The organism is Chitinophaga oryziterrae (assembly GCF_009758125.1).
GTDB classification, from domain to species: Bacteria; Bacteroidota; Bacteroidia; order Chitinophagales; family Chitinophagaceae; genus Chitinophaga; species Chitinophaga oryziterrae.
This window is the reverse complement of sequence record NZ_WRXO01000013.1, coordinates 57672-115342: the sequence shown is the minus strand read 5'-3', so window position 1 is coordinate 115342 and position 57671 is coordinate 57672. Positions and strand designations below refer to the sequence as shown.

44 protein-coding genes (1 of these 44 only partly in view) are annotated in these 57671 nt (G+C 37.5%); 29 read left to right on the top strand and 15 right to left on the bottom strand.

Annotated elements, in window-relative coordinates:
* From GO495_RS30030 to GO495_RS30010, 5 genes are all read left to right on the top strand, one after another.
* A protein-coding gene (locus GO495_RS30030; protein WP_157303653.1) for a hypothetical protein crosses the window boundary here: on the top strand, positions 1 to 105 show its 3' end. 237 nt of this gene lie to the left of the window's left edge; 105 of the gene's 342 nt are visible here — the last part of the coding sequence; the start codon falls outside the window, past its left edge; it ends in the stop codon at positions 103 to 105.
* The gene (locus GO495_RS30025) at positions 102 to 1196 is read left to right on the top strand and encodes a site-specific integrase (protein WP_157303652.1); all 1095 of its coding nucleotides are present in this window, start codon (positions 102 to 104) and stop codon (positions 1194 to 1196) included. The genes GO495_RS30030 and GO495_RS30025 overlap by 4 nt, the downstream gene beginning before the upstream one ends.
* A gap of 351 nt (positions 1197 to 1547) precedes the next feature.
* Positions 1548 to 3011 carry a hypothetical protein gene (locus tag GO495_RS30020; protein ID WP_157303651.1) on the top strand — a complete coding sequence of 488 codons (1464 nt, stop codon included), beginning with the start codon at positions 1548 to 1550 and terminating at the stop codon, positions 3009 to 3011.
* A 16-nt stretch (positions 3012 to 3027) separates the two neighbouring features.
* Positions 3028 to 5046: a hypothetical protein gene (locus tag GO495_RS30015; protein ID WP_157303650.1), complete on the top strand. Its 2019-nt coding sequence runs from the start codon at positions 3028 to 3030 to the stop codon at positions 5044 to 5046.
* Positions 5036 to 5473 (top strand): hypothetical protein, encoded by a 438-nt coding sequence (locus tag GO495_RS30010; RefSeq protein WP_157303649.1) that lies wholly within the window; start codon positions 5036 to 5038, stop codon positions 5471 to 5473. Before GO495_RS30015 ends, GO495_RS30010 begins: the two co-directional genes overlap by 11 nt.
* Before the next feature lie 67 nt (positions 5474 to 5540).
* On the opposite strand, the gene GO495_RS30005 is transcribed toward GO495_RS30010, so the two are convergent.
* Positions 5541 to 5789 (bottom strand): hypothetical protein, encoded by a 249-nt coding sequence (locus GO495_RS30005; protein WP_157303648.1) that lies wholly within the window; start codon positions 5787 to 5789, stop codon positions 5541 to 5543.
* Positions 5790 to 6814: 1025 nt separating this feature from the next.
* On the opposite strand from GO495_RS30005, the gene GO495_RS30000 reads away from it, so the two are divergent.
* The 3 genes from GO495_RS30000 to GO495_RS29990 all read left to right on the top strand — a co-directional run bounded on the left by GO495_RS30000 (position 6815) and on the right by GO495_RS29990 (position 11462).
* On the top strand, positions 6815 to 8368 hold the full coding sequence (locus GO495_RS30000) for a hypothetical protein (protein WP_157303647.1): 1554 nt from the start codon (positions 6815 to 6817) through the stop codon (positions 8366 to 8368).
* A 572-nt stretch (positions 8369 to 8940) separates the two neighbouring features.
* Entirely contained in the window at positions 8941 to 10182 is a 1242-nt protein-coding gene (ltrA, locus tag GO495_RS29995) for a group II intron reverse transcriptase/maturase (protein WP_157303646.1), read from the top strand.
* A 428-nt stretch (positions 10183 to 10610) separates the two neighbouring features.
* Positions 10611 to 11462 carry a HEPN domain-containing protein gene (locus tag GO495_RS29990; RefSeq protein ID WP_157303645.1) on the top strand — a complete coding sequence of 284 codons (852 nt, stop codon included), beginning with the start codon at positions 10611 to 10613 and terminating at the stop codon, positions 11460 to 11462.
* A 2-nt stretch (positions 11463 to 11464) separates the two neighbouring features.
* Here GO495_RS29990 and GO495_RS29985 read toward each other — a convergent pair whose 3' ends face one another.
* Positions 11465 to 11719 carry a helix-turn-helix transcriptional regulator gene (locus tag GO495_RS29985; RefSeq protein WP_157303644.1) on the bottom strand — a complete coding sequence of 85 codons (255 nt, stop codon included), beginning with the start codon at positions 11717 to 11719 and terminating at the stop codon, positions 11465 to 11467.
* Positions 11720 to 12266: 547 nt separating this feature from the next.
* Here GO495_RS29985 and GO495_RS29980 point away from each other — a divergent pair.
* From GO495_RS29980 to GO495_RS29970, 3 genes are all read left to right on the top strand, one after another.
* Positions 12267 to 13541 (top strand): response regulator, encoded by a 1275-nt coding sequence (locus GO495_RS29980; protein WP_157303643.1) that lies wholly within the window; start codon positions 12267 to 12269, stop codon positions 13539 to 13541.
* Positions 13542 to 13676: 135 nt separating this feature from the next.
* Complete coding sequence (locus GO495_RS29975) at positions 13677 to 14705, top strand: efflux RND transporter periplasmic adaptor subunit (protein ID WP_157303642.1); 1029 nt, start codon at positions 13677 to 13679, stop codon at positions 14703 to 14705.
* Positions 14706 to 14755: 50 nt separating this feature from the next.
* On the top strand, positions 14756 to 19144 hold the full coding sequence (locus GO495_RS29970; protein ID WP_157303641.1) for an efflux RND transporter permease subunit: 4389 nt from the start codon (positions 14756 to 14758) through the stop codon (positions 19142 to 19144).
* A 187-nt stretch (positions 19145 to 19331) separates the two neighbouring features.
* On the opposite strand, the gene GO495_RS29965 is transcribed toward GO495_RS29970, so the two are convergent.
* On the bottom strand, positions 19332 to 21953 hold the full coding sequence (locus GO495_RS29965) for a GmrSD restriction endonuclease domain-containing protein (protein ID WP_157303640.1): 2622 nt from the start codon (positions 21951 to 21953) through the stop codon (positions 19332 to 19334).
* Entirely contained in the window at positions 21943 to 23235 is a 1293-nt protein-coding gene (locus tag GO495_RS29960) for a DUF262 domain-containing protein (protein ID WP_157303639.1), read from the bottom strand. Before GO495_RS29960 ends, GO495_RS29965 begins: the two co-directional genes overlap by 11 nt.
* Positions 23236 to 23533: 298 nt before the next feature.
* Here GO495_RS29960 and GO495_RS29955 point away from each other — a divergent pair, with 298 nt between their 5' ends.
* From GO495_RS29955 to GO495_RS29945, 3 genes are all read left to right on the top strand, one after another.
* On the top strand, positions 23534 to 23773 hold the full coding sequence (locus GO495_RS29955) for a hypothetical protein (protein WP_157303638.1): 240 nt from the start codon (positions 23534 to 23536) through the stop codon (positions 23771 to 23773).
* 319 nt (positions 23774 to 24092) lie between these two features.
* Positions 24093 to 26180, top strand: coding sequence for a GNAT family N-acetyltransferase (locus GO495_RS29950; protein WP_157303637.1), 2088 nt, complete (start codon positions 24093 to 24095; stop codon positions 26178 to 26180).
* Positions 26173 to 26604 (top strand): ASCH domain-containing protein, encoded by a 432-nt coding sequence (locus tag GO495_RS29945; protein ID WP_157303636.1) that lies wholly within the window; start codon positions 26173 to 26175, stop codon positions 26602 to 26604. The genes GO495_RS29950 and GO495_RS29945 overlap by 8 nt, the downstream gene beginning before the upstream one ends.
* A 127-nt stretch (positions 26605 to 26731) precedes the next feature.
* On the opposite strand, the gene GO495_RS29940 is transcribed toward GO495_RS29945, so the two are convergent.
* Both GO495_RS29940 and GO495_RS29935 read right to left on the bottom strand, forming a co-directional pair.
* On the bottom strand, positions 26732 to 27511 hold the full coding sequence (locus GO495_RS29940) for an HNH endonuclease (RefSeq protein ID WP_240915378.1): 780 nt from the start codon (positions 27509 to 27511) through the stop codon (positions 26732 to 26734).
* 84 nt (positions 27512 to 27595) lie between these two features.
* Positions 27596 to 29341 (bottom strand): hypothetical protein, encoded by a 1746-nt coding sequence (locus tag GO495_RS29935; protein WP_157303634.1) that lies wholly within the window; start codon positions 29339 to 29341, stop codon positions 27596 to 27598.
* A gap of 94 nt (positions 29342 to 29435) precedes the next feature.
* Here GO495_RS29935 and GO495_RS29930 point away from each other — a divergent pair, with 94 nt between their 5' ends.
* From GO495_RS29930 to GO495_RS29915, 4 genes are all read left to right on the top strand, one after another.
* Positions 29436 to 29732 (top strand): hypothetical protein, encoded by a 297-nt coding sequence (locus GO495_RS29930; protein WP_157303633.1) that lies wholly within the window; start codon positions 29436 to 29438, stop codon positions 29730 to 29732.
* A gap of 507 nt (positions 29733 to 30239) precedes the next feature.
* Entirely contained in the window at positions 30240 to 30488 is a 249-nt protein-coding gene (locus GO495_RS29925) for a hypothetical protein (RefSeq protein WP_157303632.1), read from the top strand.
* Between the two features lie 610 nt (positions 30489 to 31098).
* Complete coding sequence (locus GO495_RS29920; protein ID WP_157303631.1) at positions 31099 to 32148, top strand: ParA family protein; 1050 nt, start codon at positions 31099 to 31101, stop codon at positions 32146 to 32148.
* A complete protein-coding gene (locus GO495_RS29915; protein WP_157303630.1) occupies positions 32141 to 32740 on the top strand; it encodes a HEPN domain-containing protein in 600 nt (199 codons plus the stop codon). Before GO495_RS29920 ends, GO495_RS29915 begins: the two co-directional genes overlap by 8 nt.
* A gap of 231 nt (positions 32741 to 32971) precedes the next feature.
* Here the strand turns inward: GO495_RS29915 and GO495_RS29910 are convergent, their stop codons facing one another.
* From GO495_RS29910 to GO495_RS29890, 5 genes are all read right to left on the bottom strand, one after another.
* The gene (locus GO495_RS29910) at positions 32972 to 34552 is read right to left on the bottom strand and encodes a recombinase family protein (RefSeq protein WP_157303629.1); all 1581 of its coding nucleotides are present in this window, start codon (positions 34550 to 34552) and stop codon (positions 32972 to 32974) included.
* Complete coding sequence (locus GO495_RS29905) at positions 34494 to 34760, bottom strand: hypothetical protein (RefSeq protein ID WP_157303628.1); 267 nt, start codon at positions 34758 to 34760, stop codon at positions 34494 to 34496. Before GO495_RS29905 ends, GO495_RS29910 begins: the two co-directional genes overlap by 59 nt.
* 348 nt (positions 34761 to 35108) lie before the next feature.
* On the bottom strand, positions 35109 to 35309 hold the full coding sequence (locus GO495_RS32775; protein ID WP_420808927.1) for a helix-turn-helix domain-containing protein: 201 nt from the start codon (positions 35307 to 35309) through the stop codon (positions 35109 to 35111).
* Between the two features lie 71 nt (positions 35310 to 35380).
* Positions 35381 to 36091: a HEPN domain-containing protein gene (locus GO495_RS29895; protein ID WP_157303626.1), complete on the bottom strand. Its 711-nt coding sequence runs from the start codon at positions 36089 to 36091 to the stop codon at positions 35381 to 35383.
* Positions 36092 to 36321: 230 nt separating this feature from the next.
* Positions 36322 to 37053, bottom strand: coding sequence for a sensor histidine kinase (locus GO495_RS29890; protein WP_157303625.1), 732 nt, complete (start codon positions 37051 to 37053; stop codon positions 36322 to 36324).
* 527 nt (positions 37054 to 37580) lie between these two features.
* On the opposite strand from GO495_RS29890, the gene GO495_RS29885 reads away from it, so the two are divergent.
* The 7 genes from GO495_RS29885 to GO495_RS29855 all read left to right on the top strand — a co-directional run bounded on the left by GO495_RS29885 (position 37581) and on the right by GO495_RS29855 (position 48213).
* Positions 37581 to 37787 carry a helix-turn-helix transcriptional regulator gene (locus GO495_RS29885; RefSeq protein ID WP_149694600.1) on the top strand — a complete coding sequence of 69 codons (207 nt, stop codon included), beginning with the start codon at positions 37581 to 37583 and terminating at the stop codon, positions 37785 to 37787.
* A gap of 189 nt (positions 37788 to 37976) precedes the next feature.
* A complete protein-coding gene (locus GO495_RS29880) occupies positions 37977 to 38291 on the top strand; it encodes a helix-turn-helix domain-containing protein (protein WP_157303624.1) in 315 nt (104 codons plus the stop codon).
* A gap of 29 nt (positions 38292 to 38320) precedes the next feature.
* On the top strand, positions 38321 to 40393 hold the full coding sequence (locus tag GO495_RS29875) for a type I restriction-modification system subunit M (protein WP_157303623.1): 2073 nt from the start codon (positions 38321 to 38323) through the stop codon (positions 40391 to 40393).
* Complete coding sequence (locus tag GO495_RS29870; protein ID WP_157303622.1) at positions 40390 to 41523, top strand: restriction endonuclease subunit S; 1134 nt, start codon at positions 40390 to 40392, stop codon at positions 41521 to 41523. Before GO495_RS29875 ends, GO495_RS29870 begins: the two co-directional genes overlap by 4 nt.
* A gap of 9 nt (positions 41524 to 41532) precedes the next feature.
* Complete coding sequence (locus GO495_RS29865) at positions 41533 to 43584, top strand: McrB family protein (RefSeq protein ID WP_157303621.1); 2052 nt, start codon at positions 41533 to 41535, stop codon at positions 43582 to 43584.
* A gap of 1 nt (position 43585) precedes the next feature.
* Positions 43586 to 44983: a 5-methylcytosine restriction system specificity protein McrC gene (locus GO495_RS29860; protein ID WP_157303620.1), complete on the top strand. Its 1398-nt coding sequence runs from the start codon at positions 43586 to 43588 to the stop codon at positions 44981 to 44983.
* Between the two features lie 2 nt (positions 44984 to 44985).
* Positions 44986 to 48213 (top strand): type I restriction endonuclease subunit R, encoded by a 3228-nt coding sequence (locus GO495_RS29855; RefSeq protein WP_157303619.1) that lies wholly within the window; start codon positions 44986 to 44988, stop codon positions 48211 to 48213.
* 620 nt (positions 48214 to 48833) lie between these two features.
* Here the strand turns inward: GO495_RS29855 and GO495_RS29850 are convergent.
* A complete protein-coding gene (locus GO495_RS29850; RefSeq protein ID WP_157303618.1) occupies positions 48834 to 50075 on the bottom strand; it encodes a site-2 protease family protein in 1242 nt (413 codons plus the stop codon).
* 416 nt (positions 50076 to 50491) lie between these two features.
* Here GO495_RS29850 and GO495_RS29845 point away from each other — a divergent pair, with 416 nt between their 5' ends.
* Positions 50492 to 50761, top strand: a complete 270-nt coding sequence (locus GO495_RS29845) for a hypothetical protein (protein ID WP_157303617.1) — start codon at positions 50492 to 50494, stop codon at positions 50759 to 50761.
* A 188-nt stretch (positions 50762 to 50949) separates the two neighbouring features.
* On the opposite strand, the gene GO495_RS29840 is transcribed toward GO495_RS29845, so the two are convergent.
* The 3 genes from GO495_RS29840 to GO495_RS29830 form a co-directional block, all read right to left on the bottom strand.
* Positions 50950 to 51915, bottom strand: coding sequence for a hypothetical protein (locus GO495_RS29840; protein WP_157303616.1), 966 nt, complete (start codon positions 51913 to 51915; stop codon positions 50950 to 50952).
* A gap of 128 nt (positions 51916 to 52043) precedes the next feature.
* Complete coding sequence (locus GO495_RS29835) at positions 52044 to 53246, bottom strand: ComEC/Rec2 family competence protein (RefSeq protein WP_157303615.1); 1203 nt, start codon at positions 53244 to 53246, stop codon at positions 52044 to 52046.
* A gap of 149 nt (positions 53247 to 53395) precedes the next feature.
* Positions 53396 to 55318 carry an ATP-binding protein gene (locus GO495_RS29830; protein WP_157303614.1) on the bottom strand — a complete coding sequence of 641 codons (1923 nt, stop codon included), beginning with the start codon at positions 55316 to 55318 and terminating at the stop codon, positions 53396 to 53398.
* Between the two features lie 355 nt (positions 55319 to 55673).
* Here GO495_RS29830 and GO495_RS29825 point away from each other — a divergent pair, with 355 nt between their 5' ends.
* The 3 genes from GO495_RS29825 to GO495_RS29815 all read left to right on the top strand — a co-directional run bounded on the left by GO495_RS29825 (position 55674) and on the right by GO495_RS29815 (position 56920).
* Positions 55674 to 56015, top strand: coding sequence for a hypothetical protein (locus GO495_RS29825; protein ID WP_157303613.1), 342 nt, complete (start codon positions 55674 to 55676; stop codon positions 56013 to 56015).
* Entirely contained in the window at positions 56012 to 56191 is a 180-nt protein-coding gene (locus GO495_RS29820) for a hypothetical protein (RefSeq protein WP_157303612.1), read from the top strand. Before GO495_RS29825 ends, GO495_RS29820 begins: the two co-directional genes overlap by 4 nt.
* Positions 56192 to 56257: 66 nt before the next feature.
* Positions 56258 to 56920, top strand: coding sequence for a phage integrase SAM-like domain-containing protein (locus GO495_RS29815; RefSeq protein WP_157303611.1), 663 nt, complete (start codon positions 56258 to 56260; stop codon positions 56918 to 56920).
* Positions 56921 to 57671: the final 751 nt, after the last annotated feature.

Here is a 57671-nt window from a genome sequence, read left to right as displayed (position 1 = left end):
AATTCCCGTTTGTTCTTAGACGTTGTTTCCACAAGCACATTTTTTATTGGCATGGCACATTCATTGAGCCTTTCTGCTGTCACCATTAAAAAAGCACTTTTATGAACATTGGAGAAAAGCTAAACAAGAAAGGAGATAAAATTCATTTCTTTTATGACCTTGGACGGGGACCAGGACAACGCCCTTCTACTGGTATCTTTATTTATGCCAGGCCCAATGGTCTGGAACAGAAAAACTTCAACAAAGAGGCGCTAAAAATCCTGGAAACAAAGAAAAGCCAGTTAACAATAGAGCAACAAGCTATAGGCACCTCCATTATTCCGGCTCATAAGTTCAAGGCGAATTTTGTGGAATATTTTGAGGAGTACATCAAATTAAATAAAAGAGAAGGAAACAGACATCTAACCTGCTGCCTTACCAAATTTAAAGAGTTCATAAAAAGTGATTTCATTTCCCCGGTTGATATAACGGAGAACTTCTGTAAGCGGTTCCGTAGGTATCTGCTTGATAAACTTACAGGTGAAACACCCGCAAACTATTATGCCCGTTTTAAATGGGTGATAAAGGCGGCATCTAGAGATAGCTATTTCAGGATAAACCCTACAGAAGATATACCAGCAGTAAGTAATCCTAGTATAACATTAAAAGAACACCTGGAAGCGGAAGAATATATAGCCTTATTAAATACACCCTGTCTTAATCAACAAGTCAAGCTGGCCTTTCTTTTTAGTTGCTATACCGGATTAAGATGGGTAGATGTAAAAAAACTGGAATGGAAGGATATTCAGGGAGGCATACTGATAACCCGTATTATCCAGAAGAAAACGGGGAAGCCAGTAACTTTGACTCTTCACCCCATTGGATTGGCCATCCTGGAAGAAATTAAAAGGCTATCGCTGGGTAAGGTCGGGGCGAGCAGCAAAGCTTTTTATCTACCCACTGCGAACGGATCAAATAAAGTTCTTGATGGATGGGTTAAACATGCAAAAATCCTTAAACGTATTACATGGTCTTGCGCCCGTTTAAGTTTTTCAATCTTATTAAAAGATCAGAATGTGGATGATGTAACCATCGCTTATCTTATGGGCCATACTACAACAAGACAGGTGCAGCAGACATATAAAAGGCATAAACCTAAAGATCAATCTGCGGCCATTAGTCATTTGCCGTATTCTGATATAACTTCATTTGTGTAAGTCCTATATAAACAACGGCTATTCAAAAAGGGAATAGCCGTTGTTTTATAAGCCACTTTCAGAGAAATATAAAATAATGGATATCATTACATTAACTGAATACTCCACATGATAAACTAACCTCGTGTACGCAGAACGATAATTTCTTATAATAACTATTTAAAGGCTTTCTCGGAAATTCTCTATCTTTATTCAAGTTATATGCTTAAGTCACAACCCAAGTATATAACTTTCGGGACTTTATCGCTTTCTTCTGCTTTGACTCATTATATTGTATGAACAAGAGCGGTAAATAATTATCTTTATTTTTGAGTAATCTCTAGTTTAGTTTTTTCACTTTTTTCCATACCTATGAGGATAGTAGTAGCTATTTTGTTAATATTACCAGTAACCTTTTCATTCGCACAGCTTCCCTATTCTCCAATTTCAAAATCAATCTCTCCCCAACCGGGTGTACCTTCGGATCCAAATGGTCAATTACGAATGGGAGCAACGGCCAATGACATTTTGCGTCAAACTAACCAAAATAATATTTATTACGGTACATCTAATGACCCGGCGAATAACCAACGCGTTGTGCAAGCAATGATTAAGGAAAAAATGGCTAAAGACCCTGCGTATAGTTCTGGCTCACAAAATAGTTTCCAAATAAATAAGCAACAGGAATTATTTAATTTATTGAAAGAAATTGCTGGTCAGGATATGAACAGGGCTCCTGGGACAGTAATTACACCGGAAAATTATAGTTCGGATGAATTTGGTTTGAAAACTAAATCGTATACTGACGCACTACAGGTGCTCAAAGACATGTTGTCAGATAAAAGAAAGCTATCTGTTTCGGATGCGTATTTTATTATGGAGAATGCATACGGAGATGCATATCTTACGCAAAAGGAATTTAAAGGTATCATTAAAGAATCTGCCGATTTTATTAGAGAATGGATATTACAAAGAAATTTGAACATAAAGGATAATACGGTTATTAATTATGGTGTTCAGCAATTTATGGGAGAACGACTTAATATTACAACTTCTAAACAAAGAACTGATGGTAAACAATCTTTGGAAACCATAACACACCTCCCATTCAAATATGATTTTAATGACTACACTGGAGATAAAGACTACAGGAATTTTTCTCTTACAAAATGTTTGGCAACGGGAACCGGGCAATGTAACTCTTTACCTGCGGTCTATTTGTCACTTATAGAAGCATTAGGAGGAAAAGCATATTTAGCAATTGCGCCACAACATTCTCTTATAAAATACCCAGACAAACAAGGTAGAATGAGAAACTATGAACCAACCTCACATTGGGATATAACAAATGAGTGGTATCTGGACAATATGTTTATTAGTGCACAGGCTGTAAGAAATGGTATATACCTAAATCCAATTGGGGGAAAGCAAATGATCGCCGATATTATTTTACAACTATCATTTGGTTATTTTAGAAAGTTTGGTGCAGCAGATGAAAAATTTATAGTTGATTGTATCAATACTGCTAAACCATATTTCCCGAAGAATAATAACCTTACCCTATACTTCACTTACAGTAATCTTTATAGCTACGAATTAGCACAAGTAATGCGCAAAAATGGCATTAACAAATTAAGCAATATTAATCAGTCATCGGAAGCACAAAGACTATATAACAAGTGGCTAGAAAATGAAAAAATAATTAGTCAACTTGGCTATCAGGATCAGTCAAAAGACATGTATGAAGAAATGATGAAATATCATGAATTCAGAAATAATATTCAGCAGGAATATAACTTTAACAGTAAAGAAAAACGTAATCTTTTTATAAAATAAATTAATTCATTCTCATATGAGAATTCGTCTATTAGCGTTCATTGTATTTCTTTTATGGGTTCCTTTATCCTTATCTGGCCAAGTAATTGAACAATCAAAACTTTATTATAGATCCGCTTTGCATGAAATGGAAAACATGCTAAGTGGCAAACAACCATTGAGCTACGAACGTGCTATATTTTTGACAGAAAATGCGTGGTGGAATAATCAGTTAAGTTATGTTGACTTCCAGGGAGTAATATCAAGAGATACTGCAATCATACGTACTATTATTGCACAAACAAGAGGCCAACAGGAGCAAATACAACCTTCAAATTTTTTAGATGCTTTAAAGGAGCATAGTAATAAGGGAAAAGGATATTATGAAAAGGCATTAACCAATGCAGCTATATTTTCATATATGACAGATACTCTGTATTTTGTCGATACCAATAAAATATTTTACCATCTTCCTTTCAGCTATGCAACTAATGACCCGCTAGGGTCTACAGACTGGACTAATACACAGGCAACTAACTTATTAGACAACGGCCAGGGTAATTGTTTTGCGTTTGTTTCTCTTTTTAAGATCTTTTCTGAAAGGTTAAACTCTGATGCCAGTGTTTGTACAGCTCCGGGACACATTTATATAAGTCATGCTGATGACAAGGGAATACCATATAATGTTGAGATAGCAAACAAAGCATTTCCAGGCACAGGTACATTGTCAACACTTACACATACTACCCAGGATGCAATAAAAAATAATATTTCCTTACGTGAGTTAGACTTAAAACAAACAATTGCTTTATGTCTTGTTTATCTTGCCAAAGGTTTCGAGCATAAATTTAATACAGTTGATGATAGCTTTATGATGGATTGTGCTGAATTGACTTTAAAGTATGATAGCCTTAGCCTGAATGCAATGTTATGCAAGTCAGAAATATTGGAAACCCGCATTATTAATAGCGGCAAGTCTGTAGAGCAACTGCAATCTGACCAGACATTTAAGGTCTATCAACAGTTAATCAACCGGTTATATACCCTTGGTTACCGTGAGATGCCATTGAAAATGAAAAATATGCTCATTAAAGGCTGGACGATCGATACTGTTGCACAACCTGTTGCTAACTTTAACGGCGAACCAACAACTAGATATGCAAGTTTGTCCTGGGGATTGTTTGATGAGCAAATAGGTACTAAACCGGTAGAACGATATGGCCGTGGATTATTTAATACTAAACAGCATAAAATTATTGCGTTCGCCAGTGGACAGACATTAGATAACAATTATAATTTTGATCCTGTAGTTTTTGCATGGAATATTGATCCAATGGCGCATAAATACCCGCATGCCTCCCCATATAACTTTGTTGAGAATAATCCGATCAGCCGCATAGACCCTGATGGAGCAGACTGGATATTATCAACTGGAAATAAAGTATATTGGTATGGTGGAAAATATGGTGATAAATCAAATTTACTTTCTGTTTTCAAAGCTACTTCCGGAATGGACAAGACACAGAAAATTACCACAATGCCTAATGGTACAAAAATAAAGGAAACCATGAGTACCCAACAGGCTAAATATCAGAAATATCCTCAGGTGGGGCCTACACCTGAAGGGAAATATAAAATAAATCTTAAACCAGATCCTGATAGAATTGCAGAAGCCGATCTGAAAACGGCAGATTTAAAAAGAAGCCCGGACGGCGGAATCGAAAAAATACCTAAATATGTTCCCAACCCTAACAAACCCGGCTTTGGATGGGAATACTCGGATTGGGGTGAAAATCGTGCACGTTTAGAACCTGTAAATGTTACAGGAGCAACACCGCAGGATAGAGATTTGAATTCATTCTATTTTCATGATTCGCAAAAAGGATATTCTCACGGTTGTACGGAATGCGAAACTGGTCTGTTTGATAAATTAAAAGAATATCGAAGTGAGGGTAATCAGGTAATAGAGGTAAAAATCCAATATCCGACTCCTGAACACAAAACAAATGGTGGAACCAAAAAAGAAACAACTAAAACTGCAACTAATGGCAACTAAACTTATATATATATTCCTGTTATTGGTAATTCCAGCTAATGTTTTCTCCCAGGTATTACCCAAGTTGACAATTACTGCTTCTCGTTTCGGAAAAGACAGTGTATCGTTAGAAATAAAAAATAATACCCAAACAAGCTCACTACGGTTTTCAATTTACAAACAGGTTTCCTATGGTAAAAAATGGGAAACAAATGTGTATGATGTATTCTGCAATCCATCGAATCCCAGTACGTCAATTCTAATGATTCCTCCCGGTGAGGTATTGAATTTGAATATATACTCTGATGGGGTGCTTTATACAACGGGAGGTTCAGAAAAAACCGGAAAAAGAATTGTGAAAATAGTTATGTATCGATACTTACTAAAGGCATCTATAGAAGGAGATGATGATAAAATTTGCTATTATTATTCAAATAAGGTACCATAATCTGGTATGAAATTCACCAGATTCATTTAAGGTAAAGGCTATCCTCAAAAGAGAATAGCCTTTATTTCTACGCTACTTTCAACTTATGCTTTGGAACAAGTATAGAAAGAGATAATGCTTCGCCAGACAACATTTTATCAATCTCTTCACGCTTGTAATACCCGTTATTGTTTTTATAAACTCCCGCCTCCTCGCACTTTTTAGCAAATTGTGTTCTTCCCAAATTGCAGTAAATCAATGCTTCTTCGGGTTTTAAAAATGGCTTGAAGCAAATAGCTATTGCCCGCATAGTAATCAATTCATCTCGCTTTATCATATCAACTTATTTTTGGATTAATAATAATTATGGTAAACTATATCGTAGAACTATCTACATTTAACTGCTATCGGAAAATTGAATAATAGTTATCGGTATTTCTAAACTCTTCATATGCTTTTCCATGAATTAATTTTTATCAAAAGTACAATGGTATAAAAGGCTCTTTCCTGTTTTGGGTAAGAAAATACTTGGTTATACTTAACAATCCCCAATTAGGACGAACATTTCCGATTTACACTTTTTATATGATTAACTCTCATAGAGCAACAAAGATACAACGGCTTAAAAAGTCACTTTAACACATATGCACAAACACGAACGATTTCGAACGTTTTGGTACGTTTTCGAACGATTTGATAAATGGTCTGTCCCGTCCCGATATAACTGCACAATCAAAGCATTCAGAAGGTTTCAGGTTATAGATCTGATCTGTTTCAAACCTGAAAGCGCACTGCAATTAGTGAAAAGCCCCATCAGACAAATCTCTCATTATATGCATTGTGGCACTATCTGGGTACGCGGGCACAAAGTTGAAGTCCCGTCTAAAGAATCTGACATCAGAAGACCTATCAGTGAATATGGGGTCTTAAAAGCTGAAATAGAGTGTTATCTGTTGCAAGATGTAAATCAGATAGCGTTTCCCACCATAATACTCCATCCTGGACATATTGTAGGCCCAGGTTGGGTATCTATTTAAATAAATGAGAAGAAAATGACACTATAACAAAAAAGAAAGGGCAACTTTATTGCTGACGTAATCTTACTATAAAACTTTTAAGATCAACAAAATAATCATAAGTCAAAGCTTACTGCTAGGGTTTAGTAACTTTTACCCAACAGAATCCCAGCCTTCACTGATAGATTTAGGCAACAGGGTCGGTCGTAGCCTTATACTAAGTCTGCCGAGCCATTTTTTATCCCTCACTAAATTCGGGCAATATCAAAACATAGAGGAACTACTGTATGATTGGTTTTCTTTTGACAGCTTTCAAGCCTCGTCCAGTGCTGAATATCAAGATATTATGCGACGTTATGGGGTGGTAGTGGCCAAACATGGCAAAAAGAACCATATACTTTCTAACGAATCCTTACTGTACATGCTGGAATGGGCGGTTACTGAGCCTAACATTGTTGATGCAGTTACACCGTCACCTGAAACATCGTTACCCTTGCTACAACTCGTGCTGCTGTTCAATGACAAAGCATTAAAGAATTTTGCACTTGGTCATCAATCCTATAAGACAGCGGACCAGGTCGATAGACTTCAAGCGATGGTACTTGGATTGAGCTTCCCGCAGAGTGACTTGCAGAATCGAAATTTTCCTCAGTTATTTCAAACACAAAATCATAAGCTCGCGCTTATGCTAGAATACATGGAGCGAACGCCAAAATATGAGAAGCTATATGCAAAGATGTTAGAGGATTTTCACTGTACTGATAAACTGGACTTATTTCAAGCTTTAGGTAAAGCAGTTGTCAGTGGAATTAACAAAAAAGGGGGCTGGACAATCTTAGAGGTGGCCCCTGGACCAGAGTATGAAAAACGGATCGACTTTTTAAACTGCCTTTCAATATTTCCTACCCAGGCGATTGTCAAAAACGAAACCGAGGAGAAAGAAGTAACACCGAATGACTTCAAAGAACTACGTAAAAAGCCATTACTACGTCTCGAAGAAGACAAATACCAGGTTCTTAATGAAATGTTTCTAACAAAGTTTGCCTACAATGGTGTAGCATTTCATTTATCAGGCATTGTGAAAGCTGAACCTAATATCTACTTATCTGGTGATTCCTTCCCTGGACATTGGCGCCAGGACTTCTCAGAAGGTGAATTAACCTATGGTGTATATCAAACCATATTCAACGGTCAACCCGCTGAATTGCTGACAGGTGAAATGTTTAAGCAAAAAGGGCTTATAGACAGCGAGCCAGACCACTTCACAAGGCGGGGAAACACTATTTTTCTAACCGAATCGAAGGACGTTTTTATACCAGCTGATGTAAAAATGTCCTACAGTTACGATAAGATAACCAGTACGCTTTCCCAAAATGACAAAGGCAAGCGGGATCGGTTTGGAAAAGCTGTTTTTCAACTGGCAAAGAATATTGGTCGAATGGCCAGGCATGAGTTGCCCGTAAACGCATATAATGTTGAGGATATCGAAGTGTTTCCTATTTTGTTGGTACATGATTCTCTCTACAGTGCCCCCGGACTGAATTATTGGGTCGAGAGGTTATTTCGAAAAGAAATGAGTGATCTTAAAAAACTACCTGAATTTAACAATGTTGTATTTCCTACGGCCCATCCTGTGACAATGATAGAGATCGATACCTTATTGCTGTTCCAGGACAACTTTAATAATGGCAGCCTTGACCTGGAGAACTTGCTACGTAAATACCATAAATATATTAATCAGCCTGCGGGCGCAATATCGTCACAAGCACAGGCGGAAGCCCACATAACGAAAACTGCAGAACCGTTTTCAGATTTCGTGACAAAATATGTTCATCAACAGCTATTAGAGGTTGATGACAACACTTTCACACAGCTATTGGAAAAAATAGGATTGAAATAAGCATCAAAATGTGTCAACCAAAAGCAGGAGTGTGTCCCGAACATAATAACTCAACAGATTATGTGCAACTATAACAGAGATGGAGGCAGGCCCTCTGATAGCGGCTGACAGGAGCAGCTATCAAACCAGCTTAAGCTGCATTGGTTAAGAGCCATTGTAGTGAGCGTTAAGCCAAAAGGTTGTGGCATGACCACGATCAGGTAAGCATCAGAGAGGTGAACGCAAGTGAACCATTGACGAAGCATCGAAATTAGGAACTGACAACATCAAAACCGCTGTGTTCCTGTATCGGCGGGAAGAGTACAGCAGAAGACCTGTTTACTGGCTGTATGATGTTCGGTGTAGAGATGGCACGAATCTGAATGCAGGCTTTGTTATGGAACGGGAGAAACCATGTTTCCATGCTAAGGGAAAATCCAAGCAGAAATCCTGCAAGGCTGACACTACCAAAGGGGAGCATGGTGGCGGACTATAGCGTAGTAGTGATGAAGTTTCTGTAATGGGGATGGAGCGAAGGCTATAGCTCATTCGATCAAAATTGTTTTGACAACCACGAAAATGGGAGGATTAAAATGAGCGGATCAAAGTCAATACCCATCAGTAAACAGATGGTATGGGAAGCTTATCATAAAGTGAGGGCTAACGGAGGAAGTGCGGGTGTGGATGAAGAGAGCATTAAAGATTTTGATGCAAACTTGTCCAACAACCTGTATAAACTCTGGAACCGTCTCACTTCAGGAAGCTATTTTCCTCCTGCGGTAAAAGAAGTTGAGATACCAAAGGAGGGCGGTAAGGTTAGGAAACTGGGCATTCCGACAGTCAGTGACCGGATAGCTCAAATGGTTGTTAAAGACCTGATAGAACCAGGACTGGAGCCTGTCTTTCATAGTAGTTCTTTTGGGTATCGGCCCGGTAAAAGTGCACATAATGCATTAGAGCAGGCGACACACAATTGCAGAACGTATGACATGGTAATTGATCTGGACATACAGGCATTCTTTGACGAAATAGACCATGAGCTATTAAAGAAAGCGCTGGCGCGGCATGTGACAGAAAGGTGGATAATAATGTACGTAACAAGATGGTTGGAAGCACCGGTACAACAGAAAGACGGTATATTGAAACAAAGAACAGTAGGAACACCACAAGGCGGAGTAATCAGTCCTTTACTGGCGAACCTAATGTTGCACTATTGTTTTGACAAATGGATGCAATACCATTTTCCATTACTCCCATTTGAGAGATACGCAGACGACATCATCGTACATTGCAGAACACCGGAACAAGCCAGTTTTGTCTTAACCAAGATAACAGAAAGGTTCACACAATGTAAACTACGGGTGCATCCACAGAAAACAAAAATTGTTTACTGTAAGGATAGCAATCGTACAAGACGAAAACATCCTTTGATAAGTTTCCGTTTTCTTGGGTACACATTTATGCCCAGAGAATGCAAATCAAAACAAGGGAAGCGGTTTTACAGCTTCACACCAGCTATCAGCAAAGAAGCGGTCAAAAAGATCAATGATGAAGTGAAGGGAATGAAGCTGCATAGTATGGTACAAACCCGACTGGAAGTAATAGCAAGTATGCTCAATCCGAAAATAAGCGGATGGATCAACTATTACAGCAGGTTCAGGAAGTCTGCATTATGGAAAGTATTCTATGTATTAAATAGCAGGCTCTTTAAATGGGTGTGTTGGAAATACAAGAAATACAGAAGAAACCTTTATGGGGCAATCAACTGGTTAAGAAGACTAGCCCGAACGAATCCCAATCTGTTTGCGCATTGGAAGCATGGCTTTATGCCATGATTAAGGACTGATGAATGAGAAGAGCCGTATGACGGGAGACTGTCACGTACGGTTCTGTGAGAGGGTGGGGTGAAATTCCCCGCTCTACTCGACCGAGACACAGACGGGACAAAGACATATTGATTACGTATTGATTACCTATTGAAAACCATTTGATTTCCATTTGCCCGTGATTTGAAAATCATTGAAATAAGTTGGATACTATTAAAAAAATCATGATTTCGGATAATATAATGGTCATGATTATTCCTCTTACCTATCTTATTTGATAGTTTTTACCAAACCGGTGTATTGAATTTAGCCAAAATGGAAAAATTTTAGGCTGTATATCTGTTATCTGGGATGCGGACATTCTATTTTATATATACACATAATTGCATTCCCTATATTTGCAGCATTGCATGTTTTTTAAATAAACCCATTTTACGTTGAAAACAAAATTAGATCACTTACCTAAAGAAAAGCAAGACCTGATAAATAGTTTGACCAAGGTTATAGTGGAGAAAACTAATCCTGAAAAGGTGATCCTGTATGGAAGCCATGCTACAGGGAAATGGGTAGAGGACGAATATATGGAGGATGGGCGGCAATATGATTACAAAAGTGACTATGATTTCCTGGTAATTACGAAATCAGGAGAAAGACTATCGGATGCAGAAGTACAGGAAATCGTAGAAAGGCGAAGCGGCCTGAATGATCATATATCTGCAATAAGCCATGATATTGAATATGTAAATGGAAAGCTTTCTGATGGACAATATTTCTTTGCTGATATACAGAAAGAAGGGATATTACTTTATGATGCAGGTAATACAGCACTGGCAGAAAAGAGAGAATTAAGCCCTATTGAGAAGAAAACAATGGCCCTACAGGATTTTAACAATTGGTTTCCGAGGGCACAATCATTTCTTAAACATGCGAGAATAAGCTTGGTTGATAAAGATTTTAATCTTTCAGACTTCTTCTTGCATCAAGCGGCTGAAAATACCTACAACACGGTTATTCTTGTTTTTCGAGGCTACAAGCCTAAAACACACAACCTGGAAAAACTTAGAAGATATGCCAAACATTTCTCAAAAGAGCTTACGCTTGTCTTTCCAATGAGTGATAAGGATGAAAAGGATTTATTTGCACTTTTGCGTAAAGGGTATGTTGAAGCCAGGTATGATAAAAAATTCGTGATAACCGAAAAAGAGGTTAAACTCCTAGTTGAACGTTTAGAGAAAATGCAAGCAATTACTGAAAAGATCTGTATGGAAAAGATTTCCTCCTTTGACTAATGTTAGCTGTTCCTTTTCTTTTTTACCTTTCCGGGAGCGGCTACCTTTAATTCATTCTTCGGCGTTAATAATTCTCCAGCCTCAACCTCCAAAAAATCTGATATTTTATAAAGAGTGGCTACTTCTGGTTGGTGCGCATTAGTACACCATGTTGAAACAGTTCTGGTATTTACCCCCAAGTAATTAGCAAGCTCAATACTTGTTTTACCCTTTTTGGCTAATAACTCTTTGATTCTGTTGAAATTTGAATTATTCATTGGCTAAACATCATTTAAACTGCGTGTATATGCAAATATATACATGTTTAAACTAGTCATTTTCAGTTTAAAATGATACTATAAATGGATAAAATGATATTTAATATCTATTAAGTGATAAATAATTTGGTTTATTACTGATTATGTACTTATTTTGGATCTATCATTTAATTGCGTCCGTTTGCTGAACCTAGACCCTTCGCACGACTATGGATCGCATGTGTCATTTGCCGCGTTTAACTCCTTTTGGAATAGTAGCGCAGGTTCGCATTTATCCATAGTCAAGCATTGGTCTAGGGCTTAGCAACGGTAAATAGCGGCCTGCGTTTTTGTTTGCCCAGGCTCTCCAAACATCATTAAACTCAATTAACAGCATTCAAGTTGTTGGCTGAAAAGCCAGTAGGCATTTTATTGCCTGAAATTATATGAATCTACCTGGTTAATACTGCCCTCAGTATTGGCTTGCGGGGATATGTATTCCTATATACTTAAAATCCATTGTATCATGAATAATAACATCCAAATTAACACAAATGATTTTTCCACAATGACAACAAAGGTTTTACAGGAAAACATTCATAAAATCCACGTCTTCACGCATAAGAAGTGGGTAGTTTTAGACACGCTCAAAAACACTGTATCCGATAGCAAAATAGCTACGATTAAGCAGGAAATCGCAGATATGGATACACTTTTCTGGAATGGGGTACATGAACTGACCGAGCGGGAAGTACGAAGGCGAACATCTCTCCAGACATTCCCGGAACTCAATTTAATGCAGACCTTATATTCACTTTTCATCAGTACAGGAACAGAAAAAATGGATAAGGTTGCGGCTAATTATATTAAGGCCGTTAATCTATTAAGCCTTTTCAGTTCTTTATTCAGTATTGGGTGTGCCTGGTTGCTTTATTTCATGACAAAATCACTGTCATTATATTTTTTCGGGATTACCAGCTGCCTGTTGTTCTTTTCTATCCCTATACTTAATAACTATCGGTTTTATCGCTTCACCTATCCGGCCTTTATTACATTATGCTCCCTGCTGATTGCTGGTTATGGACTGGCTTTGCACAAAATCGTTCCTGCCATATTCCTGTTATGTTGCATCCTTTTCTCCGCTGTGTTTATCAGACATGCAAAACTGGTTGGCAGTCACATTGCCTGGGTAATACCGACACTGGCTATATCAGGGATATTATTAATCGCCCGGTATAAAAAACTGGCGCCTTTTGCTGATTTATCTGTTGCGGGAAACATGTCGGATGTATTTATTATTGCCCCGGTTATTCTATTACTTATTGTATTTCTAATGAATTACTATCGGGTGATATATCAATGGCTACTTCGCAATATAGTACGCCCTTTATTTGGCGAGGCCTATGGAGCCAATAGTATCATGCGTACAAAGAATAAGGACACTGCCTCCTCCTCTAAGAGATCCTTATTCGTTAATGCTAAAATACTTGTAATAGCTGACAATTATCCTGATCAGATTCCCATTGATACATACCTGCAAGAAATAGGGATACCCACCACCTTTTCAACTTGTAGTAGCCAGGATGGGTTAAATATACTGGATCACTTTAAACCTGATCTGATCATTGCGGGAATACAATTACCCGGTCCGGACGGCTTGGACATCATAAACAATATTCGGCAACATCCCATATCAAGCCACCTGCCACTGATCGCTATTTCTGAGAGTAACTTCCCGGAAGCCGGACGAAAGGCAATCGCTGCCGGGGCTGATGCCTACTTGTTTCATCCCATACAACCAACACAATTATCAGAAACACTTAACCTGCTGCTGGAATTGTAGCACCACTCTCGGCCTTTTCAGATCCCAAAACTCATCGCCTGATTTAATCAACAATTATAGCCGCTGAATTATCTCAGCCGGTACAGCATTGGTATGTCAATTTTCAACTTTTAAAAACTACTAAATACGTGTTTCATGAAAGCATACTTAATAAATATTACATTATTCGGTTTGATTGTGCTGATAAAGACCAGTTGCAACACCGATAATGCAACTGCCTATCAGACACCAGCTATTAATGTAAAGATCGCCTCCGTAGAGATAGGCTACCAACAGGTACAATTTCACTACAGTGGCTCCATTGAAGCCAGGCATCTTTCAACCGCCGCTTTTATAGTTCCAGGTCGCATAAAAGCGGTCTGTGTGCAAATAGGAGATTTTGTAAAGCAGGGAGACGTTGTAGCCCTTTTGGAAACAACTCATTACAAAACGGCGTTAGCAATAGCCACGACTGAATTGGGACAGGCTCTTGATAATTATACCCGGTCGGCAGAACTATATAATAAAGGGAGCTTACCATCTGTAGATTATGTCAGGGTATCTAACCAGCTGGATATTGCCTTAGCCAAACAGAAAAACGCATCTGCTGACATGGCAGAAACAATACTCCCTGCTCCTATGAAAGGAGTAATCACCGGTTGTTCGATAGAAAAAGGTAATGTTGTTACTAATGGAACCAATGCCATAAGCATAGCATCTATCGACGAAGTGTTTGCCACTTTTACAGTGCCTGAACAGGAAATATCCCAGCTCAAAAAACACCAAAAGGCAATGATTACCGTTCCTGCACTTTCTGCTGAATATGAAGGAGAAATCGAGATCATCAATCCGGTCGCTGACCCGGTGAGTAAAAGCTATACCGTCAAAGTTCTTTTGCATAATTATACCCATCAGTTATTACCAGGGATGCTTGGCACCATCTCCATGAGTGTCAGTAGTAAAACACCCGTAATGACCCTTCCTGCAGATGCAATATTAAAGGATACCACAGGCCGTACTTATGTTTATGTCGCAGATGAACAATGGACCGTTACCCGCAAATGGGTTGAAACGGGATCCTTCTGCGGTAAGAATATTATTATCACAGCAGGCTTGTTCGCCAACGACTTAGTGATCGCATCTGGTCAGCAAACCCTTAAAGACGGTGATCCAATCAGATTCTAAATCCCTTGTGTTGATCATTCTCCCAATAATAACTAATTAAAAAAACGACCATGCAACTTATTATAGCTGCCATGAAACACTGGCAGGTTACTATTACCATAGTATTACTACTGGTACTGTCAGGCATATACTCCCTATTGACGATGCCCAGGGCAGAAGACCCGACAATCACTATCCGGCAGGGACTCGTCATCGCCCTATATCCCGGCGCTGATGAAAAGCAGATGGAAACCCAAGTGACTGATCAGTTGGAAAAATATCTTTTCAGCTTTGAACAGGTACGTAAAGCAAAAACCGTTGCTACCACAACAACCGGACAGGTCATGGTAATGGTGGAGTTACAGGAATGGGTACAGGATACCCGTCAATTTTGGAATACCCTGCAGCAGGGATTAAATAATGCACTTCGTCCTCAACTACCTTCCGGAGTGATTGGTCCGATAGTAAATACAGATTTCGGTAATGTAGTCACTCATATGATCACTATATCATCTCCCGACCGCAGTTATGCTGAGTTAGAACAGTACGCGGATAAGCTGGAAGATGGCATTAAAATACTACCAGCAGTAGCACAGATCAAACGTTACGGCGGACAACGGGAGCAAATTTATGTTACCATCCCCGATGAGAAGTTATATCGTTACAAATTTGATCTCACTCGAATTGCCCAGGTACTACAGGCACAGAACCATACAGGCAATAGTGGTAATATCATGCTACCGGCTCTCAATGTACCATTATACACTGGTGGGCAGTATAAGGATATCCCTGCCATCCGTGACCAGGTGATAGACATAGGACCAGATGGCCAGATAGTCCGGTTAAAGGATATTGCCCGTATAGAAAGACGCTATGAAGAACCGGTTTCATTCATCCAATCACAGGATAACAAGGTGGTGATGCTTGCTATTACCATACAGCCAGGCAATAATGTGGTACAGTTTGGGCATACATTGGACAGGAAGTTACAAGAGATTAAAAAGCAGTTGCCATCTGATGTAGCAGTGAATACCATCGTCAATCAATCTCAGTTTGTAGCTTCCACTATCCGGCACTTTATGAGCGAATTTACAATCGCCATTATAGCTGTTATGGGGGTTGTCATGATTATGTTACCCTTGCGGATAGCAATCATTCCCGCCCTGGTTGCCCCCATATCCATTTTTATCAGCATAGGCATATTGGATATGATGGGAATTGCACTACACCAGGTAACCCTGGCGGCGCTCATTATCTGTCTGGGGATGGTAGTGGATGATGCGATGGTCGTAGTAGACAGTTACCTGGATAAACTGGATAGTGGTACTGACCGCTGGACAGCAGCATGGCTGTCTGCCTCTCAGTTAATGCTACCGGTTGTTGTAGCTACAGCAGCGATCATATTAGCCTTCCTGCCCCTGCAATATTGCCTGGGAGGACTGGCCCGTGAGTTTATGGCTCCATTACCGGTAAGTGTTGCCATTGCACTCATTACATCACTGACAGTTGCCTTGCTTTTAACACCCCTGATGTGTTATACATTTATCCGTCAGGGATTGAAAAAAACAGATGATCACATACCCGCAGGAAAAACATTGCTGACTAGGACACAGGCGGCTTTTAACAAAGGAGTGACAATCTGTTTCCGGTATCCCCGTCTTACTATAACAATGGGTGCATTATCTGTGGTATCCGCTGTACTGATGGGCATCCACGTAGACCAGGAACTGTTTCCTACTTTTGAACGGACACAATTCAACCTGGAAATATGGTTGCCTCCCAACACTCCGCTACAAACCACTGCAGAAGCCGTAAAACAGGTGGAACAAGAACTACAGGGAGATAAGCGGATCGTTAACACATGCAGCTTTATAGGGACATCTGCACCACGCTTCCAAGTGACATATGCCCCGCAATTTCCACGGGAGAACTATGCACAAATCTTTATCAATACAGTCAGCGAAGCGGCTACAAAAGAAATGGCGGAAGAATACCTCCATAAGTTTGATCACTTTATACCTGGAGGATATGTGCATGTGCGACAACTCAGTTTTAACCAAACCGTTGCTCCGGTGGAAGTAAGGATTACCGGACCGGATATAGACATCTTACAAAAAATAGCAGGACGCATAACCCCGATACTGGAAAATACAGCAGGTACTAATTGGGTTCGTACCGATTATGAAACAAACTATGTTGCTGCAACACTTTCTCCTAAAACGGAAGAAGCAGCCCGTTTGGGCGTCAGTAATGCTGCCATCACCCAAACACTACAAGCTGGTTTGAAAGGATGGTCTGTGTCTACCCTATGGGAAGGCGATAAGCCGGTAGACATACTACTGCGACTGGAAGAAAACAACCGCAAAGATTTTAACAAGTTGCAGAATGTGCATGTAACCAGTCAGTCTGGCAATAAAGTACTATTGCGGGAGGTGGCTACACTTGCTCCTGCGTGGCACACCACTAATATTATTCATCGTAATGGCCTGCGTACCCTCACGGTGATGGCAGAAGCACAAAAAGGCATAAAGGCGGCAAAGATTATTGCTGCTATCCATTCACAAATAGACCAATTGCAGCTACCTGTTGGCTATCAGATTACTTACGGCGGAGAAGAGGAAGCAGTAGCAGAAAATCTCCCTCCCATGATCAAGGCTCTTACCATAAGCATGTTGTGCATCTTTCTGTTGTTATTGTTCCGGTTTAAATCATTTGTCAAAGTACTGATCGTGTTATCCACCTTTCCGCTGAGTTTACCGGGTGCTATGCTGGGGTTATTGATTACAGGCAACCCGATCGGTTTCACCGGATTTATGGGGATTATCAGCCTGATCGGAATTGTAGTTCGTAACGGTATTATAAAAGTGGACTATGCGGATGAATTAGTAAGGGAACAGGGGTATTCACCCCAGGATGCTGCAATGGCCGCTGCTAGTAGAAGAATGCGCCCGATCTTTCTGACCTCACTCGCAACAGCAGTTGGTGTTATACCTATGATCCTGGGGAAATCTCCACTCTGGTCACCATTAGCCAGTGTGGTGGCTGTAGGTTCCTTGGTATCCATGCTGATGACATTGTTTGTCGTACCGGTATTATATGCCCGGTATGTTAAACCGGAGAAAAGCATATCACCAGATACAGTACCACCTTTGCATAGATCCTACTTTAAATGGCTGCCATCAGTAAATAGTAAAATGATGCTTTTTTTAGTTGTGCCGTTGTCCGTATTCTTTCCTGCTATTGCGCATTCTCAAAGTGTAATCACATTAGAAACCTGTAAACAACAGGCTCTCCTTCAAAACAGGCAGCTCACCATGTTGCAGGAAGAAGTATACGTAGCACAGGCGACCAAGCAGCAAGCCGGGGCTGCTGCAAAGCCCAAAATAACAATGGGTATAAATAGTTTTTATGTAGGAACGCCATTGAATAGGATATTGCCGGAATATGGGATCTATAGTAATGCAGGTATCAATCAGCCTATATTTGTCGGAGGAAAAATAAAGCTCAGTAGCCAGGTTGCACAAAAAACATTGGAAATAACGTTGGAACAAAAAGAGGCAGGTACTGCGGAAGTACTATATGCTACCGAAAAAGCGTACTGGCAAGTGGTTGCTGCACAGGAAAAAATAAAATTAGCACAGCAATCCAAACAACAGGTAACAGCACTCTATAATGACCTCGTCAATGCATACCAGGCAGGGATGATTTACAAAAATGATCTGCTCCGCGCTGGGGTGCAGTTAAATGAATGTGATTTACGTCTTACACAGGCCGGAAATAACTTAATACTTACCTGTCTATCGCTGGCACAAATAACCGGATTAGATAATAGCGTAGATTTTTCTGTAGCAGATACCGTCAACGACACCTTTACGCCAGTAATCCCCGAAGACATCCTGCAAACTATCAATGGGAATGCTGCCTGTAAGATCGCTGAAAAGAAGGTAGGGATAGCCGTGCTGGAAGAAAAATTAGCAAAAGCTGATTTCAGTCCAGCTATCAATGCCAACATCAGCGGAATTTATTTTGCAGGAAAAAATAGTGGTAACATGGGAGTAATTCCTCAACCCTCATTTTTATCAGGTTATGGTGTGATAAATATCCAGATACCAATTTTTAGCGGGGGGCTGAAGAGGCAACAAATGATCTCACAGCAACATAAAACCAGGATATTACAATTGCAATCATCGGAAACCAAGGAGCTATTGGCAATAGAGCTACAACAGACATACATTGGACTAAATGAAGCCGCCAAGCGGGTAAAACTGGCCAGCGCTTCATTAATCCAGGCAGGTGAAAACCTGAGATTATGCAATGATCGGTTTAAAGCAGGAACCGTTACAGGAAAGGATGTATTAGACGCGGAGCTATTATGGCAACAGACTCATACTGCTCTGATTGACGCGCAGATTGCCTACAGGATGAGAGAAGCGTTACTTAAGAAAATCACCAGCCATTAGTTGTTTTAACTGCTAAAAAATAGTTAGTAAGTGTAAATTATTAGTGTTTGGTAAGTTCAAATGATCAGTGTAACACTGAAAACTTGAACATCTCTATATTAATGCTGTCCAAAATCATATATATAGTGTTAACTTGACCTAAAGGTTGATGCGCCATCTCTAATTGTAAGGTAAAACAAAGGGGAAACTATCTCAACGAATCTATCTTTTTATTAATGTAACATTTGGCTTCCAGGCTTACTTTGGAATCCTTTTCTCCAATCAATTCCCACCATTCCAAAATCAGGGGAACCACGGGATCGTCGGTGATATTTAGCATTTCGTTATTTGTAAATTTATTTTTGTCTTGTTGTGTCAATATGAACTTGAACCATTTAGGTTGATATCCATTAATAAAGTCTTTACTTTTGAGATCAAGATTAACAGTGCCCAATAGACCATAAGCATTTTGCCTTAAAGCACGGTGGCCGAATTGGCCTTTCAATTCATAATAGTAGCCTTCTATTTTTTGCGTTTCTAACAGCATGATTTGCCCTATGTCGCCTGGATTCCCCCAAGCGGCAAAACTAGCTGCTATTTCCATAGCATCAGTCAGATCCAGCAAGTTAGTATCGAATCCATAATGTTGAAAAATGCCTGCGAGATAAACGTCAATTTCTGCTTCGTAATTTTCTTTAGAAACAACGCCAATGTCATAAATCGCTTCTCTAAGAAAATGATATAAGCTATGTTCCTGATATTGATACGGTAAAAAAGGATGTTGCCCTGTTAATAAGTAATTTACGTCATCAAAGAGTGGTTGGCCTTGAAGATTCCTGCTATAGGTAGTCGAGGAATTTGTCCAATCAATCGTCCGTTCGCCACGATATAAAAATTGGGGTACAGGCTTATTATTCCTCCCAATCGTTTTTTGTGGATATTCCTTTTTTAAATATTCAACCAACTCCTGAAGTGATGTCGCAATTCTTTCTTTAAATAAAATGTTGATCATATCGCCGCCATGTTTCAAAATTTCGTTGTCTTTCCATTTTTGATGGCTAAAGATCAGTGTTTGCTTAAGGCTTTCAACCCTGTTTTCTTTGACATCTGCTTCGAAATATTCCTTTTTGCTCTCAAAAACAGCATTGCTGTATTTGGAATTGCTGCTTCTTGAAATAAGGCATAAATTCCCAAAGTTATCTAAATTGTGGACGTGGTGATTATGATCAGTGTCTGGCCTTTGTGGTGCGACATGTTCGACAGAGTTGTTTTGCCGGAATCGGAAGTTATTAAAAACGCCTGCATTTTCTTTAATTTGGATTAGCACTTCATCACTCACGTAACTTTTATCATATGTCGAATCATTTAATGCCTTATAAATTTGCCAAAGCCGAAAGTCTAAATAATTGAAAAGGTAGATCGGAGTGTCGGTACCATTTTCCAGGTTTTTGCTTGTCTGGGAAAAGATGTCCTGGCTAATTTTCAGTAACGCTGAATTAAATGTGATTTCATCTTTTGCCGGGCTTTCTTTGAATAATGCTAAAACTGTTTGCAGCCAGTTCTTATAATTATTACTTGTAAACGATGCCTGGAACATCGATTGCAACATCACTATGGGCTGTGTATTATCAAAAACATTTAAATAATTTCCTTTTATGAATTTTAATATCTTCCAGGTGGAACCAGTTGCTTCTTCTTCCCGTTTGATGATATAACGGTCAAAAATGGTGCGATAATAAATAAGATCATTGATAAAGTTGATGGCGTTTGGCAATGCCCGCTTTTTCTTATTGTCGCAGCCAAATTCATGCAACAATCTTTTGTCGTCCAGTGATACGCTGTCATCTGATAGATGCAATCTTAGCACATGAAGTAGAAAGTTAGGAAAATTGATAATTGATTGATACCTAGTCTCCGGCGAGACGTCCTGTTTCTTATCTGCGTTGTAGAGGTAGGGCTCACCTAGAATAGTCATTAACTCGTTTTTGCTATCTTCTACAATCGTCGTAACTGTGTCCGCAGTGGTCATTAAGTAGTCCTTGGGGATCTCGTTAAGACTAGGGCCAAAGATATTTGTCTGTATATCCCCGGTAAAGCAAGTCTGAATGTATCTATCCATCTGTGAGCATGCATCCCATGCTATTGCAAATGCTTTCCTTGTATTTTCATCCTTATATTTCAGTGTGCCTAATAATGTAGCTTTTAAAATCTCATGCGGTTCCAACTGTTCCCCACGATTGTTCATGATCTCAAAATATTGGTTGAGATTTGTTTTTTCAGGCAGGGGAATGCGAATGACGCAAACATTATCATAGAGATAGCTTATAAATTTTTCAACTTTTTCAACGGCTTCATTTTTATTAAGCACTCTGAAAAAATGAAGAATATCCTTAATGCCGTTTGCAAGCGATTTCGTTTTCCCTGGGCGATCATCAAATGCAAATATTTCGTCAAAGCTTATCAAATATTTTTCAATAAGGTCTCCGGATGGAACTCGTCCTTCAAAGTTCAGATTCAACTCTTTCGCGACCAGGGGCTGGTTGGGAAATAAGTGCTTGACTGTTAAATTTATCAAGGTCAGCGTCGTATGACGTTGTTGGCCGTCGATAATTTCATAGTCTCCATTACTTTTTTTTGATACAACAAGATTTCCGATAAAATATTTGCTCTGAGGATCTTCAGTACACCGTTGCAAAATATCATTTAATAACTGCTCAATCTCAATATTTGTCCAGGCATACGCTCTCTGGTAAAGCGGAATGATGTATGATCCATTATTCAGTAAGCTGCTGACATTTAAAACTTCAGGTTCAAGTTCGTTATTTACCATTGAGTTCGATCAAATCTAAATTTTCATTAATAAATATTGCTCTAACCGAGGTGATTTTTTTCTTTACTTCACTAAGTCTTAATCCATCACGTATCACGGATAGTTTTTCGGGATTTAAAGTTTCTTGCATTAAGCGGAAAACATTATTTCTTTCCTTGTGTACATACGAATTACTACTCAGATATCTGACACTTATATTTTCGATTCTCTGTTTGTAAGCCCACATGAAAAGCAAAGGATAGTTCTGTTCAAATTCACTCAGTCCGAAGCGGTCAAAATAGCACATAACAGCTGATTTATATAGAATCTTTGTGTATTTATCCCCCGCCCTGTAATCTTCAGGGTATTCGCTATGTTTATTAAACTCGTGAAAAGCTAATGATATAGTGCCATCAAATAAATGTTTTTTCATTTGATGATAATGGCCGATCATTTCGAAAAACCTTCTCCCATTAATGATTACCTGATTGATTTGAAATGGATAAGTGACAGTTTGTGTATTAGAGAATGGAAAGAACTGTTCATTAAGTTTATAAGGAATAAGATAAGAGTAATCTGGAGACTTATCTAAATTGGATCCTTTAAATTCGTCAATGTCATCCTTGGTGAAAGGACCTGCGTGCTTTCCCCTCGACCATAATCTTATCCTATAAAGGTAAGTGCCAATCAGACTCTTCAAGCTGTCTTCACCAATCTCATCCCAGATATTAGCACAACATCGCTTTTCATCCGGTTCTTTACCTTCCATTTCCCTCAAATGGAAGGCTTTCAACAGGTCAGTTGGATCGAGCGCCTTGCCTCTTGAATTTTGAGCGTCAAAAAATTGAAATGCATCCGCTAAGTTATTTAGCTGAATAGTTACTGCTTCGCATTGCGTGAGCAGGTAGTTTTTGAATTCATTATGTTCCTCAGGAGATAACCTGGCAACCCATTGGGCTATGGCGAACTGATTTGCCTTTATATTCTTCTGAGATTCCACATGCGCAAATTTTGCGTTGAGCAATGCAGGCACGAGATCGCCAAGTTCATAAAGAATTATTATTAAAGTCGTAAGTCGCTGCTGCCCATCAACGATATTAAGAACTCCTTCTCCCTCTTTTTCAAAAATAAAAGTTCCTATCCGATAAACAGGCTGGGTCCTTATCGCGAATTCAATATCATTCAGTAATTGCAATACATGTCTGACTTGCCATTTATATGGCCTTTGATAAGTAGGAATTGTCAGCTGATTGAGGTTCACAATTTCGCCTATTGGCTTAACGTCAGTGATAGGTTTGGACATGGCGGCAAATTTAATAAAAAATCTGGAAAGCCATTTTGCTTAGCCTTTGACAAATCAATTAAAACTTCATTTGACAATATCTTATCAGTTGACCCTGAATTGAGGATAAGCGTTACCTCGACTGCTACAATAGTCGTCTTAATTCAATACCTAAACCATTGAACCTTGTGTCAAATTGACTAATACAGGGGTCCTTTGATGATCTTTCTTAATAACAACTATGTCTTTAGTTTCTAACAGTCTACAAATAAGCAGCAATTAACGTATATTTAGTAAGAACTTAATAAAATATAGATTTATGGGTTATAATGATCATATTGATTTCGAATTGCATGTGGCGATTCAAGATCTCATAGATGAGGGCTTAATAGATGATAAAATGGATGCAGCCGGTGTGGCCAGGCAAGTGATCCATTCAGGTTATGGTTCACTTTCTCTGAAGCAAAAGGCCCTTTACGATGCAGTTATCATCCCAAAACTTGAAAAAAGAGGAGGGGAAATCGAAATTATCCAGAGATTAAATTCTTGGCCGGAATAAACTATGATTTTATTAGTAGTTATAATAAGCCTTTCTTATATGGACTATGATTTTAAAAGGTGTACTTCATTATATAATTTCAGATATTAATTTTATTTTTTCAAATAATTTCCCAAATCTGAAAGGATCTGGAGCATTGGGGCATTTTTCTACCATCAAAAACATAAGAAGGTTTATTTTCAAGATCATAATAAAAATTCTGAGTAGACCAAACGGACTTCGTGAAACTCAATATATAACGCAGTTTAGATATTTTATCTTTAATGAAAATGTTACCTTTCAGAATTAAAGCCTTATCCCATGTTTATTACTTCACACAATGGCAAATGAGATCACATTAGCTAAAATATCTCATTTGGAAGATATTATTAAGTTATGGGGTGGAAACCGTGCCACCCTTGGGCTTATGCCTAGAGATGCCTTTATAGATAGCATTAAAAAGAACTGGGTTATTATAGCTCGAGAAGATGGCTTTGTGACGGCGTACTTATTATTTCGCTTTACAAACAGAAATCAAACCTTATCCATTGTTCATTTGTGTGTAGACAAGGACTCCAGAGGTAAAGGACTTTCTTCCAAACTTATTGACAAGCTTGTTGAACTATATAAATCATCAGCACGGGGAATTAAACTCAGTTGCCGTAGTGATTATTTACATGCTATTGAATTTTGGAAAAGATATAATTTTCAACCCAAAGGGAGGCAACCCAGCCGGGGCAGCAACCAGAATGTCCATTTGATCATCTGGTGGTTTAGTTTCGGGAAAAATGATTTGTTTTCTTATATCGAGACAGACAAAATAAAAGCCGTATTAGACTTTAATATTATTGCCAAACTTCGGGATTTAAATATAAACGATGATTGCTACGAAGAAGTCGCCCATCTCCAGAATGACTATTTAGTTAGTGACGTAGAATATTTTCAAACTTCGGAAACCATAAGCGAAATTTTCCGGGATCAAAACCAAGAACGGAAAAACCGGAGTACTGCTTTTATCAGAAATTTTCCAGAATTAAATATTCATAAACCCAGCATCAACGACCTGGAAATCCAACTTCAAGGTATTATCTCCGGTACTTCAGATAACGATAGGTCTGACCGGCGGCAAATTGCGGAGGCTATTCTCTCAGGGTTTCCTTATTTTATTACTCTTGATGAGGGTATTTTAAAAAACAAGGCGCATATCAAAGATAAATATCAATTAAAAGTACTGAAACCCTCTTCGTTGTTCTTGGAAATAGATGTTTCTACAAATGCGATTGATTATTTCCCAAGTAAGCTCTCAGGTAGTAACTTTTCTATTAAAAAGGCAACCGCAGATGAAAGTGACATACTTTCATCCTTTTTTCTCAAACACGGGGACGGCGAAAAAAAGAATGATTTTAGTATCTGTATCAGTCTAATTTTAAAAAATACGGGTACGTTACTATTGATTAATGAAGGTAATGATCAGGTTGGATTAGTGGGCCACTATGATAAGGATAACATGGTAATGGTTCCGTTGCTCAGGACTAAGCAATACAATCTACGTCAGACAATATTCATGCAAAATACTTATGACCTGATCAATCATGCCATAAAAAGAAATAAAGAATTTATTATTGTGACAGATAAATTTCTGACTCCAATAGAAATTTCTATTTTAGAATCTTATGGCTTCTATCCTCATAAAAAAGGCTACATCAAGGGGGTATACAATAAAATTTGCCCCATCCAGAATTTAGAATCCGAGTTAAGTGATGCTGTAAAACATATACCTCAGTTATCCCTTGCTTTAACAAAATTCAAAGATGAACTTTCTGAAACTGCAATTATTCTAAATACATATTTCTTGGAAAGACAGCTATGGCCGCTAAAAGTGATGGATACCGAAATACCTTGTTTTATCATCCCGATAAAACCAGCTTACGCCAGGGAATTATTTGATGCAAAGGCCGCAAAACAAGATTTATTCGGTTCACAGCCACAATTGATTTGGAATAAGGAGAACGTATATTATCGAAACCTGAAGCCAAACATTGAAAAGTTTCCAGCTAGGATTCTTTGGTATGCCAGCCAAGATGGTCAATCAAGCCGACAAATGTCTTTGGTTTGTTCCTCTTATTTAGACGAAATTATAATAGGACCTGCAAAAGATTTATTCAAAAAATATGATAAGTTTGGAGTGTATTCTTGGGATAAGCATATTAAACCCTTAGCCCAAAATGACCCTTATAAAGACATTAAAATTTTAAGGTTCAGTAACTCAGAACCTTTTGAAAATGTTGTAACTTATAAAAAAATTAAAGAAATACTTAAGTCCAGGGGAGAAAAAGACAATAACTTTCAATCGCCATTAAGGATTACAGCCTCGACATATATCGAGTTATATTGTATAGGGAAAGGAATAAAATTGAACAATGAGTAATTTGATTTTGATATCGATCAAGAGTAAATACGTAGATCAAATCCTATCGGGGCATAAAACGATAGAACTGCGTAAAGCTATGCCCAAAGCTACTAAAGGTGATATGATTATCATTTATACCACAAAACCCGTTATGGCTGTAACTGCTATAGCTATTGTCGGCAACATCATAAATTGTACACCAGCCGAAATGTGGCGCGATTATAAAAATAAGATAGGAGTAGATAAGAAAAGCTTCAATGAATATTACAAAACAGCCACCAAGGCAATTGGTATAGAACTTGAAAATGTCTTTAAACTAGATGCGGAGATCCTTTTAAGTGCTATTAAATTAATTAACCCGCAATTTTCCCCGCCCCAAACTTTTAAATATCTCAATAAATTTACCACGCTTCGCGAATATAAAAGCCTTAGGAATAATTAAATAAGTATGCTTTGATGCATTCTAAGCTTTATGAAAATTATTCATTAAAAAATAAATGTAGTTATGGAGCTAAAAAATATATGGGGGGGGTATTTTATATTATTAATTAATTGGTTTACAGAAGAATCTAACAATATAAAAAACTTTTTCCATTGTTGTTTCTAATCAAAGCCTGATAAGTATCAATTTCAGGACCAGCTAAATTTATAGCATACTCGATACCAAAGATTGCTATAACAAAAAACAACTCATTAGCATCTGAATAGTGAAAAGTATATTCATGCAACACTTCATATGTTTCTCCGTTTTCTGCTATAAATGTAAAGTCTGGAGGATACAGTATTCTTTGGCTATAATGCCATAACTTGATCTTTGCTGGTCCATAGCGCACATAGGATCTCAAGGGTTCCAGTTCGGCTTTATCAATTATTTCAGTTTCCCAACCGTCAACATTAAGTATTTTTTGGGTCAAAGCCTCTATTGCCATTTTCCCAAGCAAACGCGACAGTGGTACATTTTCTAGAACTGGCTCAATATGGTGGGGAATATACAGTTTATTAACTCTTCCTTTTACAATTAAGTCAACAATCTCAGACTTTGGAATATCAATAAACACTCCTGAAGGTTCTCGGTAAATTTCAACATTGCCTCCTTCGGGATGAACTATAAAACCTGTTGAAGGTATTACTCTTCTTTTTTTTGAAAGCACCCCCTGCGCGGATCTAATAAATTTAAAATATTCTTGACTTAATAATTGATTTTCAATCTTGATAGCAAAATATGAATTACATTGATCACAGACTATCCCCTTAGGTAATATGTGCTTTTTATTACCGAGGCTTTCAGGAATAATGTGCTCCACACTAGTGGAGTTGTCAGAATTTTTCTTACAGAAAATACAATTCATATATCTATCATATTTGAATCAAAGAATTGCTCTACTTTAAAATTGTTACCTATTGGGTGAAATATCCAACAATGTTGGGCTGTATTATTGAATACTTCCAAATTTTAATCCTACATCCTCTTTAATAGCCTCGATTATTCCCTTTAAGTCTTTAGTTGGAAAACGTTTAATATAGTCAAAAAACACCCATCTTAACCTGGCTGTGATAATAGGAAAGCTGTAAGTTAGCTTAATGTTTGCCCTCGAATTAAACTTACCTCCATGTTGAATAAAATTTCTCTGTTCATAGGCTTCTTCAAGTAATGAATAATAATAAGAACGCTGAGTTTTAATCCAATTTTTGGTGCTATATGTTTTCAATTCTCGGAATGCGTGATGAAAAAAAACACTAGTAATTCTATTTTTCAAGTCCTTAAAGTCCAATTCTTTTCTGACATAAGCGGTTTGTTCTTCAATTGTTATACCTATATCTTTATGATTGGTATTCAAAACATGAATCGAGTTCCGCAAATATTCATAAATCTGGGGATACCGGAACTGTTTTTCATGCAATAGAATCGCTCCTGATACGTAAGCCTTTACTTTTTTGTCAGCCGTTCCATCTTTCAATAACGCTTCAAGATATTGCCATAGACCGGCAATGTCATTTTTCCCTCTAGCTTCTACGTAACTTTGCTCTAATTGAAGAAATTTCTCTTTTGCAGGGGAAGGATTTCCATTAAAAAATTGATAAGCATTGTCCTCCAGTTTGATGCGCTCAAATTGATTTATTTGGATCTTTCCTGAGAGGTCCCCGAAGAAATATCCATAATTGATCCTGTCCTTGGAAAAAAAATAATTGGATCTGTTGACCATTAAACTTTGGCCAAGTACCTGGTTAATGTATTCTATAGTAAAATTAAGAAGTTTAATCGCCTCCCGATATGCTCCATTATAAGTGACACTTTTTACCCTTACCTCAGCAATTGAGTGCTCAGAACTAGACAAATAACCTTTAACAAGATCATCCATGGAATTATTGATGGCATCTTGCAACACTTTTTTATCGGGATGGTTGGCCGGGAATAATGAAGTATCTCCAAAATTGAAAACATAATCTAAGGGTAAAGTTAATCCTTCAATTTTAAAATTAACGTCCCAATCAAAGGCTTGTCTGTTTGAAAAACTATTGATAGCATCTAGCGTTTCATGAATGGTTTTCGTATCAAAAAATCCCCTTTTATCATCATCATTATATAAATGCCGAGGGTACGGAAATTTTGTAAAATCGTTAGTCATTATTTCCTCAAAAAGTTCCTGCGCCTGATTTTTGCTACCACGGATCATAACGATCTCGGACGCAAGTAGCCGGGTATGAAATATAATCTCCTTAAGATGGGCATCGACAGGACACTCACAAAGGACAAAATGTTTTATGGTATCCACTGCCTTTTTCAAAAAGTTATGTTGTAATTCCTCTCTAAGATCTTTTAAAGAATGAATAATATCAGGGAAACTAGTTTTTATAAATTGGTACTTATATCCTGACGCAATCCAGGAATTATACTTCTCTATCACTGGAGCATATTTCGAAAATGTCTCCATGTACGCTTTGGGATAGGTTTTTAGCTTAAAAAAGTGGTTTTTTAAATATATAACGCTTTTTTCAGTATTGTTATATTCCAACTGAAAAATAATCTTGTCTACAATTGAATGTGGATTATCGAGTTCAAATGTAGAGATCACCCCCGCAAATTGTACATAGTATTTATAATAATCCACGAACAAGTTTAGCTTCCTTTCTTGCAAGGGGTATTTTTGAAATTTAATTCGATTAAGTCCTGACTGCATATACCATTATGTTGTTCAAGATAATATTGCGTCCTCTTTAATGCTCGGTTTCCAAATATAAGCAAAAAGATAGAAGGTTTTAAAAAGCACTTTTATGAACATTCAACAAACGCTAAACAAGAAAGGACATAAAATTCATTTCTATTATGATCTGGCACACGGACCGGGACAACGCCCAACTACCTACATTTTTATTTATGCTAAACCCAATAGTCAAGAGCGGAAGAACTTCAATGAGGAAACGCTTAAAATTCCGGAAACAAAGAAAAGCCAGTTAACCATAGAACAACGAGCTATAGGTACCTCTATTATTCCGGCTCATAAGTTCAAGGCAAATTTCATTGAATATTTCGAGGAGTACATCAAATTAAATAAAAGAGAAGGAAATTGACATCTGAACTGTTCCCTTAGCAAATTTAAAGAGTTCATAAGAAATGATTTTATTTTTCCGGTTGATATTACGGAGAACTTTTATAAGCGGTTTCGTAGATATCTGATAAACTTACTAGTGAAACACGGGCAAACTATTATGCCCTTTTTAAGTGGGTCGTAAAGACGGTCCTCCAGGGAGGCATAACAGTGTCAATAGCTTTAATTGCAGTACTAATGCCAAACCTATTACCTTGTACTTGCATTTCATCATCATTCACGTAGATCAACTTTCCAAGGCCTGTATAAAGAAAAAATACAAACTAGTTGGTATTGTCCACTTGTCTAAATTTAAGCATCTTTATTACATATATTATGGCAAAGGCCCTTCAGAAGCGGAATTTATTAATGTAACAATTCCAAAGCTTAAACTGCTTCTATTTCTACCTATTTTATTTTTAATCTTAAATTTATTAATTTATGAAAAGAAAAGTAGTATTAATGGGATTCGCCTTAATTGGGCTTTTTATTGATAAGTAATTATACGCACGCCCAGAGTAAAGCAGATAAGGAAAAAACAGCAAATGATAGGGCGAGGACAGAAAGAGATAACGCAGCTCATGCCAGAGATAAGGGTGATGTCAAGGGGGCTGAAAAGGCTGCAAATAGGGCTGAAAAGGCTGCCAAGGAAACATCAAACAAAGATGCTCAAAAAGACGCAAAAGACGCAAGAGACGCCGCTAACGATGCAAAGGAAAAACACGGCAAACAACAATAGGCTATGAATGCAATAATGGAAGCTTTTTAGATTGGTCTCTACCGTAACTCAATTAGTTCTTTTTGCAATTTCTGTTGTTGGCAAAAAGACTTGATAAAGACATGAGAACAACTTTTGTTTTAAGTTATTGGGGAGAAAACTCTATAAATTACTAATGATCAACAAAATTGGCTCGATAATCTACCGCTACCGGACACTAAAATAGGAAACTTGCTCTTAAAGCAGGTTTCTTATTTTTCAGTCAACTGAACTGAACTTAAACAAATTAAATATTGCAGCTTAACCGACTGTCCATTTTATAGTTGCAATTCCAGATTGATAACATTATCATATTGTAGAAACAATAAATGTATAGTTAAATCAGATATTTAACTATACATTACAAACTCGTGATACAGAGAATGAATTCACAATTTGTGAGAAAAGTTATTTAAAGAAGAACCAATATATTGATGACTATATAAATAATAAGCTAAAAGGTATTATTAGGTTTCTTGCTACCGGCCATAATGCAGATGGTTACAGATTGAATTCGATGTTGGAGGTTGAAACTGCAAAATACCCCAATTGGGGCTAACCTAGCGGATGAAATAAATTGAATAATTAAAATATGACAAAGAAAATATCGCTGTTTAATCATAAAGGTGGAGTCAGTAAAACAACAACGACCTTTAATCTTGGATGGATGTTAGCAAAAAAAGGGTATAAAGTACTTTTGGTAGATGCGGACCCACAATGCAATTTAACAGGTCTAATACTTGGATATTCAGGCAATGATGATTTTGAAAATTTTTACACTAAATCTCCAGAAGTTAATTTAAAATCGGCGTTAAGACCAGCATATGAATCATTACCTAAATTAATAGAAGCAGTTGAGCCAGTAAAAGTTCGGAAAACTAAGAATTTATATTTAATACCTGGTCATATTAATTTGTCAGAGTATGAAATTACACTTGGCATTGCTCAAGAATTATCAAGTTCAATACAAGCTCTAAAAAATATCCCTGGAGCGTTGTCGTATTTTCTTGAAAAGGAAATTGAAAAATTTGATTTTGATTATGTCCTCATTGATATGAATCCAAGCTTGGGGCCTCTTAATCAGAATATACTAATGACTAGTGATTATTTTCTTGTACCCACATCCCCAGACTATTTTTCAAAAATGGCTATTGATTCATTGAACACAGTTTTTCCAAGATGGAATAAATGGTCTGAAAGAGCGCAAACGCTAACAGAGTTAGAAGCTGCCTCATACCCATTCCCCAAGGGATTTCCTAAGTTCCTAGGCACTATCATTCAAAAATATAGGCCAAGAAAGGGACAAGCGACTGAGGGGTTTCAAGCTTGGATTGATAGAATAAATAATGCTGTCGTTAATAACTTTGTTCCGGCAATGAATAAAATTAATATGCTTTTAGAAAAGGAAAAGTATGAAAGTATGGGAGAAGAGTTTATGCAAAGTTACTGTTTAGTTCAAATTCCAGATTTCAATACTTTAATAGCGACCTCGCAAGAACATAAAACTCCAGTCTTTGATCTAAAAGATGACATGTTTGGCCATGTAGGAGCAGTTTTGAAACAAGATCAGAAGAAGCGAAAAGAATTTTTAGAAATTTTTTCTAAATTAGCTGATGCAATAATATCACTTACTGATGAATAATGCATTTCTTCAATTTGAAATTAATATCAATGCCATTAAAGACCTCAAAGGTACTATTGATCATTTAGACACATTAACTACTAACGCTATAGACTTGTCAGATTTGTACAGATCACAAATTGTACTTGTTGCCAGTGCTCTCGATCATTTTGTACATGAATATGTCTTAAATGAAATGATTGAAATATATAAAGGAATTCGCCCTCCAACATCTGCATTCCTTCGATTTCAGATTCCTTTATCAATTACATATAATGATACAATTAAACCTTCTGAAAGTATTATCAGAAATTCGATAAGGGACAAACATTCTTGGTTAAGTTTTCAGGAGCCCGATAAGATAGCAGAAGCTATGAGGCTAATATCCGAAAAAAAAATATGGGAAGATGCAGGACGAGTACTTGGAATATCCTTAAAAGACCTTAAAGCACGTTTGAAACTAATTATAGATAGAAGAAATAAAATAGCCCACGAAGCTGATATGGATCCTACGAATCCAGGAACAAAATGGCCAATCTCCTCAACTGATGTTGAAAGTTGTATTGATTTTATACATAATATTGTAAAAGAATTAGTTCATGTTACAACATAATAACGATTACAAAACTTACTATAAAACAGGCCTTTTCCCTTTTTAGCTTTATAGACTTCGAACTTTTTCTTATATAGTATATCTCACTTTGAATTAAAGTAAACCAATACCACCAAGTTGGCAAATTGACTAATTTTCTTATCTTCGCCTCGACAGGTAGAAAGGGTTGGAAATCGTGCAAAACAGGCACGCTTTTTCAGCCTTTGAAATATCGTGACATTCATTTGACGTTCAGAGTTTATAAAATATTGGTATCCAGAAAGATAGTATTCCAGTTCTGGGCACACTAGTGGAAAGGTCGGAGAATTCTCCGACCTTTCTTTTTTTGTCTTCTTCTGAGCCCGCTACGGGCCTGCTTATTAACTCTAATATTACATTCGGTTCTGTGGTTCGAAGTTTGTTTTCTGAGAAAATCAGTTTTTCCGGGAAGATCGAACCAATGATTTGTTTTTTGCCGATTGGGGAAGCTGCGATATAGCGGGTGGCTATGTTTTTCATAATCTCGCCTCCTTTGCTCAGGTATTCCTGGTAATCGTCTTTGGTAGATAGTAACCGGATCTTTTGCTTTTCCAGGTCTTCTATTTGTTGCCGCAGGTCTTTCTTTATCTCCTTAAACTCATCAGCCGTGAAGTCTCCATCTAATAAAAGTGTACGTGCATTCTGTACCCTTAGATATAACTTATCTATTGCAGCCTGCACTTCTTTCTGTTCTTTCTCCTTTCCTTGCTCAGTTCCTTTTAATGCCTTGCTGATAAGCTGGCAATAGTAGTCTATTATAGGAGCATTGGTTGCTATCTGGCTTAACTGCTTTACAAATGCTTCATTGGCTGTTTCTGCCCGGAAACGTTCTTTACATAACTTAACTGACTGGCAATGGTAGTAATAATAAACCCCTCCATTACCACGAGAGCCACTGCCACTTAAAGGCTTTCCGCACCGTTTACAGGTTAGGAAGCCTCTGAGTGGTAAATATTCGTCAATCTCTGTAAACGAGTTTACTCTTACTTTACGTTTCTTACCTTTTAACACGTCCTGCACATCATCAAACAATTCCTCCGATACAATCGGCTGATGAATACCCTTTACACAATGTGCCGCCTCATTCTTATAAGCCGCCAGAAACACTTTACCACAATAGACAGGGTTACGTACTAAGCTCCAGAACTGGCTACGACCTACCTTTATTCCCTTACGGTTTACCATTCGTCTAAGTGCATCTATATCCCATATTCCTCTTGATAGCTCTTCAAATGCCCATTGGATAGTAGCTGCCTTTTCATTGGGAACGAGGAACGGTTTATTATGAGCATCCCTGCCATTATTATATCCTATTGGTGCAATGCCCAGGTAACGGCCATCCTTCTTTGCCCGTCGCATACCATGCAAAGTATTTAATGCTCTCCTATCGTTTTCCACTTCTGGCGTAGTCAGGTAAATAGCTAACATAATCTTGCTCTCTGGTATCTCCATATCCAAAGGCTGCTCAATAGATTGCGGTTCTACGGCATACTTCTTTAACCTACCTATCATTTCATAGGCTGCAGCTACATTACGAGAGAACCGATCCCACTTGGAGAACAGAATCAAATTAACAATTCCTTTGTTCCTGCTTACCACATTCAACATCTTCTGAAATTCAGGTCTGTCAAATGTTTTTGCAGAGTGATCCTCCCGGTAAATACCGACGACTTGTATATTCTCTTTTTCACAGTAACGTATCAATACATCTTCCTGATGGGCAAGGCTATACCCGTCAGCCTGTTCGTCTGTGCTGACCCTGGGATATAGGAATGCTTTTCGCTGAGTTATCATCTGTATACTCTTTAATGTGAATGACTGGCGTATCTTTTCGTATTGCGTCTTCGTAAATGCTAAGATCAATAGCTGCTAAACGATGTAAGAAGTCAATTATCAGGGAGACTTCTTCATCTGTATAAGCATATTTATCTGCTTGCAGTAAGCGTTTGGATACCTCCATAGATGGCTTAGTGGGTAACTGACGTTGGACTTCATGTTTCATATAATTGGATATAAAACGAAGGTATAACAACGTGAAATTTCACTTTCCCACTTGTGCTCGATCGTGCACGAACGTGTACGAATATTTCCAAAAGTTGCAAAGAAATGTTGTTTTATGCAAAGTTTTCTGCTTAGGAAATTGACATAACTATATTATTTAAAATGTGTCAATCGATAACCAGGACTACCAGAGAGCAACTGTAAACCAAAATCCGGATTAACAAATCCTTATACAATCAAAATCAATGCTATCGCATACCTATTGACATACACATTAATTACACATTGATTACCTGTTGAAAATCTTTGAAATTATTTACGTTCTATTCAATTCCATATGAAAGCAGGTTTAAATAGTATTACACTTCTCGCCCCGTGTTATTACATCTGCTATATGCACTTCATAATACTTACAAAGTCGGAGCAGTCTTGTTAAACAAAGGGTATCGTATTCTCCTTTTTCCACTTTACTGATTATACCGGGAGACATTTTTGTAGCTTTCGCAACAGTCCTTAAACTTTTATTATGCCTTTTCCGCAATTCAAACATTTCCTTCCCGATACATTGCAGGAAATTGTCCAATTTCTCCTTAAGATTACTTTTATTAAATTCAGACTGGCTCATTTATTATTTATTGTTAAAGGGAAGCTAATAGGTTGACTGGATTCCAGGCTAAGCTGCTTCCTGTCGTAAAACTTTTCAGCCAGATCTAATAAGGTCGTGACCCTGCCTATTAATATTTTCGCAATCTCAGTAGTTACTGTGTACTTCTCATTGTATCGAGCCTCTGAATAGGCTCTGTTCAATGTATTAAAGAGGTATGTTTCCTCTTTTGTCTGGCGGGGAAAGAGCGTTGCCAGTTCCTGGGAGAAATTACATATTAAGTCCAATAACCGGGAAAGATTATGTGTCGTTGGCCGGAAGCCGGTGTATGCCCTTATTATTGCGACACAGGCATGTTCTACAGACTGATGTAAGTCAAAGATGGTTTGTTCATTCCAACCATTATCCAAACAGTAATTCGCTGTCTTTAAAAAACGACGTGACATACCAAAACGTATGTGCCAGTTATCCTCTATCAAATTTTTCAGCACAGATATATCTGATTCGTTGGGAGGTGTAGATAAGGGTATGCCGTCACCGCTATATAGCATTACGCCCTTACGATACACAGTAGAAATAAAACGGCTACCATTTTCCAATGCTTTGTTAGCCGCGTTCAGTTGTTGCACAATAATAGTGGTATCACAACCCAATGGGAACGCTTGTTGTTCTGCAATTTCAATTATTTCATAATGGGCTCTTTGTTCTTCATCATTAGTTATAATCAAAAAGTCATAAGTAGGATTTATCCTTTTATTATGGGTATCCCCATCAAAAAAACAACTCCAATCATCCATAGTACAGGTGCGATAACCATAACATATAATTTTGACTGGATAAATAGCTTGCACTATCCTCTGTATTAACTGTACAAGTTGTGCTACCTGTTGTTTGGGTAGATGTTGTAAAGCCATTGTATTCATGTAAATGAGTTGAATTTTTAGTTATCGAATTAGGTTTAGTCTTGTGTATTTATCAGGACTAAAAAGGAGGTGCCACTGATATCGCTCTTAGCAAGCATAAGATCTCCTCCTAATGATGCGGCATATAACTTACTGATGTATAATCCCAATCCCATACTGCCTAACCCTTCATCAATAGATTGAAACGGTTGAAATAAAAAGGGGATCTTATCAACGGGAATACCTTGGCCAGAATCAGATATTTGGAGGAACAAACGGTTTTCTCTCAGCAAACAGATGTAAATGCAAATATTAGTGTTAGCCGGAGCAAATTTCAAAGCATTGTCTATTAAGTTCTTTAGAATTTGCCCCAGCTTTACTTCATCTGTCGTAATGTATTCTGGTACGTTACGTCGGAAATTGGTTTTTATTTTTACGGAACGAATGGCTGTAATGAGCTTATATTGTAGAATCTGCTCCTTTAACCAATGGCGAATTTGGATACGTTTCGGTAACGCCTTTATTGCCAGCTTTCCATCTTCAATGGTACTTGTTGCCATCATATTATTTAAAACATGCAAGACATTTATACTCATTGAGTTAATGTGTGATAGATAGAAGTTCTTATTCTTTCGGCTCTCTGTCCCATGCAAGAGTAGGTTACTTGCAGTACAGATACCGGCTATCTGAGTTCGCATCTCATGGGCAAGCATTCCCATAAAGATTTGCATTGTTTGGCTATCAGCCGCAGGGATGGCTTTAGATGGATTGTTGGGTACTACTAACATAAAAACGATTTAGAGAGTAAATGACATAGATTGCCGTATCCCATTTGAGGGATAATTTGAAGAGGGTAAATACTTGGTAATTGTTGGAGAAGTATCCAGGGTGGGAACGGGCAAAAATAAAAGGTGCAGGCTATTCTCACTGGTGCTGAAGGGCTACGACACCCCATGACTCCAAATAAGAACGCCCACACCAGTGATGTGAGCGATTTACCTTACTATCCGGAGTCGTTGAAAGGTCGTAGTTTTCAGCACCGAACATAAAGCAAACACGCTTATAATATTTTATGTGTTCGCAAATTACACTTCTTTTTTAACAAGTGTTATTCAAGAGAACTATATTCATATTATTGTTTTTTCAACTAAGTAAAAAGGTAAACATTTCTTTTTGACTATTGCTTATGACAATAATAATCATTTTTATTGATTTTATTGTTATTTATTTGATTTTAAAAATCACTATAATGATTATAAAGTCACTTTAATGACTAAAAATCAGTTAGTTAAATTTGCTTATAGCCTAATAGCAAATGAAAAAAGTTGAATACAATAGGATAAAAATTGTGCTGGTCGAGAAGAAAAAGACTAATAAGGAATTAGCTACCTATTTAAAAAATAAACCCGAGACGGTTTCACGTTGGTGTACTAATGACAGTCAGCCTAATATAGCAACGTTGTTTAAGATTGCGAAATTCCTGGGGGTGAAGGCATCGACATTATTGGTAGATCAAGATTGAAAGATTCCATTTAAATCTATGTGCGAATTTAAACTTAACCTTGAAATTCCACTGTATATATGAAGTATTAAATATACATTTCCTTTTTAAATTTGAGTTAAGCTAGTATAGATATTGTGATGAAGAATATTTTGTTCTAGCTTATCACCTAATTACTAAGTATTAGAATTCACTTTGCAAATTTTACTCTTGTTAATACTTGCTCAAAGAAAAAAACACGACCTATCACTACGTAAGGTTGCTGTAGACTTAGACATTGATATTTCTACATTAAGCAAGGTTGAAAAAGGCGAATGTGTTGCAAGCTCGAAAATGATTCCTATGGTTGCCCAATTATTTGAATTGAATTTTAAAGAATTTCAAATTTCCTATCATAAACAGACACTTGAAAATGCATATGGATGTGAATCTTTCTTTGAAGAGGCCAATATCTGTATTGGCATCAGAAAGAATTTAATTATGCTCTGGGATACAACGTTATATAACAAAGACTACATTTCTTAATTTTTATTACTGAAAGAACCGATTAAATCATGCAGGGAAAACAACTGAGAAAATTGGAAGCTGAATTATGGCGGGCTGCGGACCAATTGAGAGCAAATAGTAAACTAACCGCGACAGAATATTCTATGCCTGTATTGGGGTTAATATTCTTGCGGCACGCTTATAATCGCTTTTTGAAAGTCAAGGGACAAGTTGAGAAAACGCTGCCAGTTCATCCACAGCGAGGACGAAGGGCCTTGACAAAAAAAGATTTTGAAGAACAAAACTCAATGTTCCTTCCAGAAAAAACACAGTTTGCCTACCTGGTTTCTTTGCCAGAGAGCGCTGATATCGGTGAAGCCATTGACAATGCAATGAAATTGATCGAGGATGAGTATGAAAACTTGAAAGGGGTATTACCTAAGAACTTTTCCATATTCAGCAAAGACCTGCTTAGAGAATTGCTACGCATCTTCAACAAAGAAGTTTTGCAGAAAGCCGAAGGTGATCTGTTTGGAAAGATATATGAATACTTCCTCAACAAATTCGCTATGACAGGCGCACAGGAAGGCGGAGAATTTTTCACGCCTATGAGTCTTGTACAAACCATTGTAAACGTTATTGAACCAGATCATGGTATCGTATTCGATCCGGCTTGCGGGAGTGCTGGCATGTTTGTACAGACGGGGTATTTCATCGAAAGCGAAGGTTTACGACCTGCGGACAAAGTAACTTTTTACGGCCAGGAAAAAGCTGAACTCAACACCAAATTGGCAAAGATGAATCTTGCCGTTCATGGGCTCGAGGGAAACATACAGGAAGGAAACACCTTTTATGAAGACCGGCATAATCTAGTTGGCAAAGCCGATTTTGTTATGGCTAATCCGCCATTTAACGTAGATGGTGTAGATAAGAGTAAAGATTCAGTTAAGAAAGACTCTCGCCTTATCCTGGATGATAAGGTAAACCTACCCAAGAATGATAATGCCAATTATCTGTGGATACAGTATTTCTATAATTACCTGAAGCCAACAGGACGAGCAGGTTTTGTAATGGCATCTTCTGCCAGCGATGCAGGACACAGCGAAAAGGACATTCGGGAAAAGCTGGTAAAAACAGGGGCGGTTGATGTGATGATGGCCATTGGCAATAACTTTTTCTATACCCGTTCATTGCCCTGCACCCTTTGGTTTTTTGACAGAACAAAGGAGAAGGATAAAAAGAAACGTAATAAATTGCTAATGCTAGATGCTAGAAAAATTTACCGCAAGGTAACCAGCAAGGTAAACGACTTTAGCCCCGAGCAATTGCAAAACCTAATTTGCATTGTAAACCTGTATAGAGGTAATGCAAAAAAGTTTGAAAGCACGGTAAAAAGCTATTTACAAACCTCTGCAGACCTATCGAAAGAAACAGGCAAAGCCACTGCCGAACTGCAAAAGCAATTACAGAAGGTGCTTAAAACCGTAAGCGATTTTGCGATCAAGTACTCCAAAGAAAACAAAAAAGCGAAAGCATTTGTAGAAACTTTTAACATTATAGAAACCCAAAGCATTTACGAACAACAAAACAAGCTGATTGTAGAAACCAGGAAAGTAAAAGTCGATATTGAAGTATTGGAAAACATTGCCCACTCATGCAAAGCATTACGCAAACCGCAAGACAAAGTCATTAAGCAATTGCTGGATGGCATTGCAGCCGCCATCAAAGAACATCAGCTGAATAAAAATAAGGACTGGAAAGAATTAAACCTGAGAGAACAGCTTGACGAAATAAAAGCTCTGCAACAAAAGCTCAGTGGCAATCCCGAAGAGGAAGAACTTGGCCTGCTGTACGACACCGAATACTTTTATAAGCAAGCCCATTGGCTTATGAGCCGTTTTTCTGAAGGTGTTTACCAAGATGTGGAAGGGCTTTGCAAAATGGTAACACAAAAAGAAATAGAAGAAAAAGACTGGAGCTTAAGCCCCGGTAGGTATGTTGGCATAGATATCACTACCGATGGAGACTTTGATTACGAAGAACGTTTAAATGAAATACATATGGAACTAGATGGATTGAATGAGGAAGCCATTGAACTCGCAAAAATCATTTCTGAAAATTATAAAGAGCTTGCGGTATGAAATGGGAGAAAACTGAAATAGGTCAGCTTGGGCAAGTAATTACGGGAAATACGCCGCCGAGAAAAAACCCTGAATTATATGGAGATTTTATTCCGTTTATTAAACCGACCGACATTGAAATTGATAGAAGATTTACGCCAAATCCAGAGGAATGCTATTCAGAACTTGGGTTTGACAGGTATAGAAAATCATTGATTCCGAAAGGCGCAACATGTGTGGTAACAATAGGTAGTATTGGAAAAAAAATCACACAAGCCATAACAGATTGTTTTATTAATCAGGCAGTAAATGCAGTAATTCCTAATGAAAATTATGACGCAAATTTTGTTTTCTATCTTTTGAAAAATAATCTCAATAAAGTTAAAGGATTAGATTCAGGAACATCATCTGGAAGAGAGAATGTCTCCAAATCTTCTTTTTCCAGTATTGAAATTAAAGTTGTAAAAGATCTCTCCACACAACGCCGCATCGGGTCCATCTTATCGGCTTATGATGATTTGATAGAAAATAATTTGAATCGGATAAAATTGTTGGAGCAGAAAGCTAAACTGCACTACAAAGAACTGATGCAGGAATCGGCAAAATGGGATAGCGTAAAATTGGAGGAGTTTGTCTCGGTTGTTAAAGGTAGAAAGCCAGCGAGTGTCCTTGAGTATTCAGAAGATGATAGCCAACTGTATTTGCTTTTGGATACCATTGAAGGAACGAAGACATTGTATACTTCGGATTTAACATTGCCACTTTCTATAGAAACAGATGTATTGATGTGTATGGACGGTGCGAGAAGCGGATTGTCATTTAGAGGGATGGAAGGAGCAATAGGCTCTACAATGGCTATTTGGCGAAGCAATTCAGATAGAGTAAGTGGTGAATTTCTTTATCAATTTTTGAAACAAAATGAATCTGCAATAACACAAGGAAATACTGGCTCTGCAATTCCACATGCAAACAGGAAGTTTATTCTTGATATGAAATTGGCAATGCCACCAAAAAAGGATGCTGAATACTTTGAAGGGTTAACTATACCACTTATAAAATTAATGCATACATTGCGTAGGCAAAACTCCCGCCTTCGTGAAGCAAGAGATATTTTGTTGCCCCGTTTGATGAAAGGAGATATTGAAGTTTAATAAATCAAGATGGAAAAACAATCTAATAACGAAATTAGTTACTTCATTTTTGGGAATAAGCCCACAGGAGAATATGAAGATTCCTTTTGGGATACAAGCACCATTCTTGAAACGAAAGAGTATTATTTTAAACCCAATGTTAAGCTTACAGATAAGCCCCGTAAAGGAGATATTGTAATATTTAAAGAGTTTGATTCAAAAGTTTATTGGGGGCAAGCAATTCTTGATAGTGGTAAGGAAGAAGTCAGGACCGGAAATGAGACAGTAATAAAGTTTCTTTTAAAGGACGTAAATAAATGGCTATACCAGGTAAACACCGATTTTGTATATAACGAACTTTCTAATGGAGATACAAGAGCAAGAATTGTTAGCATCACCCAAAAGGATTATAATTTAATAATAGCCGCCATGGAAAATAACAGCCCCTTATCAGAGGGTAGGCAGAAGCAGATCAAAGCACTCTGGGATAAATTTAAATTTTCAATTAAAGATGAAAATAAAATTTATTATAAAAATGAGATTGAAAAGATCATTAACGAATGGGAGCAGTATAAGGGAAAAATCCTAAATGATACATTGACCCTAGACGAATACACCAACACTCTTGGTGGCCCAACGGCTACCATGCCTGGCGGTTATTTGTGCAATTTTCTGGAAAGAGAAACCCGTCGTGTATTAGGATCTTCAAAACCGGGTTCTGCTTTAAATTTTGAAGTAAAGTTAAACGATGATAGAAGCACATACCATATAAAAAGTCAAAAAAAATTTGTTGCAACCCGTCAGGAGGCTCAGGCTTTTTTCGATGATAAGGTAAAAGGTTTACTGAAAAGCATCGTGTCAGCAACCGATTTGCAGGAAAAGATCCGAATTGTCCAGGACTCCGAATACAGCGCCAAGCAGGTGCTTATGAAGTTAGCTGTTTTAGACAATCTTACTGATTTCCTTTACATATATTCCACGATGTGGCTGGAAGAACTATACAACGAATTCGTTGCTGGCCCAGAAGAAGGTTTGTTATCAAAGAATCACCAGGTATGTTCAATAGCTAAACACCTTTTAGGCGTTGATGAAACCGATAAAATCGAGTTGATTCTTATGTCCCGCTTTTTATGGGAGTATGAAAATGCAAAAGCCATCGCAGATGAGGATAATCCAAATGTAATTATGTATGGTCCTCCAGGGACAGGCAAGACCTTTTCTGTTGTAAATAATAGCCTCGACTTTGTATGCCAGGGCGATCGTTCACGATACGAGATAGTACAATTTCACCCTTCGTTTACCTATGAGGATTTTATAGAAGGGATAAAGCCGAAAGGGGTTAGCAAAGACGGGAATATTCGTTTTGAATTAGTGAATGGAGTATTCAAGAACTTTTGCATTAAAGCAAAAAACAACCCTGACAAATCCTACTATTTCGTGGTAGATGAAATTAACAGGGCAAATCTTTCCACTGTTTTTGGCGAATCGTTATCGTTGCTTGAAAAACAGTACAGGCATGATAGTAAAACAAATAAAGTTCTTATTAGAACCCAATATTCTACGTTGATAGAAGATTTAATCAAAGAAGATGACAAGTATATGAACTTAGCCTATACTATTGACAATGGAGAAGTGAAGTTTGGAGTACCTGGAAACGTCTTTTTTATTGGAATGATGAACGACGTGGATAAGAGCATTGATGCTTTTGATTTGGCTCTTCGCAGAAGATTCAAATGGATTAGGAAAGATTGCGACTATGACGTGATCGAAGAAGAAACCCGTTACAGATACAAGGAAGATTTTACCAATATTGATAACTATGTTAAAGCCTGCCAAAGTCTCAATAACTATATTTCGAATGACCTTGGTTTGGGAAAATCGTATGAATTTGGACATTCCTTTTTTATGAAAATGGGCGGCATAGCTAAGCGAAAGGAAGTTACGTCGAACAATATCGAAACGTTGTTCGATCTGTACCTGCGTCCAACATTAAAGGAGTACTTAAGGGCTGTTTTTGCTGAAAGTGAATTGGACGGCAAACTTAATGAAGCCTTGAAACGCTTTAAAGAAGCATTGAAATAATATGAAGATAAGCGTACCTGTCAATCACAACTTTTACGAAGAAGCGCCCATCAGGGAATCGGCTTTAGGAGAAGCATTTTCAGTAAGAAAAAAAGGTATTGAGAAACTGAAAGAGATTTTTTCTTCACTTTATGACCTGAAAGTTGGTTCAGAAAAACTAAACCAAATTAAGATACTTAGCTTTAAGCGCAACCATCCCTTTGAAGTTGACGAGGAGCGCTTGATACTAAAACTGTATTGCAAAGAAAGGCCAGATCAAGACAAAGAGTATTTTGTACAAACAGGTCTTTATGCCGGAGTATTATTTTACAAAGGCTGCAAGATTAATATAACAACAAAATATGGTGATTCCTTCTTGAAGCGCATGCTCAATTTCGTGAATGACATTTATGTAGATAACGAACAGATCAAGGCTCAGAAAGACAAAACCGAAAATCAATTCCTCTTTATTATAGCCTACCTCTTTATTCAATCGCTGGAAAAAGCTGCTGTTTTAGGTCTGCCACAACTATATAAAAAACATCAGGAAAAGGGCTACAAGGTAAGGGGTCGCATAGATTTCACTGCTTACTTGAATCGTGACATCCCCTTTCAAGGCAAGCTTTCAACAACTTTCCGAGAAAGAAAATACGTACAGGAAGTTGTTGATGTATTATTTCTCGCACTAAGAAAGCTTGAAAGACTTTTTGGTAAAGAAATTCATGCCAGATTGCTTGGTTTGAGTCAACTTTTAAAACAACATTATTCCGGAATTTTTTCGAGTTACGAAACTATACAAAGAGCAAAAAAACATCAGTCCATTAATAATCCGTTATATGCAGGGTTTAAGAAGGTTTTGGAGTATGCAGAGATTATCTTAATGGACAATGATTTGCTACCCGATGATGATAACAAACAGTTGGCTACTACAGGGTATTTGTTTGATATTGCTGAATTATTTGAATTATACATGGAAAAATTATTGAGCAGAAACCTTCCTGATTGGCAAGTGAGTAGCCAAGTCGATCTTCCCATTTATCAACGACAATTCTTTGCAAGGTCCATATTCCCCGATATCGTTTTAGAACATAAAATCACCGGCAAGGTGGTCGTATTTGACGCTAAGTTTAAGAAAATGGAACTACTGAATAGAGATGTTGACAGGAATGATTTACATCAAATTCACTCTTACGCAGGGTACTATAGGAGTCAGCTATCCGCAATTGGTTTGCTTTATCCGTTGTCCCGTGAAATTGACACTCAGGTAGCGTATTCGAAAACCATCTATGGAATAAACGACAATGAAATCAACTTTATGATTGACGGTATTCTCGTACACGAAAATCAATCTATGAATGAACTTATTAAAAGTGAGGAGGAATTTGTGGGAAGGATCACCTCATTACTAAATGCTAACTAAAAATGGCCAGTGAATACTCAGAAGATAAGTTAATTGAAAAAACTGCAATTGATCTTTTCTTCCAAAAGCTCGGATGGGATACTCTATTTGCCTACAATAAAGAGAGTTTTGGTGAGGGCAGCTCTCTTGGAAGGTTGAACAAAAAAGAGGTAGTGTTGAAAAAGACATTTTTAGATAAACTGAAAGGTCTCAACCCTGGTCTTCCCGATCAAGCCTATACCCAGGCGTACGAAAAACTCATTGAGGAGAGCATTACTAAGTCGTTAGCTGAAATTAACTACGAAAAACATGATTTGCTACGTAACGGAATTCCTGTTGATTTTATCAATGATGAAGGCGAACACGTCAAAAACAGGACTCTAAAAGTTTTTGATTTTGAAACACCAGGTAACAATGATTTTTTAGCGGTTCGTCAATTATGGATTCAGGGCAAAAGCAACCGGCAACGCAGGCCCGATATTATTGGTTTTGTAAATGGCATACCATTGTTGTTTGTTGAACTAAAGGCAGCCCATCGCAAATTAGAAAATGCCTACAATGATAATTTGACTGACTACAAAGACGTAATACCAAAATTATTATACTACAATGCCTTTGTAATCTTGAGCAACGGAATTGAAAGCCGGATCGGCAGTGTGACAGGCAAATACCAACACTTTCATGAATGGAAACGCATTACAGAAGAAAATGATGGCATCGTGGCCTTGGACAGGATTATAGTAGGTGTATGCGAAAAAGTACGTTTTTTAGATCTATTCGAAAATTTTATTCTTTTTGATAACTCTTTAGGTAAAGTTGTAAAGCTCATTGCTCGAAACCACCAGTTTATTGGAGTAAATAAAGCCATTGAAAACATTCGCCTTAAGAATGAGCTATACAGGCTTGGCAAGGTGAGTTTGGAAGAAAAACAAAAGCTTGGTGTGTTTTGGCACACCCAGGGAAGTGGAAAGTCATATTCGATGGTTTTCTTTTGCCAGAAGATTCACCACAAGTTCACAGGTAGCTATACTTTTTTAATTGTCACAGACCGAAATGAACTGGATAAGCAGATATATGGCACATTTAGCGGAGTGGGTGCAGTACCGCGAATAAAGGCTGGTGCGAAAGATTCACTCAGGGCAAATAGTGGAAAGCATTTGAAAGAGTTATTAAATTCAGAACACCGATATTTGTTCACGCTGATTCACAAATTCAATTTTGAGCAAGAAATTACCAGCCGGGATAATATCATAGTAATCTCAGACGAAGCACATCGAACACAGGGCGGTCAGTTAGCAATGAACCTGAGAAATGCTTTACCAAATGCTTCTTTTATCGGATTTACAGGCACACCACTTTTCAAAGATGATGAAATAACGAAGCGAATTTTTGGTGATTATGTTTCCCGGTACGACTTCAAACGAAGTGTCGATGATGGCGCAACTGTTCCACTATACTATGAAAACAGAGGCGAGTATCTTGGGTTGAAAAATCCAGTTATTAACAATCAAATACGTGCTGTTATTGATGCTGAAACTGAAGATTTGGATAGCGACCAACGCAGTAGAGTTGAACAACTATTTGCCAGAGAATATCCAATACTTACAGCCAGGAAAAGATTAGATGCTATTGCAAAAGACACGGTTTGGCATTTTTGCAACAGAGGTTACAAGGGCAAAGGAATGTTTATCGCCCTGGATAAACTTACAGCCGTAAAAATGTATGACCTGATTACAGTACATTGGAAAAGATATATCGAACAATTAGAAAAAGACGTAGCCAAGCGGAAATATGGTGACCAGGAGCTGCTTGAGAAAACCCGGGAACTGAAATGGATAAAGGAAACCGAGATTTGCGTGGTCGTTAGCTCTGAACAGAACGAAATCCAAAAGTTTGGGAAATGGGATTTAGATATAGAGCCGCATAGGGAGAAAATGAATACACAAGATCTCGAAACACGGTTTAAAGAAGAAGATGATCCCTTTAGGTTTGTGATTGTATGTGCAATGTGGATTACGGGTTTTGACGTGCCCACTCTTTCAAACCTATATCTAGACAAGCCTTTGAAATCTCATACCTTGATGCAAGCCATTGCGAGAGCCAACCGAATCAGCGAAGGAAAAAACAATGGCTTGATAGTGGACTACATTGAAACCTATACAGCTTTATTAGATGCGTTGGCCATTTACGGTTCGGATAGTAAAGGAGAAGGCGGCGATGATGATAAACCTGAACCACCTGTAAAACCAAAAGAAGAACTCATTAAGCAACTGGAAGAAGCTTTAGAAGCGACGGAAACATTTCTGCACGATGAAGTAGATTTTGAGTTGGAGGAATTAATTAATTCGGACGGGTTGCAAAAATTAGCAGCGATGGAGAAAGCTGTAAATGCCGTTTATACGAATGATGAAACCAAACGAAAATTCCAGATTTTAGCAAGAGGGGTATTCAAGAAGTTTAAAGCCCTTCAACCTGACAAAGTGCTAGCTCAATATGTTTCAAGGAAGAATGCGATTGATGTGGTCTACACTGCTATTGAAAATAATATTGAAAGCGCTGATGTTGTTGATATAATGCGAAAAATCCAACATGTAGTAGATGAATCCATAGAAAATATGGTAACGGAACCTGACGATAATGAGGGTAAAATCGTTGATCTAAGTGGACTAAACTTTGACGTATTAGAAAAATACTTTTTGAAAACAAAAAACAAAAATGCCGCGGTTCAATCACTAAAGGATAAAATTGAAAAGCGTTTGAAACAAATGGTCGAGCGTAATCCACTGACCGTTGATTATTACACACGCTATCAGCAGATCATAGATGAATACAACAGAGGTAAAGATGAAAATGTGATCAAAGAAACATTCAGAAGACTGATTGAACTTGTAAACTCATATTCAGAGGAAGAAGCCGACACAAAACGGGAAGGTTTGACTGATGAGCAAAAAGCCATTTTTGACATTTTGAGATATGGTAAAAAATTGCAAGAAAAAGAAAAGAATGAAATTAAAAAAATAGCGATAGAGTTATTGACTGAACTTAAAAGAGATAAACTGCAAGTAGCGCAATGGGCAGATAAATCTGTAACCGCGGCTGCGGTTTTCAACCATGTCAATAAAACTTTATTTGAGGTTTTACCATATCCTACCTTTCAAACAGATGATATCGATTTAAAAACAAACCTTGTATATGAGCATTTAAAGCATCGGTATTATGGTGGCGGAATGAGTATCTATGGACAATATTAGGATGGTGGTCACTAAAATATGATAAAATAAGCGAAGTTGTATTCAACTTTTTAAATCGTTAGGAATATAGTGAACCCGCGAGTTCTCATTTTGAGTTACCCCAACTATCTTATATATTTGTAAAGACAGACAGAAACTGTTAAAAAGTGTTCGAAACAGGCACACTAACGGGCACGTAAATATACTCTTTATTTTTTTGTGACACACCTTTGACACACCAGGGTTTAAATAATTGATATCCAGAACTTAAGAATTCCTGTTCTGGGCACTGAAGGTCAGAGATTATATCTCTGGCCTTTTTTATTTCTTCTAAGCCCGCTACGGGCCTGCTTATTAACTCTAATATTACATTCGGTTCCGTGGTTCAAAAACATTGAAGAAATGCTCAACAAGAAAGAAGATAAAATTTATTTCTATTATGATCTTGGACGCGGACCGAGATAACGCCCGACGGTCATTAAATGATGATCTTAAAGAGTACTTAAATATTTTGCAAGACGAACATGGACAAACAATCGTTAACTTATAATATTCTAATAGTTTTACTCTAAGAGGCTGCTTCTGATAATTAAAAATGAATAGGCCAGGTGTTTACCCGGCCTATATAAAACATTTTTTACTTAATTAAATATGCTGTTCCAGATACCACGTCCATTTACATACAGCAAAAAACTACATAACACAACTATTCCTACTACCTGTGAATACTTCAGGAATTTCTCACCCGGTTTGCGGCTGGTAACAATTTCATACAGAAGGAATAGTACATACCATCCATCCATGGGGGGAATCGGCAGCATGTTCAGGAAAGCCAGGATAATCGACAACAAAGCCGTCATTTCCCAGAAAGCCATCCAGTCCCAATGTGCTGGAAATAAACTGGCAATACTTACGAAGCCTCCTAGCGATTCCGTTGCGTCCACCTCTTTGGGAATAATGATCAACCACAACTGTTGGAAATAGTTACTGAATGTAGTTTTAAACTTTTTAAAACCCGCGGGGATCGCTTCTGAGAAGGTATAACCACTGCTAGCAAATTTAAATTCCATCATTGGATCACCGCCGCCGATTCCTAATATACCCGTTTCTGGTATCTGTGTGGTTAACTGCAGGGTGTCTCCGTTACGCAATACCTGAACAAGAACCGTTTGGTCCTTATAAAGTTGTATTGTCTTTTTGAATTCATGGATATAATGAGCGGGGGCACCGTTGATGGTAAGCAACTGATCACCTTTCTGTAAGCCAGCTTTCTGAGCTGCAGAATTGGGCACTATTGAATCCACATTAAAAGGAATTCGTACGTTCATCAATGTTGTTTTCGACCTGATCATCTCCCGGAAAAACCCCACCGGAATAGCAATATTCAACGGTTTACCATCACGCTCAACCTGTATGCTGGTCGCTTCCCGTAAGAGGATCTCTGCAGGAATTGCGCGAAAATTCTCTACCGGAGCGCTATTAACAGAGAGCACCATATCTCCGTCACGTAAACCAATGCTTTCAGCCAGGGAATCCACTACAATACCGTAAGTCAAATTTTTCGTAGGCAGATAGCTCTCTTTGGCATTCCAGCACACCATTACGTAGATAAAGAATGCCAGGATAAGATTCACCGTTACTCCCCCAATCATAATGATCAGTCTCTGCCAGGCTGGTTTAGAACGAAACTCCCAGCGTTGAGATGCTGTATCTCCTTTCTTTTTCTTAAAAAAGGAAAACAAGGGATCTAGGAATAGATAAAAAATCTCGACCCGTGTTTTGAACAATTTGGCAGGGATGAAATGTCCAAGCCCATGTAGTAGTGCTACTATGGACAATGAGAATAGTAACTGTAACGTCCTTAACAAAACTTCTGTTGTCATGTATTGGTTTAATTTTTTCTGTGCTTTTCTTCGCACCACTCCTGATGTACTGCAGCTATCAAGACTATGTAATCATCCTTATTTATCCTGCTTTTTGTACCGCTTCAGCCTTAGCTTTACTCAGTAAGTAAACAACAGACTGAAAAATACATAGTAAAAATAGTTAATAAAACATAGATAAGACAGTCAAACTTTACATTGGCAAATGACCTACATAGATTTGGACAAGCATACAAGGCTAAACAGCTATGGATGCAAGGTTTTGTATTTAACGGATATGCTCTATATTGTTGCATAATTCGAACCCAATGTCCCTATTCAGCAAATTTTTCAAAAAGAAAGGAGATAAACGTGCTACGCCACCTTAGGAAGAAAATCCCTTACCCTGGATCACACCTGAAAGCAATGTCTGGCATGTGAAATTATTAGACCTGCGACCTATTACTGAAACAATGATTTCTACTTCGAAAGATAAACTAATGGCGCAGAATGCTGTTTCTTATAATTCAGAAGATGGTATTGTATTTCTAGGACAAGCACCGGTAAAAGCAGTGGAAATGCAGGCAAATCTCACATTTCCAATAGATGGGAAATTATATCCGGGTGTATTATTTATTCCGCAGGCCATGGAACACAAATGGGCTATTTACTTTCATAACGAAACACTGATATTTGTGAGAAGCTAGACGCGCCAGGTATACGTGACGGCACGTACAAGACAGAAAAATGGTATGCTCATTGTTGAAAGCATTCAGGGTAGCTTTAGTGAAGAAACACCTGAACATACCCTTTCAAGTTGAATTCTTGGGAGAAATGATAAAAATTGTTGTTTTGCATCTCATTAAGAAAAATCAGTCCCAATTTTCAATTTCCTTCAAATCATGTTCTCTTTCTCTATAAATTGCTGTCCATTCATCAACATTAAGGATCTCTTATAATTTGTTGTCTTAATAAATTTATCAAAACTCAACTGATTTATATCAAATCCATCAGCAATCCAATCTGCCTTTAAATTTAATGCTTCAGGGTTAAATACTATTAAATTAGCTTTTACATCAATCGCGCCTAAGATATAATGAGCTGGTAAAAATCCCTTTATAGCATATTCATTTTCAGTAGGGTGAAAACTATCCTTTAATGGAGGAAGAGCAAACGCCATAATTTTTTCGCATTGCTCGACTAAGCTATTTTTGTTTACACTTAAATGCTTATGCTTATTACTCAACCAAGCAATAATTATAAGATCATTGTTGTAATCAATCGCTACTTTGGGGATTGTTGTTGTCGAAACAAAATTTACTAATAAATCGCTATTGAAAGTATGCAACCCAAAGAGATAATAATCTATTAGTTCATGATTATTTTCCAGTTTGGAAACAAAATCCATCTTATTAGATTCATTTCTAAAGTATTCAGAATCAATTACCTTATCGTTTATATTAGAATACTCTTCAAAAATCCACTCCACAACGTCCCTTCCAACATCCGTAATTCTTTTTATCGCGTGAGGTATAAAGGAAACCTTCTCAAGATAATTTTTAGCCTTATCTCCAACCAGGAACAATCCATCATATAATGAATCATTTGAATTTAACTTGCTTATCAGTTTCCTTTCTAAATTGGTTTTCTTTTCGCCCCTCAGTAACAACACACACTCTTTTTTAAGCACAGACTGCATAAGCTGATTCATTTTTGATGCTATAAGTTCTCTGTCTTCCAAAGACAAAGGATCAAACCTAGAATCTATGGCATAGACATATTCAGATGCTGATACGCCGACCAGAAATTCCTGAATACTGTCTGATTTCTTAATTAATTCAAAAATAGAGATGTCATTCATAAAACTATATTTGCCTTGTAAAAATCATTAAACTAACAAATATACTTAGGAAAGTCTATCGTCCCTTCGATTGAGTATTGGAAACAAGTTCAGTCATCAAACCTTCAACTTCCAACCGTAATCCCTACCTAAAGATGGATATCTATATCCCTTCCTACTATATCAGTTCTACGTATGTTAAATGACGCAGCCCTCAGACATTTTAGAATTGATGGGAGTGGATGCCCATACGTATTACTGCCAACCGATATGATTGCATCCCCTTTCTTCACTTTCTGCTGCAAGTTAAAATTGTAAGACCCTGCATTTCCTCCATGATGAGGAACTATCAAATAATGCCGATGCCCATAGTTTAGATAACTAGGAATAACAAAGTGATCGAATTGTCCATAATGCTGGTCCCCGGTTAAAAGCACGCTTTTAGTTGCTGTTCTAATTAATAAGGAAAGTCCATTCTTATTCCTACTTCGACTATATCCAGAATTAAAAATTGTAAATCGCTTATTGTCATAATATGGGAATAGTGGGGTCTCCTTTACAGATACTGTTCGTATATCCGCGCTGATTGAAATTAAGTTTTTATTTAGTTTAGCTAGCCTAGAGAATATTACACGAGACATCAATGATGGCGTAAAATTTCTGCAAAGAATGAACTTTAATGATGATATTGTGGCATCGGTCATCACTTTTAGAAAATGATAATGATCTACATCCCAGTGTGAAATTATCAATCCAGGACAATCAGTTTGATATGATGAATCTCGGTTGCCATACATTGACGTAACTTTAGAAGCTTTTGTTGAATAATAAGTTCCCGCATCGAAAATCAATGTCAACTTTTTGTCTACTTCAATTTCCGTCCAACTACCCTGACCAACATCCTTGATAATTAGTCTTGTCCTTCCCTTATTCGGTAATTGAAACGAGCTTCCATATGCAGATTCAAGGTGGAAACGATAAGTAAAAAAGTACTTTTCTTCTAAAAAGATATGACTAACTGAACTTCCCAAAATATCCTGTTTAATTCCCTTTAAATCTATCTCTGCTCTAACGATAAAAGAATCCTCTATAAGTGTAACTCTTTCTTCTTGTCGTAATCTATCAATAGTCGATATGCCTAAAGAATAAATAGACCCTTCTCTTTTCCGATATTCATAGTTTTTGAATAAAAGCATAGTAGGTCCATCTATAGGAAATTCAAGTCCCAAAATTTCAAAAAAACGAGAAAAGTTATTTGATTCTATAAAATCTGTCAATAGTGTTTTATTAGAAATATCTATCGATTCAACATAGATGAATATTTCACGATTAAGATGGGAAAGTTCAAACATACAAACACCTTGAAAATTGAGTTACAGCATTAATATTGATTATCATATAATGACACTATGGGTTCATAAACTAATAATTTTCAAAACCTTACCTTTTCATAACTGGAACTATTAGTTGTTTCCAAGGTCAAACAATCGATTACGTTACATCACGCTTCAAACATATTTAATTGGGCTTTGTCGTTCAAATATGCTCTTATTCTTGTCTCTTTCAGAAATGGCGCCTGACGTATTTTCTCGTGTAAGTTTAACAATCTACTCTTTGCTCTTCGCATCACCATATCATATTCCATGGGAAAAATCACCACTCTGCCGTTCATTTCAGTGCTCTTTCCTGATTCGAGTGGATCAATTTTACTACCTAGTACGAAACAAACAACTTGAGAATAATCCTTCAACAATCCCTTGGAAAAAAGTTCCTTAACATATTTCCATGCTTGTCCCTTTTGCTCTCGGTCAATGGGAATACCAGGACGTTTTAATTCAATTACAACCAAACGATCCACCCCTATTTCGCCAAAATCATCTTCATCAAATTTAGGCAATGAATATAGTCCCACAGTCCCATCCTTTAAAATTGCAAAATCTGGTCTTGTGGAGCTACCTTTTATTGCAGAGCCAAATAACTGTTGAATCACCTGAGTCATTCCCTTATTCGATGTGTATTCGATAGTCTCATATTCAGGACCAAAAATCCAAAGTCCTCTGTGAAAGAGTGGTTGAAGCTCCTGAACTTCATCTGAACCCTCATTCAATACCTTCGACTGCAACTTCTCTATCAATTTAGTTCTCCATTCTATTTCATCTAACACAATTTTTGCGACATCAATATCCCATTTTTCAATAATCTTACTGAGATTATCTAGATCTTCAACTGAGGCATTCGCCAAGGTGTTAATTAATCCATATTTAGATTCAGAAGTTTCAAGTTTCGCTAATAACGAAGCGATTTTTTCTAACTCGTCATTTCCAATTGATGGGCATTCCTCCTGCACTTCCTTTACGAATTTCTCCCATTTCTCTCTGCTTACTATACCCATTTTTCTCAATGTAGGCTTTATACTACCCTCTATATCTTTAAACGCCTCTTCTCTTTGCCCTTTTGTCAAATCAAGTATATGCTCCTTTACGCTGGTATAAATAGCAACACACGATTTTTTGTATTTATCATCATAATTTTTAAAGCCTGTCCAATCTGGCAGTACCGCATCTTCGATACTATCAGCATTAACTATGAATATATATCTCTTTGCTACAGATTTCCTGCCATCTACCAAATGCTCACTTCCACTTCCTTTCCAGGTACACTCACCCACTAAACGATTTTTAACCTGCCAAGCAATACCATGAAGTTGAGTAGATTTGTCCGTAGCCTGAACATCAATGACTTTAACGGGAAAAAAACCAATATCTTTAATCTCAACATTATATTCTTTGATATGATTCTCAGGTACGTCCTCGAAGCTGACCTTTTCAGTGTTAACCCAAACAGTAAAATTTGGATCTACTAAGAATCGCATTCCAATTTCTTTCTTTGCATCCTCAAAACTTAATCTAGGTTTAATTGCCTTCTCAATAAAAATAGTAGTACCATGAGGAATGCTACTTTCTTTCTCATCAATCTTTTGATACGCGAGACGATTATTATTATCAATGAAAATTCTAAATATTCTCTCAATACCCTGTTTTGTTGTTGAAACCTTGAACGACTCTCCGAAAGCAAAGCTAGCCAGACGTCCCTTACCATTTTTTCCGAAGGCAGGCCGCACGGCAATCTTATCTCTATGATCAGGAGGAATATGAGCGAATCCTCCCATCTCCTTAAGCCTTTCGTAGGCAAGTACCATAAATCTAGTCTCAAACTCTCTTTCTGTCATTCCATGACCATTGTCGGTTATTTCAAAAGGATCCTCATGCTTTTCTGGCCATTTAATTTTGACTTCAGTTGCACCAGCATCCCAAGCATTAGCTATTAATTCGATTATTGCAACCTTCGGCTCGCTAAATATAGAAGAGCCGGCAAACGACTCTAGAAATCTGTCTGAAAATGAGGCGTATTGTTTTTGACTCATAGATGTCAATGTTTATAATATGGGGCTTCATGAAAGTATTTTCGGGAATTGATAAATCTACAATTTTTACAGATTACGGCCAAAAAACACATTAATAACGCCTTGCTATAATCTAGTCACTCCGTATGTTTTCAACTTACATACTTTTTAGTCAGAGGTGAAGGACTATCAAATTAACTTTTTCAAACAGTATTATACTAATTTACTGATTATCAATGCCATTTGGTTCGAAAACTTACCGCTACTGGGCACTCTGATAGCTCTGTAAGTCATTGATTTACAGAGCTTTTTTTATTCCCCGAATGTCATAAAATCACGCTTTTTAGGCCTTTCTCCCACTATTTACGACACTCAAATGACACTCGCAATGACACTCAGTTTTGCAGGAATCCAACCGGAATCCAACCGGCACTACGCAAGGGAAATTAAGTTCAAAAATGTGACTAAAACACCCTATTTGACACTCGGTTTGACACTCGAAATGACACTCGGTTTTGGCAGTCAGGTACAAGCCGAAATGTCAGTACTGACAAGAGTTACAGACAGGTTACTAAAATTAATTTCAAGTTTCTTTTTCTCACCTTTTCACAGGAACTCCCGTTTGCTCTTAAACGTTGTTTCCACGGGGGCTTTTTTTATTGGCATGGCACATTCATTGAGCCTTTCTGCTGTCATCATTAAAAAAGCACTTTTATGAACATTGGAGAAAAGCTAAACAAGAAGGGAGATAAAATTCATTTCTTCTATGACCTTGGACGCGGACCAGGACAACGCCCGACTACCGGCATCTTTATTTATGCCAGACCCAATAGTCAGGAACAGAAGAACTTCAATAAAGAGGCGCTTAAAATTCTTGAAACAAAGAAAAGTTAGTTAACTATAGAGCAACAAGCAATCGGCACTTCTATTATTCCGGCTCATAAGTTCAAGGCCAACTTTGTGGAATATTTTGAGGAGTACATTAAATTAAATAAACGAGAAGGAAACAGACATCTAACCTGCTGTCTTACAAAATTCAAAGAGTTCATAAAAAGTGATTTCATTTCCCCTGTAGACATTACGGAGAACTTCTGTAAGCGGTTCCGTAGATACCTCCTCGATAAACTCACCGGTGAAACACCAGCAAATTATTATGCTCGTTTTAAATGGGTGATAAAGGCCGCCTCCAGGGATAGTTATTTCAGGATAAACCCTACCGAAGATATACCCGCAGTAAGTAATCCCAGTGTATCATTAAAAGAACACCTGGAAGCGGAAGGATATATAGCCTTATTAAATACACCATGTATTAATCAACAAGTCAAGCTGGCCTTTCTTTTTAGTTGCTATACCGGATTAAGATGGGTAGATGTCAAAAAACTTGAATGGAAAGATATTCAGAGAGGTATATTAATCACCCGCATTATTCAGAAAAAAACAGGTAAGCCAGTAACGTTGACACTTCACTCCATTGCATTGGCTATCCTGGAAGAAATTAAAAGATTATCTCTGGGCAAGTTCGCGGCAAACAGCAAGGCTTTTTATCTACCCACGGCAAACGGATCAAACAAAGTTCTTGATGAATGGGTTAGACATGCAAAAATCCTCAAACACATTACCTGATCTTGCGCTCGTTTAAGTTTTTCAATCTTATTGAAAGATAAGAATGTGGACGATGTAACTATTGCTTACCTTATGGGGCATACCACTACCAGACAGGTACAGCAGACGCACAAAAGGCATAAACCTAAAGATCAATCTGCGGCAATTAATCATCTACCGTATTCTGATATAACTTCATTTGTATAAGTCCTATAAAATAGATAAAGGCTATTCACTTTTGGGATAGCCTTTATTTTATATATTACTTTCGGTGAAAAAAATATACGATTACAAATGGCTGTTACGAATATGGTTTTTATCAAAATATTTTTCCTTCTGATCAGATAAAGATTGTATCCATTCCGATACATTCTTTTCTGGCATCTCCTTATAGCCCAAATCCATGGCTTTTATGTACAGAGCCCCATATTAGGGATACAGATTACACCACTACAGCGCACTTCGCAGCTCTGTATGCAATTGATTTACAGAGCTTTTTTCATTTTATAAGCGCCCTAAAACCGCGCTTTTTAACTCTTCCCCGGATCAAGTTGGAATCTAAATGATACTAATGTGTGATATAATATGTAAGTATATTTTATGATTTTCGCTCTCAAATTTAAAAAAGTAACTTTGCCCCTGTAAACGCACTTATTTGCTAATATATACTATTCATGCATAATCCTAGTTCTCAATTAACATTAAAAAAATTATTCGTTAGATAATTGGATGTATAAATTTGTTTATTATGGATTTACATTCCCTGTCCTAA

Coding starts and splice junctions, on each gene's coding strand:
- GO495_RS30025 (WP_157303652.1), top strand. CDS start 102: ATGAACATTGGAGAAAAGCTAAACAAGAAAGGAGATAAAATTCATTTC.
- GO495_RS30020 (WP_157303651.1), top strand. CDS start 1,548: ATGAGGATAGTAGTAGCTATTTTGTTAATATTACCAGTAACCTTTTCA.
- GO495_RS30015 (WP_157303650.1), top strand. CDS start 3,028: ATGAGAATTCGTCTATTAGCGTTCATTGTATTTCTTTTATGGGTTCCT.
- GO495_RS30010 (WP_157303649.1), top strand. CDS start 5,036: ATGGCAACTAAACTTATATATATATTCCTGTTATTGGTAATTCCAGCT.
- GO495_RS30005 (WP_157303648.1), bottom strand. CDS start 5,789: ATGATAAAGCGAGATGAATTGATTACTATGCGGGCAATAGCTATTTGC.
- GO495_RS30000 (WP_157303647.1), top strand. CDS start 6,815: ATGCGACGTTATGGGGTGGTAGTGGCCAAACATGGCAAAAAGAACCAT.
- ltrA (WP_157303646.1), top strand. CDS start 8,941: ATGAGCGGATCAAAGTCAATACCCATCAGTAAACAGATGGTATGGGAA.
- GO495_RS29985 (WP_157303644.1), bottom strand. CDS start 11,719: ATGAATAATTCAAATTTCAACAGAATCAAAGAGTTATTAGCCAAAAAG.
- GO495_RS29980 (WP_157303643.1), top strand. CDS start 12,267: ATGACAACAAAGGTTTTACAGGAAAACATTCATAAAATCCACGTCTTC.
- GO495_RS29975 (WP_157303642.1), top strand. CDS start 13,677: ATGAAAGCATACTTAATAAATATTACATTATTCGGTTTGATTGTGCTG.
- GO495_RS29970 (WP_157303641.1), top strand. CDS start 14,756: ATGCAACTTATTATAGCTGCCATGAAACACTGGCAGGTTACTATTACC.
- GO495_RS29965 (WP_157303640.1), bottom strand. CDS start 21,953: ATGGTAAATAACGAACTTGAACCTGAAGTTTTAAATGTCAGCAGCTTA.
- GO495_RS29960 (WP_157303639.1), bottom strand. CDS start 23,235: ATGTCCAAACCTATCACTGACGTTAAGCCAATAGGCGAAATTGTGAAC.
- GO495_RS29955 (WP_157303638.1), top strand. CDS start 23,534: ATGGGTTATAATGATCATATTGATTTCGAATTGCATGTGGCGATTCAA.
- GO495_RS29950 (WP_157303637.1), top strand. CDS start 24,093: ATGGCAAATGAGATCACATTAGCTAAAATATCTCATTTGGAAGATATT.
- GO495_RS29945 (WP_157303636.1), top strand. CDS start 26,173: ATGAGTAATTTGATTTTGATATCGATCAAGAGTAAATACGTAGATCAA.
- GO495_RS29940 (WP_240915378.1), bottom strand. CDS start 27,511: ATGAATTGTATTTTCTGTAAGAAAAATTCTGACAACTCCACTAGTGTG.
- GO495_RS29935 (WP_157303634.1), bottom strand. CDS start 29,341: ATGCAGTCAGGACTTAATCGAATTAAATTTCAAAAATACCCCTTGCAA.
- GO495_RS29930 (WP_157303633.1), top strand. CDS start 29,436: ATGAACATTCAACAAACGCTAAACAAGAAAGGACATAAAATTCATTTC.
- GO495_RS29920 (WP_157303631.1), top strand. CDS start 31,099: ATGACAAAGAAAATATCGCTGTTTAATCATAAAGGTGGAGTCAGTAAA.
- GO495_RS29915 (WP_157303630.1), top strand. CDS start 32,141: ATGAATAATGCATTTCTTCAATTTGAAATTAATATCAATGCCATTAAA.
- GO495_RS29910 (WP_157303629.1), bottom strand. CDS start 34,552: ATGATAACTCAGCGAAAAGCATTCCTATATCCCAGGGTCAGCACAGAC.
- GO495_RS29905 (WP_157303628.1), bottom strand. CDS start 34,760: ATGAAACATGAAGTCCAACGTCAGTTACCCACTAAGCCATCTATGGAG.
- GO495_RS32775 (WP_420808927.1), bottom strand. CDS start 35,309: ATGTTTGAATTGCGGAAAAGGCATAATAAAAGTTTAAGGACTGTTGCG.
- GO495_RS29890 (WP_157303625.1), bottom strand. CDS start 37,053: ATGTTAGTAGTACCCAACAATCCATCTAAAGCCATCCCTGCGGCTGAT.
- GO495_RS29885 (WP_149694600.1), top strand. CDS start 37,581: ATGAAAAAAGTTGAATACAATAGGATAAAAATTGTGCTGGTCGAGAAG.
- GO495_RS29875 (WP_157303623.1), top strand. CDS start 38,321: ATGCAGGGAAAACAACTGAGAAAATTGGAAGCTGAATTATGGCGGGCT.
- GO495_RS29870 (WP_157303622.1), top strand. CDS start 40,390: ATGAAATGGGAGAAAACTGAAATAGGTCAGCTTGGGCAAGTAATTACG.
- GO495_RS29865 (WP_157303621.1), top strand. CDS start 41,533: ATGGAAAAACAATCTAATAACGAAATTAGTTACTTCATTTTTGGGAAT.
- GO495_RS29860 (WP_157303620.1), top strand. CDS start 43,586: ATGAAGATAAGCGTACCTGTCAATCACAACTTTTACGAAGAAGCGCCC.
- GO495_RS29855 (WP_157303619.1), top strand. CDS start 44,986: ATGGCCAGTGAATACTCAGAAGATAAGTTAATTGAAAAAACTGCAATT.
- GO495_RS29850 (WP_157303618.1), bottom strand. CDS start 50,075: ATGACAACAGAAGTTTTGTTAAGGACGTTACAGTTACTATTCTCATTG.
- GO495_RS29840 (WP_157303616.1), bottom strand. CDS start 51,915: ATGAATGACATCTCTATTTTTGAATTAATTAAGAAATCAGACAGTATT.
- GO495_RS29835 (WP_157303615.1), bottom strand. CDS start 53,246: ATGTTTGAACTTTCCCATCTTAATCGTGAAATATTCATCTATGTTGAA.
- GO495_RS29830 (WP_157303614.1), bottom strand. CDS start 55,318: ATGAGTCAAAAACAATACGCCTCATTTTCAGACAGATTTCTAGAGTCG.
- GO495_RS29825 (WP_157303613.1), top strand. CDS start 55,674: ATGACACTCGCAATGACACTCAGTTTTGCAGGAATCCAACCGGAATCC.
- GO495_RS29820 (WP_157303612.1), top strand. CDS start 56,012: ATGAACATTGGAGAAAAGCTAAACAAGAAGGGAGATAAAATTCATTTC.